This window comes from Streptomyces sp. NRRL F-5126 (genome assembly GCF_000721265.1).
GTDB lineage: Bacteria > Actinomycetota > Actinomycetes > Streptomycetales > Streptomycetaceae > Streptomyces.
The window spans coordinates 1-55,989 of the sequence record NZ_JOFZ01000013.1 but is presented as its reverse complement, the minus strand read 5'-3'; the positions used below and the strand labels follow the sequence as shown (position 1 = coordinate 55,989).

The following is a 55,989-nucleotide window of genomic DNA, read 5'->3' as shown; positions in this document are numbered from 1 at the left end:
CTTCCGCACGCAGGTCTTCGTCACCCGCTCGACGGTCGCCGTCGTCTCCGGCCTGTCCACCGGCTCACCCCGGCTCACCGGCCTGTACGACTCGCGGGGCCGCCTTCTGGAGCGGCCCGGGAGGAGCACGCCATGAGCAGGACCGTCATCGTCGTCATCGACGGCTTCGGCGTGGGCGCCATGCCGGACGCCGGCGCCCTGCGCCCCGGCGACGCCGCGGCCGACACCTGCGGCCATGTGCTGGACGGCGGCCGCGAGCTGCTGGGCCGCCCGCTGAGGCTGCCCGCCCTCGGGGCGCTGGGTCTCGGCGTCGTCCATCCGCACCGGGATCTGGCGGCGGCCACGCCGCTGCCGGTGTCGGTCGGCAGGGCCGCCCTCGGCTATCCGGGCGCGGACACCTTCGCCGGCCACCAGACCATGATGGGGGCCGACTTCAGCCGCGTCACCGTCGCCAGGCTCGCTGAGCACCTGACGGACGTGACGGCCGCCCTCAAGGCCGCGGGGCACACGGTGTCCCTGCTCGACGGCAGGCCGCTGCTCGTCGTGGACGACGCGGTGCTGGTGCACGACAACCTGGAGGCCGACCCGGGGATCAACTGGAACGCGTCGGCCCGCCTGTCGGACATGGCCTTCGACGGGACGCTCGCTGTCGCCCGCACGGTGCGCACGGTCGCCCCGGTGGCGCGCGTGATCGCCGTCGGCGGCAACGCGGACGGTCCGCTGCGGGAGTTCGTCCGCGACGGTGACGGCGGCACGGTGGGCCTTGACACCCCGGCGACGGGCTTCTACCGCAACGGCGGCCTCCAGGTGCGCCACCTGGGGGCGGAACTCGACCACACGCGGCAGCTCCCCGATCTCGCCGCCCGCTCCGGCATCCCGGTCACGCTCGTCGGCAAGGCGGCGGACATCCTCGCGTGCGACGCGGCCGAGCGCCGTCCCGCCGTGGCGACGGCGGAGGTCGTCGGGCACACGCTGGACGCCGTACGGGCGTCGGGGCGCGACGCGCTGGTCGTGGCCAACGTGCAGGAGTCGGATCTGGCGGGGCACCAGCAGGACACCGCACGCTACGGGCGGGTCCTGGAGGAGACCGACACGGGCCTGTTCGAGCTGGTCGGGTTGCTCGACCGGCCGGACGACCGGCTGATCGTGACGGGCGACCACGGCAACGACCCCAGCATCGGGCACGCGTACCACACCCGCGAGTTCGTCCCCGTACTGATCCACGCGCCCGGCACGGACGGCACGGAGACACTCCCCGACGCCCCCACGCTCGCGGACGTCGGCGCCCGCGCCGCGGCCTTCCTCGGTCTGCCGGCGGGAGCGCTGGCCAACGGCTCGGTGCGGCACTGACCTGACCCGCGCCGCACCGTGGGCCCGGCCTCCAGGCGGGGGCCGGTCCCGGCAGGGCCCCGCCGGTGTCAGCCGGAGGGCCCCGTCAGCCCATCAGCCCATGAACTTCTTGAACTCGTCGGGCAGTTCGAACGAGTTGCCCTGCTCCTGCGCAGGCGAACCGCCGAGCGCCGCCTGCTCCTTGCGGGCCAGCGCGGCCTGCTCCTCGGCCTTGCGCTTCATCGGGTTGCCGGAGCGCTGCTTGCCCTTGGCCTGCTTCTGCTTCTTCTTCTGCCGGCCGGGGCCACCGCCCATGCCGGGCATCCCAGGCATCCCCGGCATGCCGCCGCCCTGCGCCATCCGCGACATCATCTTGCGGGCCTCGAAGAACCGCTCCACGAGGTTCTTCACCGCCCCGACCTCGACGCCCGAGCCCCGTGCGATGCGGGCGCGGCGCGAGCCGTTGATGATCGTCGGCTCGGCGCGCTCCCCCGGCGTCATGGACTTGATGATGGCGGCCGTGCGGTCGACGTCCCGCTCGTCCAGGTTGTTGATCTGGTCCTTCATCTGCCCCATGCCCGGCAGCATGCCGAGCAGCTTGGACAGCGAGCCCATCTTCCTTACCTGCTCCATCTGGGACAGGAAGTCGTCGAGCGTGAACTCCTTGGGGCCCCTGGCCAGCTTCGAGGCCATCTTCTCGGCCTCGGCCTGGCTGAAGGTCTGCTCGGCCTTCTCGATCAGGCTGAGCAGGTCGCCCATGTCGAGGATGCGGGACGCCATGCGGTCCGGGTGGAACGCGTCGAACTCGTCCAGCTTCTCGCCGTTGGAGGCGAACATGATCTGCTTGCCGGTCACGTGGGCGACGGAGAGCGCGGCGCCGCCGCGCGCATCGCCGTCGAGCTTGGACAGTACGACGCCGTCGAAGCCGACGCCGTCGCGGAAGGCCTCGGCGGTGTTGACCGCGTCCTGTCCGATCATCGCGTCCACGACGAAGAGGACCTCGTCGGGCGAGACCGCGTCGCGGATGTCGGCGGCCTGCCGCATCAGCTCCTGGTCGATGCCGAGGCGGCCCGCGGTGTCGACGATCACGACGTCGTGGACCTTGTCCTTGGCGTACGTGATCGAGTCCTCGGCGACCTTGACCGGGTCGCCCACGCCGTTGCCCGGCTCCGGTGCGTACACGGCGACGCCGGCGCGCTCGGCCACGACGGAGAGCTGGGTGACGGCGTTGGGCCGCTGGAGGTCGCACGCGACGAGCAGGGGTGAGTGGCCCTGGTTCTTCAGCCAGAGGCCGAGCTTGCCCGCGAGGGTGGTCTTGCCCGCGCCCTGCAGGCCCGCCAGCATGATCACGGTAGGCGGCTGCTTCGCGAAGCGCAGGCGCCGGGTCTCGCCGCCGAGGATGCCGACGAGCTCCTCGTTGACGATCTTGACGACCTGCTGCGCGGGGTTCAGCGCACGGGAGACCTCTTCGCCTGCGGCGCGCTCCTTGATGTGCTTGATGAAGTCGCGCACGACGGGCAGCGCCACGTCGGCTTCCAGCAGGGCGATGCGGATCTCGCGTGCCGTTGCGTCGATGTCCTCCGGGCTGAGGCGCCCTTTGCCCCGAAGGCTCTTGAAGGTGGCTGCGAGGCGGTCGGAGAGAGTGTCGAACACGGTGGTCGCGGATCCTCGGCTAGGGGACGGGCGGACGGGCTGCCCTCCAGGGTATCCGGACCGGCGGGCGTCCCGGCCCCTGCCCGGGGTGATCACCGTACGCGAACCGCCCGTGATCGCCGTACGCGAACAACCGTGCCGCGCCTCGCCGCCGGCCCGCGGGTGAGGACGTCACGTGAGGACGTCACGCCGGCAGGGCCGCCGCCACCCGCTTCGCCGCCGTCTCCGCCTCCTCGGCGGTGAGCGGGGCGCCGTCGGGGCGCGTCACGTACACGGTGTCCACCGCGTCGGCGCCGAGCGTCGAGACGTGGGCACTGCGCACCCGCACGTCCGCCGCCTCCAGCGCGTGCCCGATGCGGTACAGCAGGCCGGGGGCGTCCTGGGCGCGCACCTCGATGACCGTCGCCTCGCGGGACGCCTCCCGTGAGGCGACGGTCACGCGCGGCGGCGGCGCCCCTGCGCCCCTGCGGCGCGGGTAGGCGGCGTCGCGCTCCGCGAGCCGCGCGGCGATGTCGAGCGTGCCGTCGAGGGCGCGTACGAGGTCGGCGCGCAGCCGCGCCGGCGCCGGCAGCGGCCCGAACTGGGCCGCGACCCGCCAGCTCAGCAGCAGCACCTTGGCGGTCGGGCCGGGGCCGCCGATCCCGGACGGCGGCTCCACCGCCCGCAGGTCGGCGGAGCGCACGGCGAGCCGGTGCAGGGCGAGCACCCCCGCCGCGGCCGGCAGCACGCCCGGCCGTTCCGGCACGGCGATGTGCAGCTCCACACCCACGGGCTCGGGTGCGGGCTCCCCGTCCGGGTCCGCCGCGGCCCCGGAGCCGCTCGGGCCGTCGTCCCCGGGCGCGCGGTCCGCGCTCAGGGCGAGTACCGGGCCGCCGGTGCGCAGCGCCTCGGCGGCGAGCCGCTCCTGCCGCGCGCCGGCCGCGGGCGGCCCCGGCGGGCGCACCGGTTCGCCCGCGAGTACGCCGGCGACGCGGCGCACCAGGTCGGCCACGAGTCCCGCGCGCCACGCGGACCAGGCCGCGGGACCTGTGGCGAGGGCGTCGGCCTCGGTGAGCGCGTGCAGCAGTTCGAGTGTCGTCCGGTCGCGCAGGTGCCCGGCGACGGCGGCGACGGTCGCGGGGTCGTCCAGGTCGCGCCGGGTCGCGGTGTCCACGAGCAGCAGGTGGTGGCGCACGACGGTCGCGACGACGCGCGTGTCCTCGGCGCCGAATCCGACGCGTGCCGCCGTGTCACGCGCGATGGTCTCGCCGGTCACCGAGTGGTCGCCGGGCCACCCCTTGCCGAGGTCGTGCAGCAGGGCGCTGATCAGCAGCAGGTCGGGGCGCGAGACGCGGCGGGTCAGCGAGGCGGCCCGTACCGCGGTCTGGACGAGGTGCCGGTCGACGGTCCAGGTGTGCACGGGGTTGCGCTGCGGGCGGCAGTGCACGCGCTCCCAGTCGGGCAGCAGCCGGGTGACGATGCCCTCCGCCTGCAGCGCCTCCCACACGGCGACGGCCGGTTCTCCGGCGCCGAGCAGCCGGATCAGCTCCTCGCGCGCCTCCGGGGGCCACGGCACTGGCAGGGGCGCGGCGGCCGCGAGGCGCCGCACGGCGTGCGGGGAGACGGGCAGGCCGGCCTGCGCGGCGGCCGCGGCGGCGCGCAGCGGCAGGACGGGGTCGCGCTCCGGCCGCGCGGTGCGGGCGAGCACGGCCTCGCCGTCCTGCTCGACGACGCCGTCGGCGAGCGGCACCCGCCCTGCCGCCGGCCTCCTGCCGGCGCCGAGCAGCACGCGCAGCCTGGGCCCGGCCGCACGCGCGCGCAGCACCCGGTCGACCTCGCGCCAGGTGACGTCGGAGGCGTACGAGACGGTGCGTGCGGCCTCGTAGACCTGGCGCAGCAAGGCGTCGGCGTCGGCCGTGCCGAGGCGTTCGGCGACGGCGTCCTGTTCCTGGAGGGAGAGCCTGTCGTTGGCACGCCCCGTGGTGAGGTGGAGGGCGTCGCGTACGTCGAGGAGCCGGGCGCGGGCCGCCGCGAGCCCTTCGCGGGGCGCGTCGGCGAGCCAGGACGCCGCGACGGCGCGCAGGGCGGTGGCGTCACGCAGTCCGCCGCGTGCCTCCTTGAGATCGCCTTCGAGCAGGAACCGGAGTTCCCCGTGGCGTCGCGCGCGCGTCGCACACAGCTCGGCCAGCTCCGGCAGGCGCCTGGCCGCACCCGCGCGCCAGTCGGACAGGATCGTCGTGCGCAGGCCCGTGACGAGGGCGCGGTCGCCCGCGACGGGCCGCGCGTCGAGGAGCCCGAGGTGGACCCTGAGGTCGCCGGCGGCCGCCCTGCGCGCCTCCGCGGGGGTGCGGACGGAGTGGTCGAGCGCGACGCCGAGGTCCCAGACCGGGTACCAGAGGCGTTCGGCGAGCGCGGCGACGGCGGCGGAGGGCGCTCCGTCGTGCAGCAGGAGCAGGTCGAGGTCGCTGTGCGGGGAGAGCTCGCCGCGCCCGTAGCCGCCGACGGCGACGAGGGCGGCGTTCCGCACGCCGGTGTCGCGGGCGGCCCGTGCGAACAGGGGCGCGAGCCAGTCGTCGGTGATCGCGGCGAGGGCCGCACGGCGGCGCGGCCCCGACCGCGCCCCGTCCGTAAGGAGGCGCAGCCGGGCGGACGCGTAGCCGCCGTCGCCCCGCCCGGTGCCGTCTTCCCGCCGGCCGTCCCCTCGGCCGGCCTCCCACGGGCCCCGCTCCTCAGAGGGCATCGGGCCCGCGTTCGCCGGTACGCACCCTTACGGCGCTCTCGACGTGCACGGTCCAGACCTTGCCGTCCCCGATCTTGCCGGTACGCGCCGCCTTCACGACGACGTCGACGATCTGCTCGGCGTCCTCGTCCTCGACGAGGACCTCCACGCGGACCTTGGGTACGAGGTCGACGGTGTACTCGGCGCCCCGGTAGACCTCGGTGTGGCCACGCTGGCGGCCGTACCCGCTGGACTCGGTGACGGTGAGGCCCTGCACGCCGAACGCCTGCAGTGCCTCCTTGACCTCGTCGAGCCTGTGCGGCTTCACGACGGCGGTGATGAGCTTCACACGTCCACCTTCCGGTTGGTCGCCGGCGGCGTCGGCGGGCGGGCACCCGCCCCGGCCGCGGGCACGCTGCTACGGGCGGACGCGGAGCCGACGCCGCTGAAGTCGTAGGCGGACTCCGCGTGCACGGACATGTCGAGGCCGCCGACCTCCTCGTCCTCACCGGCCCTGAATCCGATCACCTTGTCGACGAGTTTCGCCAGCAGCCAGGAGACGGCGAACGAGTACGCCATGACGGAGAAGGCTCCCACGGCCTGCTTGCCCAGCTGGGCAAGGCCGCCGACGCCGCCGGTGGCGAGCACGCCCACGAGGAGTGTGCCGATCACCCCGCCGACGAGGTGCACGCCGACGACGTCGAGCGAGTCGTCGAAGCCCAGCCTGAACTTGAGGCCTACGGCCCAGGAGCAGACGGCGCCCGCGGCGACGCCGATCAGCAGCGCGCCCCAGGCGTTCACGGCCGCGCCTGACGGCGTGATGGCGACGAGGCCCGCGACGGCGCCGGAGGCCGCACCGAGGGTGGTGAACGCCCCGTGCCTGAGGCGCTCGTAGGCGAGCCAGCCGATCATCGCCGCGGCCGCGGCGATCTGGGTGTTGAAGGCCATGTTGGCCGCGGCGCCGTCGGCGGCGAGCGCGGACCCGGCGTTGAAGCCGAACCAGCCGAACCACAGCAGCGCGGCGCCGAGCACCACGAGGGGCAGGCTGTGCGGCCGCATCGGGTCCTTCTTGAACCCGATGCGCCTGCCCACCACGAGCACCGCGGCGAGGCCGCCGATGCCCGCGTTGATGTGGACGGCCGTGCCGCCTGCGAAGTCGATCACGCCCAGCTTGTAGAGCCAGCCGCCCGACTGCCAGACCCAGTGCGCCACGGGGAAGTAGACGCACGTGACCCACAGCGCGATGTAGAGCGTCCAGGCGGTGAACTTGACGCGGTCGGCGAGCGCCCCGCTCATCAGGGCCGGGGTGATGACGGCGAACATCAGCTGGAAGAAGGCGAAGGCGAGCACGGGGATGCCGCCCTTGCCGGTCAGCGTCTCCGGCGTGATGCCGTGGAAGCCGACATGGCCGAAACCGCCGAGCAGCCCTGCGCCCAGGTCGTCGCCGAACGCCATCGTGTAGCCGTACAGCACCCACAGCACGCTCACGACGGCCAGCGAGATCATGGACATCATCAGCATGTTCAGGGCGCTCTTCACGCGCACCATGCCGCCGTAGAAGAAGGCGAGTCCCGGTGTCATCAGCATGACGAGCGCGGCACTGATCAGGACGAACGCGGTGTCTGCACCGTTCAAGGCCGGCGTCCCCTCCGTCGGTCGGATCGGCCCTTCCGGTGTCCGGTTGGGGCCGACTGTGCCCAGTAGGCTCACCCGGGCCCGTTTCCGGCGGGCGCGTGCCGTGTTTCGGCGCGGTGACGAAGGGGAGCGCCGTGTTACGGCGAGGTGAACGGGCGGGGCTCAGGCGGCAGCGCCGGGAGCGGCACTGGCTTTCGGGGAGCCGGCCGCGGCGTCACCCTGCTGTCCTGTCGGCGGGGGAGCCGTGTCGGGCGCTACGGGGAGAGCGCCGCGGCCGGGGTATCAGACCGCTTCCGCCGGTTCGGGGAAGCGGGGGCCGAGGAGCGCGCCGAGGTGCGCCACCTCGGGAACGTCCGGGAAGTCCCTGACCGCGATGTCCACGGTCTTGCGCAGCCGGGTGCTGACGCGCTCCGAGCGCACCCTGCGGGCGATCTCCAGGGCCTGCGCGGCCGGGCGCGCCATGCGTTCCGGCTCGCGTTTGAGCAGGTGGACGCTGGCCATGCCGATGAGGTTGAGCGCGTAGGACCGCTGGTGGTCCTCGTCCTCGCGGAAGAGCGCGACCGCGCGCTCCATGACGGGCTCCGCGAGCGACGCGTACGTGGGGCTGCGGCCCGCCACGAAGGCGAGATCGCGGTAGGAGTGCGCGTTCTCCGCGTGGAGTTCGGCCTCGCTGAAGAAGCGGATCCAGTCGGGTTCCGGCTCCCCGTCGAGGCCCACATCGGCGAACGAGTCCTCCGCCATCCTGACGGCGCGCTTGCACTTGCTCGGCTTGCCCATGCCCGCGTACGCGCGTGCCTCCATCGCGTACAGCATGGCCTGCGTGCGCGCCGTGGCGCAGTCGCGGCTGCCGTACTGGGCGAGGTGGATGAGTTCCAGGGCGTCGTCGGGGCGGCCGAGGTGGATCATCTGCCGGCTCATGGAGGAGAGGATGTACGAGCCGAGCGGACGGTCGCCTGCCTCCTTGGCCGCGTGCAGCGCGAGCACGAAGTACTTCTGGGCATTGGGCTGGAGGCCGACGTCGTAGCTCATCCAGCCGGCCAGCTCGGCCAGTTCGGCCGCGCAGGTGAACAGGCGGTGCGACACGGCCGCGGGCAGGGGTTCCTGGAGCAGGTCGGTGACCTCGTGGAGCTGGCCGACGACGGCCTTGCGGCGCAGCCCGCCGCCGCACTGCGCGTCCCAGAGGCGGAACATGGCCGTCGTCGACTCGAGGAGTTCGAGCTCGGGGCCCGACAGGCGCGGCGTGCGGCGCGCGGCGGACGCGGCCCGGCCGGGCACGGGGGGTTCGCCGCCGCCCGGCGTCGGCACCAGCCAGCGCTGCATGGGCTCGACGAGGGCGGGGCCCGCGGCGAGCGCCAGGGAGGAGCCGAGGAAGCCGCGGCGGGCGAGCATGAGATCGCTTCGGGAGAAGTCGCTGAGCATGGCGACGGTCCGGGGTCCTGCCCAGGGCAGGTCGACGCCGGCGTCCGAGGGCGACTGGTGCGCGGAGCGCAGGCCGAGGTCCTCGACGGCGACGACGGCGCCGAACCGCTCGGAGAACAGCTCGGACAGGATCCGCGGGATGGGCTCGCGCGGCTGCTCGCCGTCGAGCCAGCGCCGCACGCGGGAGGTGTCGGTGCTGACGTGGTGGGCGCCCATCTGGCGCGCCCTGCGGTTGACCTGGCGCGCGAGTTCGCCCTTGGACAGGCCGCTGCGCGCGAACCACGATCCGAGGGGCTCGTTCGGGCGCTTGCCCGTGCCCGACTCGTCTGCGCCGCTGCCGCTCACCTGGAACGCCCCCATCCGCTCGATACCCCGCGCGAGCCCCTGCAAGAATGCCGTGTCCTGCGGGCGCCCGTCCGCCGATTTCACCCGTCGAACAGATACCCGAAGTGCCTCCGGCATACCCGCGGGAGCACTTCACCTCACCGGCTCGTGCACCGAAAGTAATCCTACGATCACGCCCTCAGCTAGGGGATTCCACAAACGCCACCATTCGCCACCCCTTCGAATGAACTCGCCGTACACGGAACGCGATTCACTTGACAGGCGGCGGTCAGGGACGATGCGAGTGGAGTGCGCCGGGGCGTACGAATCGGGCCGCACCACCCCCATTGCCCCCTCACGCCCGCACCGACCCCCCGTCGACGACGGAGTGTCACGGGCAGACTTCGATTCGTAACCACTGGCGTGCTCGACCCGTTGGAGGGGGCATGGGCTTCACCATCGGCGGTATCCGGGACATCCGGGAGTTGCGGTCGGCATCGCGCCGCCGCGGTCGCGCCACGGAGTGCACCGCGGCCGCCGAGTACACGGGCCTGTGGGGCTGGGACGTCACGGCGGGCGTGCGCGCCTCCCCCGCGGGCGCGTGCTCCTGCGGTGACGCGGACTGCGCCGCCCCCGGCGCGCATCCGCTCGGCTTCTTCCCCGGCGTCGGCGCGGGCGCGACACTCGACGAGGTCACGCGCGCCTGGTCCGAGGTGCCCGGCGCCTCGGTGCTGCTGCCCGTCGGGCGCAGGTTCGACGTGATCGACGTGGCGCTCGGCGCGGGCGTGCACGCGCTCGCCCGGCTGGAGCGCATGGGACTGCCGCTCGGCCCTGTGCTCGCGACGCCGACGGGGCGCGCGTACTTCTTCGTGGCACCGGGGGCCGCGGTGGAACTGCCGGCCCTGCTCTACCGCATGGGCTGGGACGACGCCGACCTCGATCTGGCGGGAATGGGTCCTGGCGCGCACATCGTGGCACCGCCGTCGTCGATGGGGGCGCTCGGGCCGGTTCGCTGGCTGCGTCCGCCGTCCCCCGACACCGCGGCCGTGCCGCCCGCACGCCTGCTGCTGGGGACGCTCGCCTACATCTGTCACCGTGTGGGCCGCTGCCGGTCGCGCCGGAGCGGCTGACGGGGCCGCACGCCCCTGCCGGCCGCGCGCCGCGCCGCGGCCCGGACACGGTCAGGGCGGGCAGCCTCCCGGCCACCCGCCCTACCGGCTCACCGTACGGTGACACTCACCGCATGCGCGGCGTCAGTCGCCGATCAGGGCGTCGACGAAGGCCCCGGGCTCGAAGGGCGCCAGGTCGTCGGCGCCCTCCCCCAGGCCCACGAGCTTCACCGGCACGCCCAGCTCACGCTGGACTGCCACCACGATGCCGCCCTTCGCCGTGCCGTCGAGCTTGGTCAGCACGATGCCGGTGATGTCCACGACCTCGGCGAACACCCGGGCCTGAACGAGGCCGTTCTGCCCCGTCGTCGCGTCGAGCACGAGCAGCACCTCGTCCAGCGGCCCGTGCTTCTCGACGACCCGCTTCACCTTGCCCAGCTCGTCCATCAGGCCGGTCTTGGTGTGCAGGCGGCCGGCGGTGTCGACGAGGACGACGTCCGCGCCCTCCACGATCCCCTCCTTGACCGCGTCGAACGCGACCGACGCGGGGTCACCGCCCTCCGGCCCCCGCACGGTCCTGGCACCGACGCGCTCGCCCCACGTCTGCAGCTGGTCGGCGGCGGCGGCACGGAACGTGTCCGCGGCGCCCAGCACGACCGAGCGGCCGTCGGCGACCAGGACCCGGGCCAGCTTGCCCGTCGTGGTGGTCTTACCGGTGCCGTTGACGCCGACGACCATCACGACGGCCGGGGTGTCGAGGCCGCTCTCGGTACGCACCTCGCGTTCGAGGTCGGCGCCGACGAGCGTGATCAGCTCCTCGCGCAGCAGCGTGCGCAGCTCCTCCGGGGTGCGCGTGCCCAGGACGCGCACGCGCTCGCGCAACCGCTCCACCAGCTCCTGGGTGGGCTGCACTCCGACATCGGCGGTCAGCAGCGTGTCCTCGATCTCCTCCCAGGTGTCCTCGTCGAGGTGCTCGCGGGACAGGAGCGTGAGCAGCCCCTTGCCGAGCGAGTTCTGCGAGCGTGCGAGGCGCGCGCGCAGCCGCACGAGGCGGCCCTCGGTCGGCTCGGGCACCTCGATCTCCGGGGCGGGGGCGAGGCCGACCACCGGGTCCTCGACGGCGACCGGGGTCCCGGCGGCGTCCTCCTCGCCGGGGAGGCCGACCTCCTCGATGGTGCGGCGGTTCTCGTCCCGCGGGGTCTCGGCCTCGTCGCCGACGTGCGGCTCGGCCGGCGGGGCGGTGATGGTGGGCGCGGCGGGCGGTGGCGGCGGCAGCTTCTTCTTCCTGCGGCTCCGGCCGACCACGAGCCCGCTGAGGCCGCCGATGACGACGACGGCGATGACGACAACAAGGATGACGAGTTCCATCAGTCTCCTAGCGAGGGGGCGTACACATTTCTCTCGTCCCGCAAGGGACCGGTTCGGGCTGGACCGCAACCTCCGGGTCGGAAGCACCCTCCTTCAGGAGGGGAGCGGAGTCGCAACCATTCCAGTATCGGGCCGACGGCCGCGATTCACGTCAGTGCAGCCGCTGGCTGATGACCTTCGAGACGCCGTCGCCCTGCATCGAGACACCGTAGAGCGCGTCGGCCACCTCCATCGTCCGCTTCTGGTGCGTGATCACGATCAGCTGCGAGCTCTCCTGGAGCTCCTGCATGATCCTGATCAGCCGCTGAAGGTTGGTGTCGTCGAGGGCCGCCTCGACCTCGTCCATCACATAGAAGGGGCTGGGGCGCGCCTTGAAGATCGACACGAGCAGCGCGACGGCCGTGAGCGACCGCTCGCCGCCGGAGAGCAGGGAGAGCCGCTTGACCTTCTTGCCCGGCGGTCTCGCCTCCACGTCGACGCCGGTGGTGAGCATGTTCTCCGGGTCGGTGAGCAGGAGCCTGCCCTCGCCGCCGGGGAAGAGCCGGGAGAAGACCCCCTCGAACTCGCGGGCGGTGTCCCGGTAGGCCTCCGTGAACACCTGCTCGACGCGCTCGTCGACCTCCTTGACGACCTGGAGCAGGTCGGTCCTGGTCTTCTTCAGGTCCTCCAGCTGCTCCGAGAGGAAGTTGTGCCGCTCTTCGAGCGCCGCGAACTCCTCCAGGGCGAGCGGGTTGACCTTGCCGAGCTGCTGGTAGGCGCGCTCCGCCGCCCTGAGGCGCTTCTCCTGCTCGCCGCGCACGAACGGCCTCGGCCTGTTGCGCGGGTGCCCGGGGTCCTCGGGCAGGGTCTCGCCCTCCGCGGCGGGCGAGGGCGGCACGGGCCGCCCGGGGCCGTACTCGGCGACGAGTCCTGCGGGCTCGACGCCGAGTTCCTCGAGCGCCTTGGTCTCCAGTTGCTCGATCCGCATGCGTTTCTCCGCGCCGAGCACCTCGCCCCTGTGCACGGAGTCGGTGAGCTTGTCCAGCTCGGTTTTGATGTCGCGGCCGCTGCCGCGCTCGCGCGCCAGCCGCTCCTCCCGGTCCGCTTTCGCCGCCTCCGCCGCGACGCGTTCGCACTCCGCCCGTTCGACGGAGACCTCGACGTGCGCGAGCAGTTGCCTGGCACCGGCCGCGACGGCGCGCGCCACCTCCGCCTCGTGGCGCAGCCTGGCCCGTCGCTGTTCGGCGCGCGCCCTGGCCTCGCGCTCGGCGCGCGCGGCGCGGTCCAGTGAGTCCGCGCGCCCCGCGAGCCCCTTCACGCGCTCCTCGTGCGTGCGGGCCTGGAGCCTCGCCTCCATCTCGGTCTGGCGGGCGTTGGCCCCGTCCGCGGCGAGCCGGTCGCGTACGGCGGTGTCGGGCTCGTCGTCGCCCGCCTCGTCCGCCGCCTCCTCGACGACGAGCAGCCGCTCCGCGAGCTCCTCGGCCTCCGCGGTGGCCCGCTCCAGGGCGTCGTGCGCGGTGGCGACGGCCGCCGCGGCGCGCTCGGCCTCGCCCGCCGCGCCGCGTGCCTGCCCGGAGAGGCGGCCGAGCTGCCCGGACACGGCGGACTTCTCCCGGTCGGCGGCGCGCCGCAGCTCCCCCAGCTCCTCGACCCGTCCCGCGCATACGCGGCGCTGCTCGGCGGCGTCCCGCTGTGCCTGTGCCAGCGCCTCGCACCTGACGGCCAGCTCGGCGAGTTCGGCCGCGGCCTCGTCGACCGAGGCCTGCACTTCGAGAAGGCTCGGTGCGCCTGCGGAGCCGCCGTGCGCGACGTGGGAGCCGAGGATGTCGCCCTCGGCGGTGACGGCGACGAGCGCGGGGTGCGTGCGGACGAGTTCCTCGGCGTCCTCGAGCGTCGCGACGACGACCATGTCCCGCACCAGCCTGCGTACGGCGGCGACCAGCGGGGCGGGGCCGCTGACCAGGTCGGTGACGCGGGCCGGGCCGGCCGAGCCGGCCTGCGCGGGCAGCGAGACGCCGCCGGGCGCCGCGGCGTCGGCCCGCTCGGCGCCCTGCCGTTCGTCACCCGCGCGGAGGGCATGGCCGTCCGCGGGGGCGGGCACCGCGCCGGTACGGGCGTGAGCCGGCGGCGCGCCCTCTGCCGGAGCGCCGCCGCTGCCGGGGCGGGCGTGGACCAGTAGGCCGTCCTCGCGGCCGGCCCCGCCTGCGCGGTCCTGCGCCCGCTCTTCGGGCGCGTCGCCGAGCAGGAGGGTGGCGCGGCCGGCGTCCTGCTTGCGCAGCAGGCGGATGGCGTCCGCGGCGGTGGCCGGGTCGCGTGCCGCGACGGCGTCAGCCGCGGCTCCGAGCGCGGCCGCCACCTGGAGTTCGTGCCCCGGCTCGACGGTGAGCAGTTCGGCTGCCGGTCCGAGCACGCCGGTCAGGGTGGAGCGCGCGGCGAGCAGGGCGCCCGTGCCGTCCTTGCGGCGCAGCCCGAGCGCCAGTGCGTCGTGGCGGGCCGCCACGGCCGCCCGGCTGCGCTCGGCGGACACGGCGGCCTCGCGTGCGGCGGACAGCGCGGACTCGGCGTCGGAGAGGGCGCGTTTGGCGCTCTCGTGCTCGTCGCCCCGTTCGACGTCGTCGGCGTCGAGGCCGTCGACCTCCGCCTTGAGCTGCTCGTACTCCTCCTGCGCGGCGACGGCGCGCTGCTGGGCCTCGTCCCGGCTCGCGGCCAGCCGGTCGATCTCGGCCTGGGCGGAGGCGGCGCGCCCGCGCGCGGCGGTGACCTGGCCGTGCAGCCTCGCCAGTTGCTCGCGGCGGTCGGCGATGGCCCGCGCGGCGTCCTTGAGGCGGCGTTCCTCGACGGCCAGTTCGCGCTCCAGGTCGGCGCGGTGGGCGACGGTGTCGTCGAGCGCGCGCTCGGCCGCCTCGAGAGCCGCCTCCAGCTCGGCCTCCTGCTCGCGGACCCTGGCGGCCTCGCGTTCCATGTCCTCCGGGTCGCGGCCGCGCCGTTCCTCCGCGGGTGCCTGGGTGGCACTGGTGACGCGCGCGTCCGCGAGCGAGACCGTGCCGCGGACGCGTTCGGCCAGCCGGGAAAGCTCGTTCCAGGTCGCCTGGGCGTTATGGAGCCGGGGGGCGAGGCGGCGCACCTCGTCCTCCAGGGCCGCCTCGCGCGCGAGTGCGGCTTTCAGGCGCCCTTCGGCCTCGTCCTTGCGCCTTTTGAGCTCGGCCTCGTCGGCAACCTCGGTGCGCAGCGCCTCCTGGAGCGTGACGAGGTCGTCGGCGAGCAGCCTGAGACGGGCGTCGCGCAGGTCGGCCTGGATGACGGCGGCGCGGCGCGCGACGGCGGCCTGCCGGCCGAGGGGCTTGAGCTGGCGGCGCAGCTCGTCGGTGAGGTCCTGCACGCGCGCGAGGTTGGCCTGCATCGCGTCGAGTTTCCGCAGCGCCTTCTCCTTGCGCTTGCGGTGCTTCAGCACGCCCGCGGCCTCTTCGATGAACGCCCTGCGGCCCATCGGGTCGGCGTGCAGCACGGAGTCGAGTTGGCCCTGCCCGACGATGACGTGCATCTCCCGGCCGATGCCCGAGTCGGACAGCAGGTCCTGGATGTCGAGGAGCCGGCAGGTGTCGCCGTTGATCTGGTACTCGCTGCTGCCGCCGCGGAACATGATCCGCATGATGGTGACCTCGGCGTACGCGATCGGCAGCGCGCCGTCCGTGTTGTCGATGGTCAGCGAGACCTCGGCGCGCCCGAGCGGGGGCCTGCCGGTCGTGCCGGCGAAGATGACGTCCTCCATCTTGCCGCCGCGCAGCGACTTGGCGCCCTGCTCGCCCATGACCCACGACAGCGCGTCCACGACGTTGGACTTGCCCGAGCCGTTCGGGCCCACGACGCAGGTGATCCCGGGCTCGAAGCGCAGCGTCGTGGCGGACGCGAACGATTTGAACCCGCGGAGTGTCATGGCCTTGAGGTGCACGCCGCCGGACTCTACCCGCAGGGATCGTCCGGCGGCGGTTTCACCACCGGACGCGCAGGGCACATCAGACGTTAAGAAGGTGGGGAAGGACGAGGCGGGCGCGCGGCGGGGGCTGCGACTCAGGGAGCGGGCGGCTTCGCGGGGCCGGGGACAGAGAAGGCACAGAGAAGGCGGGGAAGAAAGAAAAGAAGGGACGCCGGAGCGTCCCTTGCATATTCTTGCCGGCGAGAATGTCCTCACCTGTCGGCGGCCCGCGCAGGGCCGTGATCAGGTGAGCGCAGGCTCCTGGGAAACATCAATGTCGATGCCGTCGAGCAGCGACTCTCCAGGGTGCTGTGCGGCGGCAGCGCTCAGCGCGTCGTTCTCGGTCTGGATCCGTACGAGTTCGGACTCCAGGTCCTGGACGCGCTGCTGAAGCCGTCGCATCTCGGCGAGGAGTCGCGGGTCGGAACCGCCGACATAACCGAGAAGCGCCTTTGCCATGATGGATGGTCCTCCACAATGAGTGACCGACCGGATGCGGTGTGGGTCGTGGGTTTCGTGAGGCTGGTCAAGCCCGCACGCCTGGCAGAGAGGTCGCTACCTCTGCTGTTCTCGCCGCCAGACAGTTGGTGTGCGCGGGGCTTCCAGAGTCTCACCAAAAAGTTTGACGGTCAACACGATCACCGTCCGTACGGGCACGGCGGCCGGCGGCGCGGCGCCCGCTGTCGCCCGGCGCGGCGTGTGCCCGGGGCCGGCCCGGTGCATGCCCTCGTCCGTGCGGAAGACTGGCACGCTCCGTGCCCCGCCCGCAACCACCAGGTCATCACGGTGGTACGGCCGCGTGCCGGCGGACCCGCCGCCGGGGCCCGCGTCCCGCACGTCCCGGGCAGGCGCCTCTTCCTCACCTGATCGCGAAGGTCTCGTAGCCGCCGCGCGCGGTGCCCCATATCTCGGTGACGCCGTCGACGCGGCCGGGCGTGTCGACGGATCTCAGCCAGTCGAGCAGCCGGTGGCAATTCTCACGCGCCCCTTCGGCCACGACCTGCACCCTGCCGTCGTCGAGATTGAGCGCGAAGCCGGTGAGGCCGCCGATCTCCAGTGCGTTCGCCCTGGTGAACCAGCGGAACCCCACTCCCTGTACCCGGCCGCGTACCCAGACGGTGAGCCGTACCTGGTCATTCATGGACGCAAGCTAACCGTGCGATTGCCCTCAGTCCCCACCCGCCCCACCGCTCATGGCGTACAGTCCCGTCGCGAAACGCGCATCACTCGTTCGGGTGAGGGCGCCGATGGGTGGGAGGCCGCCCCGCCGGGGAGAGCCTCCACGACTACCGAGAGCACGAGGAAGGACCGCGGATGGGACGCCATGGACGCTCCGCTGCCGGGCCCGCCCCCGTACCCGAGCCGGACGGGGACGCCGGACGGCGCCGCGGGCGCGGGCGGCGTCTCGGCGGCCCCGTGCGCACCGGACTGCTCGGCGCATCGGCCGCGATGGCGGTGGGCGCGGTGGCCGTGACGTCGGGGCTGATACCCGGTGGCGGCGGCTTCGACGTCGGCGCGGGCGCGATCGGCTCGGAGCACGTCAGGCCGGCGGACGTCCCGTCCGGCCTGACCGAGCAGGGTGGCCACAGCGCATCCCCGACGCCCTCGGATTCCGCCGGCGGCACGTCGGAGGGGACGGCGCCCAAGGCGTCGGGCACGGGCTCGGCCGAGCCGTCGAAGACGCACACCGCCACGCCGGGCAGGTCGAAGGGCACGCCTTCCCCGCGGAAGACGAAGACGTCCGACGGCACGAGGACATCGGCGGGCACCGGGGCGCCGCCGAAGAAGGCCCCGGCACCCGCCTCCAGCACGCCGCACGTCGTCAAGGCGCCCGCGTCCCCCACGGGGCCGTCCACGGCGGCCGCGCAGGTGCTCGCCCTGGTCAACCAGGAACGGGCCAAGGTCGGATGCAGCGCGCTGAAGGACGACGGCTCTCTCGACTCGCTCGCGCAGAACTTCAGCGACGAGATGGCGGAGCGCGGATTCTTCGACCACACGGACCCGGACGGCAAGACGCCGTGGGACCGGGCGGACGCGGCGGGCGTGCGGCAGCTCGGCGGGGAGAACATAGCCCGCGGCCAGGCCGACGCGCAGGCGGTGATGGACGCCTGGATGCACAGCGAGGGCCACCGCGCGAACATCCTGAACTGCGACTACACCCGGCTGGGCGTCGGCGTGCACTACGGCTCCGGCGGCCCCTGGTGGACGCAGGACTTCGGCTTCTGAGAATGCCGCAGGTCAGCGCCCTATGAGCCCCTCTGGGCCGTGTCCGGGCCGTCATCGGTAGCCCCTTGATTCCCGAAGACCGCATCCACGGCGCTCCGAGTACGGGTCTCGCTCGCCGGCATCAGGTGCGTGTAGGTGCGCAGGGTGAAGCCGGGATCATGGTGACCGAGGTACTCACTCAGTGCTTTGATGCTCTCCCCCGCGTCGAGGAGTACGGACGCGTAGAAGTGCCGTAGCGCATGCATGCCGTTGTCCCGCCCCGTGGCCACGCCGGCGGCGACCAGAGCAGGGCGCCATTGACGGTGGTTGAAGCGGTTCCGATTCAAGGACAAGCCCTCGGGACTCCGGAAGATCAACGTTGCTGTCATCGGTGGCCCGTCCAAGGTCTTCCACGGCAAGGTCACCTCAGCCGCAGGGAACTGCGTCAGGTGACCAGCAAGCGCGAAGGCGATGGACTCGGGCAACGGCACGTCTCGTTCCTTGCCGCCCTTGGGCGGTGCGAAGACCGGCCGGTTGTGCAGGAGCTTGACTTGCCGGGTCACGTGAACGACGCCGCCGAGGAAGTCGACATCTTCGACAGCCAGGCCGAACACCTCACCTTGACGAAGTCCGCAACCGGCGGCAGGGTCCACGAGTGCCTGGTAGCGCGCGGGCAGCTCCGTCCGAACCGACTTCACACGCTCAGCGGACCAGGGCTTCACCTTGCGCGGGTCGAGCCGAGGAGCCTTGACCGACCGAGCACTGCACGGGTTGGCACGGATGATCCGGTCTTCCACAGCAGCGGTGAACACCGTCGAGACGTGCGCGAAGATCCCCCGCCGGTAGGCAGCCGACAGGCCCGCGTCCTCCAACACCCGCATCCAGAGGCGCAGATGGGTCGGATTGAAGGAACCTATAGGCCTCTTGCCGATGTGCGGGATGGCGTGCAGCCGTAGCCGCATCTCCACGGACTCACGCGTAGCGGGATCGGTCATCTGAGTCCGCATCCACTTGGTGGCGTACTGCTCGAACGTGACCTTCCCTGCTTCCGGCGCGATGTAGTCCCCGCGCGACATGTCCGCCTCGGTGTTGGCCAGCCACGTCTCAGCCTTGCGCTTCTGCTTGTCGGGGAAGCTCTTGGACTTCTCGGTGCCGTCGGGGCCGATGTAGCGGGCGCGGTAGCGCAGGCCGGCGCCGTGGCGGTCGGTCTTGACCTTGACTGACTTGCCGTCCGCGCCTGTCTCGGTGCGGTACCAACGGTCTTGGATGTGTCCGGCCATCAGGCTGCCTCTTCCATGAGGGTTTCGACCCAGGCGCGGACGTCTTCGGGGTCGTAGCGGAGGTGCCGGCCGACGCGGAAGCCGCGCGGGCCGGTGTGCTTGCGTCGCCACTGGTAGACGGTTTCGAGCGGGACGCCGAGGAGGTCAGCGAGGTCTACCGGGGTGAGGTAGCGCGTTGGCAGGGGCCGCTTCATGCCCACACCTCCGTGTCGTCCAGGTCGGCGAGTGCTTCGCGGGCGGTGTCGCGGCCGGTGTGCAGTTCCCGGGCGATGGTGGCGGCGAGCCAGGACTCACCGGGTGTGTGTCCGTGTCCGGCGTAGGTCCAGTGCGCGAGCGTCAGCGTGGAGCCCTCCGAGTCGTCAGGGTCGGGCAGGCCGCGTGCCTGGCGTTCCTGCCGGGCGCGGTACTCGGCACGCACCTGCCGCAGGGCACCGAGAGTGGTGGAGTAGCGGCGCGACTTCGTAGAGAAGTGGCCGCGAAAGCCGAGCATGTGGGCCCACTGCCACAGCTTGCGATCCGGATACGCGGCGTCGAGGTCGTAGCAGGCTTCGATGAGGCGCCGGGCGTGGTCGGGCAGGTCGGTCAGCTTGTCGAGTTCCGTCAGCTCTCCGAGCCGTCGATCCACGGTGCCGGTGGTCTCGGCCGCCTTGGTGGCGTACTTCGCGACGTACGCGGCGACCGCCTGCTCGGTGAGTTCGTCGTTCGCGGACGCGGCGCCGATCGGCCGGACATCCACCTGAGCACCCCACCGCAGCACCCGCGCGGGCTCATCCCCGGAGGCGGGCACGGGCACGGTGACGCGGGCGGCCGCCGCCGTGATGGCGTCCGCGAGGAGATCGGTGGTGGCCCACGCCGGCGGGGGCGTATCGGGCCCGTCCGGACCGTCGAGACGGACGATCGCGTGGAAGTGGACCGCGCCGCGCTTTTGGAACTCCGCGACCTTCCCGAAGGAGACCCGGCACACCTGTGCGCAGGCGGTTTGGGTCAGGCCGGTGCGGTGGGCGATCTCGCGGCGCAGGTAGATCGTGAAGCGGCGCCACAGGTCCCCGGCATGGTTGTTCCACAGCACCGCGCCCGCGTAGTCGTAGCGGGCAGGGTCCAGGGCCGTGCCCAGCAGCGGCGAGCCGTCCGGGTGCGTGGTGCCGCAGCGGCAGCGGCCGGAGGTGGGCCGGTTGTGGACCGGGCCGAACGAGGGAGCCGTGAGCGTGGCGAACACCTTCGGATGCGCCCGCACCGTCGAGGGCACGTCCTTGCGCGGATCACCGGTCAGCCCGGCGCGGATCAGGTGGAAGGTGTCGCCCGCGTACATCCAGGCGCAGGAGGGGCAGCGCGAGGCACGCCGGTTGCCGCACGCCACCCGCAGCCGTCCGCCCGGCTCGCCCTGGCTGGAGTAGGAGTAGAGCACCTGCCCCGTGCGGGTGTCGCGGGTGACGGTCATGCCCTCCAGGTGGATCGGATCGGAGCAGCCGCCGGTACGGCGTACCTGCTCCTGCCACCGCTCGAAGCCCGGAGCGTTCGCCACGCGGAGCAGGTCGGCCAGGGTGAGGGGGTCGGTACCCAGGGCGGCAGCACTACCGGCCACCGCGTCCGGCGCGACGGGGAAGGCACTCATGCGGACACCCCCGCCGGGGTCGGCATGTGGCCCTTGGGGTTGTGCCCGGCACAGTTCTCCAACGCCACGGACGTGGGGTCCTCGGGGTCGTAGCAGACCTCGAACCAGCCGGTACCGGCACACCGGCAGGCACCCTCGACCTGGGGCCGCCCGCCCCGTTCGCGAGCGGCGGGGCTCATCTCGGTCATGCCGACGGTGAGCGAGGCCAGGGACAGAGCGCGACGAAGGCGGGCGGCGTTCGGGAAGCGGCGCTTGTGGGCCCCCTCCTGCTCACCCGTGGCCGTGCGAGCCAGCCACAGCAGCCGGTAGCCGTTCTGAAACGCGGCCGACCGGTACAGCTCAGGCAGCCCCAACCGGCATGCACCCTGGACGATCCAGGCGAAGACCTTGCCGTCATCGCCACGGTGGTAGCGGTACTCACCGGGCATGTCCGAGGCGTACAGCGCAACCGCGCGCTCGCTGTTCGACAGGTCCGAAACGGACACCAGCTCTGTCGTCGGCAGGGAGGGAGCGAGGTGCGAAGCAGTGAGCGTTGCAGGCATGATGAGGGCACCCCTTAACGGGTCAGGGGAGCGGCTGACTGCTTGGCGGTAGGGAGCCGCTCCCTGCTCTTTAGTCCCCCGGAGAGGACTAATTCTGCCTCTCATGATGGGGACGGATGCGTCCGCTTGTCAAGGACTAAATCGTCCCCGACAATGGGTCTCATGGAGCTGAGCGAAGTACTCCGCAAGCGGCGCGGCGAGTTGGGCATGTCCCAAGCTGAACTAGCGGCAGCGGCAGGAGTCGACCGACGTCAGATCAGGCGGTACGAAGCCGGCGAGCAACAGCCGGTGCTGTCCGTCGCAGTGGCCATCGCCCACGCCCTTGAGATCACGGTCAATGAACTGGCTGGTCAGCCCCGGCACCGCATCGACCTATCAGGCGTGTGGTGGATGACGTGGCAGACCGCCCGAGGGGGCGAGTCGGTGGTCGCCGCGCAAGAGGTCAACTTCGCCCAGCAAGAGGAGCTCATTCACCTGGAGACCATTGCCAGGGGACTCAGCGTCGAGGCTGGCGGTTACCACTGGCGCGGAGAGCTTCGCCTGTGGGACCAAGAAGTCCTGATGGGCTGGTACGTGGCCAACGATGGGCCCGTGCGTTCGAAGGGAACGCTGTACTTCGTGCTGCACCCTCACGGCGTCAGCATGACCGGCCGATGGGTTGGTCTCGGTTTCGACAGCAAGATCATGACGGGGTGGGGCACAGCCTCCCGGAGCAAGGACGAAGCTGTAGCGCTGAACGAGCAGCTCCAGGCGGAGCGTGGGGAGACACCATGACGGACATCTGCGCCGTACTGATCACCGCACCGGATGCTGACTGGCTCGCGTCCCTCGTACACGGAATGGTGTCCGACCGGCTGTGCGCCACGGGCCACATCTCGCCGACCAGGTCCATCTACAGATGGGCAGGCGAAGTGCACGACACCACCGAGGCTCTCGCGACTCTTCGTACGGTGACGGATCGCGTCCCCGAGATCAGCGCCCGCGTCAAGAGCGAGCACCCGTACGAAGTGCCCAGCCTCATTACCGTTCCGATCAACGACGCGACCGCCGACTATCGGGCATGGATCATCGAGCAGACGAGCCCCGCCTAAGCAGCCGTTACAGGTTTCTCTACTTCATCAAGGCACCCGGCTGCGCTCCGCTCCGCCGGGCGCGCTCCCGGCTCCGCGCCGGGCGCCGCTCCTGCCTCCGGCCCGCTCCGCCCACGCTGCGCCGACGCGCGCCCACGAGGGAAGGGCCGAGGCCATGAGGGCGAGAACCGCGAGACGCCACGGCAGGCCACCAACAAGACATGCCTCCGGCGGGGGCGCTCATGCGTCCGGGGTGGGATGGCCCGTCCCGCGGGCGCCGGCATCGTCGTGGCGAGCGTGGGTGGCTCCCATCCCGACCACCTTCGACCCAGGCAGAGCCGAGCAGACGAGGCCCAGGGCGTCAAGGTCGTTCGTACAGTAGCGCGCTCCACCTTGACGCCCTGAACCACGCCCGCTCCACGATGTGTGGGTCGAAGGCGGACGGGATGGGAGCTGAGGTCAGTGGTGGGTTCAACTCGAACTCGTCCACCTGGTCAGTGTCTCAATGCTTCTTAACCCGCTGATACCTCGAAATCTCGTACTGCTCCAGCCAGTTGCGGCTGCTCCGCCAAGAGCCATCTTCAGCCTTGACAGCCTTCAATCGGCCTCTGGTCGCAGCAACACGGAGGGCATTCTCTGACATCCCGTCTGTAGCCAGGGCTGCCAGCGGGACCAACTTCACTGGTCCGGCGACGGCAGGGAGAACGAAGCGATACAGGTTCGTGGTAACGCTCCGAGCGATCAACTCAGCGAGCGGCCCATCCTCTCCTCGATCGGCACGACGCATCGCCTTGAGGTACTTGTCGCGATCGCGCTTGTAGATGATCGCAGGTGGATAGCCCATCCGCCCCAGGAGCAGATTCAAGACAAGCCGTCCCGTTCGCCCGTTACCATCGAGAAATGGGTGAATCTGCTCAAATCGATTATGAAGGCGCGCCAGCTTCTCCGGCACCGATACATCGCCACTGGACACTCGGAGATCATTCGTCGCGAACACCCAGTCCCGGACCAAGTGATCCACGTCCGTCCAGGATGGGGGTTTCATGCCTTCGCTGAACTCGGCAATCTCGTGCCGTCGAAAGCTGCCAGGGCCCTCGTAGTCATTGGCGTCAGGGTGAGGAGCAACCGTCCAGACGGGAGTCATCAGCACGTGATGGATGTTCCGGACCTCCTGCACAGTGACGATGGAGCCATCAGTCCAGCCACCGGGCTCCAATGCCTGCCCATACACCCACTTGGCCGCATCGCCGTAGCCCCGCACCTCCATGTAGTCGCGAAGCGGCTTGGCGCCTACCGCCTTCCCCTCTTCCAGCAGCTTGGCGACCTCACGCAAGACCAACGTGTTGCCTTCCAGCGCCGTACTGTTGTGGGCCTCTTCATGCCACAGGTCCGACCAGATGTCCTCCGCTTCAGCCGGGGTAGGAAGCCCCCCAAAGCGGCCCTGAAGCTCGCGGATCGCTTCATCCATGGCCTGATAGACGCTAGCGCGCGTTGGCCTACCCATACCGCAAACCCCCGGGTTGTTCGGTCCAGACTCCAGAAACCGTACCGAACAACTTCGAAGTTTGTTCACGATGGACGCCCGAAGCCGCCCGGAACTTCCAAATCTGTTCGAGCTGTACTTAGGAAACTGTTCTGAACAACTTCAGCCGAACCTATAGCGTCACCCAGAGTAACGATGCGCGTCGCGCGTGATAGGCTCACCCATGAGCTAGCAAGCATGAGAGCCTATCACGCGCGACCAAATCATCCTCCTCGTTTGCGCAGGTCAGCATTCGTTTGGGCACCTCCCTTACGACTGCGACTCAGCCACCTGTCGTCCTATCAAGGACCGCAAATTGGCACCTCGCAGCCGGGCCGCCCCTGGGCCGTCCTAGGACACACAACGACGACCAACGCTGACAACCATTGATGGCTCAGCCGCAGGTCACAGCGTTGGGCGTCTAGAGAGCCCCAGGTCAACAGGGCGCCGCGTCACTTCTTCGGCTTCTGAGCGCTCAGGCCGCGGCGCGGGGCGGGCGCTGGCAGCGCGGGCAGAAGTAGCTGGACCGGTTCATCCAGGGCCTGCGCCGCATGGGCGTGCCGCAGCGGCGGCAGGGCTCGTCCTCGCGCCCGTACGCGTCCAGCGCTCTGGCGAAGTACCCGGACTCCCCGTTCACGTTGACGTAGAGGCTGTCGAAGCTGGTGCCGCCGACGTCGAGCGCCGCGTTCATCACGTCGCGCACGTGGCCGAGCAGGTCGGCGGCCTTCTGGCGGGTCAGTGTCCCCGTGGGCCGGTCGTAGTGGAGCCGGGCGCGCCAGAGCGCCTCGTCGGCGTAGATGTTGCCGACCCCGCTGATGAGCGACTGGTCGAGCAGGGCGCGTTTGACGGTCGTCCTGCGGGCGCGCAGCGCCGTGTGGAACGCCGCGTCGTCGAAATCCGGGTCCAGGGGGTCGCGTGCGATGTGCGCGATGACGTCGGGCAGGCCGTCGGCCGTGTTGTCCTGGAGCGACAGACCCCCGAAGGTGCGCTGGTCGACGAAGCGCAGCTCGGTGCCGAGCGCGTCGGAGAAGCGCAGCCTGACCCGCAGGTGCTTCTCGTCCGGCGCACCCTCGGGGCGCACCAGCAGCTGGCCGCTCATGCCGAGGTGCCCGAGTACGGAGAACCCCGGGTCGTCGAGCGGCAGCCACAGGTACTTGCCGCGACGGCGGGCCACCCCGAGGGTGCGGCCCCTCAGGCGGGCGGCGAAGTCCTCGCCGCCCGCGAGGTGGCGCCGTACGGCGCGCGGGTGGAGCACGTCGGCCTGGGCGACCGTCCTGCCGCTCACCCAGCGTTCAAGACCGCGCCGTACGACCTCCACCTCGGGCAGTTCGGGCACGTCACCCCCGGGGAGCGCCGGAAGCGGCGGCGGCGCGCTCGTCCGCGGCGGCCTTGATGGCGCGCCACGCGGACTCGGCGGCCTGCTGCTCGGCCTCCTTCTTGCTGCGGCCGGTGCCGGTGCCGTACGAGACACCACCGACGCGAGCGGCAGCAGTGAAGGTCTTCTCGTGGTCGGGACCCTTCTCCGTCACGAGGTACTCGGGCACGCCGAGGCTCTCGGCCGCCGTGAGCTCCTGGAGGCTGGTCTTCCAGTCGAGCCCCGCGCCGAGGTTGGAGGACTCCTCGATCAGCGGGTCGAAGAGCCGGTGGACCAGCTCGGACGCCGCATCGAGGCCCTGGTCGAGGTAGACGGCGCCGATGACGGCTTCCAGGGTGTCGGCGAGGATGGACGCCTTGTCCCGTCCGCCCGTGCCCTCTTCGCCGCGGCCGAGCCGGATGAAGGAACCGAGGTCGAGGCCGCGGCTGACGCCGGCGAGCGCACGTGCGTTCACCACGGCGGCGCGCAACTTGGCGAGCTGGCCCTCCGGCAGGTCGGGGTGGATGCGGTACAGCGTGTCCGTGACCACGAGGCCGAGCACCGAGTCGCCGAGGAACTCGAGCCGCTCGTTGGTGGGCAGCCCGCCGTTCTCGTAGGCGAAGGAGCGGTGCGTCAGCGCACGCACCAGAAGGGCGGACTCGAGGTGGTACCCGAGCCGCCCTTCCAGAAGCGTGTGGGACGAGGCTGCGTGGACGGTGTCTGTCTGCTTGGTGACGTTCTTGTCCGCGGACAGTTCAGACATTGAGCCTCTCACCAGCCGCTCAGACCTCGAGAACCTGGCGCTTGTTGTAGGTGCCGCAGCTGGGGCACGCGATGTGCTGCAGCTTCGGCTCCTGGCAGCGCTCGCACGCCACCAGGTTGGGGGCCACAGCCTTCCACTGCGACCGGCGGTGGCGCGTGTTGCTGCGCGACATCTTCCGCTTCGGAACAGCCACGGCTACTTCTCCTGCTTCTCGTCGGTGCCGAAGCCGGCACCGTCCATGTCGTCCTTCTCGCCGTCCTTGACGGTCTCGGCGAGTCCTTGCAGTGCCGCCCACCGGGGGTCGACGGCATCGTGATGGTGCCCGGGCTCGTCCGCCAGCCTGACCCCGCACTCGGGGCACAGGCCTGCGCAGTCCTCCTGGCACAGCGGCTGCATCGGCAGTGCGAGCACCACCGCGTCACGCAGTACCGGTTCGAGGTCGAACAGGCCGTCCTCGACGAAGAGCGTGTCCTCGTCCTCGGCGTCGTCGCCGGGCTCCGCCTTGGGGCGGCCCCGGTCATCAACGTCGTGGTACGAGAACAGCTCCTGGATGTCCGCCGCCACCTCGCGGGTCAGCGGCTCCAGACACCTTACGCACTCCCCCTCGGCCGTGGCGCGGGCGGTGCCGGAGACCAGCACTCCCTCCATGACCGACTCGAGCCGCAGCTCCAGCTCGACGGGGGCCGATTCGGGCACCGCGATGACCCCGGTGATGCCGAGGTCGCTCGGCGCGGGGACCGAGCGGGACAGCCGCTGGAGCGCACCGGGTCGCCGCCCCAGCTCGTGCGTGTCGAACACGAGGGGGTTGCGGTGGTCGAGGCGCGCGTTCAGAACTGTCCCTGCTTTCGTCGGATCGGGGTGGTCACCGAAGGGCCGCCACTGTCGCCCATGGGCCGGGCGGGCAGCCGTGATCGCGGCGAGCACGCGACCGAAGGGCCAGGATACCGGTACGTGGGCGCAGGACCCAATTCGCCTCCGGGCCGGTGGCCGGCGAACCCGCTCGGCGCGTCAGCGGCCCTGCTCGTAGCGGCGGAGCTGCTCCAGGTCGATCATGCTGGTGTCGAAGAAACTGGTCTCGTCGAGCGCGGGCTGCTGCCCCTGCTGGACGCCATCTCCGGCGGCGGCCGGCTGCTGCTGCCAGCCGTAGCCCTGGTCCTGCCCGTACGCCTGGGGCTGCTGTGGCTGCTGCGCCTGCGAGGGGTCGTAGCCGCCCTGCTGGTAGGCGTACGGGTCCTGCTGCTGGTAGCCGTAGGCGTCCTGCTGCGCGTAGCCGCCGTACACCTCGCCGGCGCCGTAGGCCGCTGCCTGCGGGTAGCCGGCGGCCTCCTGCCCGGCCACGTCGGCCACGGCGTAGGCGCCGGTGTCGTACACGGTCGGCCCGTACCCGGCCTCCTGGTACGGCTGCTCCTGCGCCGGCACCTGCGGCTGCGCCTCCGCTGCCGCGGCGGCCGGTTCGGCCGCGGGCGCCGCGGGCCGCCTGCTGGGCCCCCGCTCGGCCGCGAGGTCGGCGAGGAAGTCGGAGTCGTGGGCGAGGCCGTGCTCGCCTGCCGCGTCCTGGGCCGCCATGTGGGCGCCGAGCTCGTCGGTGGCAATGTGGCCGAGGAGCTTCTGGCGGCCGCGGCCGACGGCGTCGAGCGTCTTGGACAGGACGGCCTCGAAGGCGCCGAGCTTGGCGTCCACGTAGTCGTCGGCCCGGCGGACGAGGGTGTCGGGGTCGGAGCTGTACTCGGGGGCGTCCGGGTCGTCATCGTCGTACGCGGCGTCGGCTCCGTCGCCCTGGGCGCGGCCGAGCAGCTTCTCGCGTCCGCGGTCCACCGAGCCGATGGTCTTGGTGAGCACGACCTCGAAGTTGGCGAGCTTGGAGTCGACGTAGTCGTCGGCCTCCGCGCGGATCTCCTCGGCGTCCCTGCGTGCGTCGCCGAGGATGCGGTCCGCCTCGTCCTGCGACTGCCGTGCGACGACTGTCTCGGAGATCAGCGAGGACCGCTCCTCGTGGGCCTCGCGGACGATCCTCTCCGCTTCCTGGCGGGCCTGTGCGGTGAGCTGCTCGTGCCCGCCGATCACCTCCTCGGCCTGCGCGAGGGATCCCGGCAGGGCCGCGCGCACCTCCTCCAGCATGGCGAGCAGTTCGGCGCGGTTCACCACGCAGGACGCCGACATGGGCATGGACCTGGCGTTCCCCACAGCGTCGACGATCTCGTCGAGCTTCTTCTGCACGTCCACCGTGTGCTCGCCTTTTCTCTGCCGGATTGGGAGACGGACGCCACCGACTGTACGACCACTCGCGCCGTGCCCGACACCGGGTGACGGACGGTCAGCCGGCGGCGCACCCGCCCGGCGGCGCTCAGCGTTCCGAGAGCCGCTGCACGACCGCGGCGTGCACCTCGGGGGGCAGCAGGTGGGAGACGTCGCCGCCCCAGGTCGCGACCTCCTTGACGAGCGAGGAGGACAGGAAGCTGTAGGTCGGGTTGGTCGGCACGAACAGCGTCTCGACGCCGGAGAGGCCGTTGTTCATCTGCGCCATCTGGAGCTCGTAGTCGAAGTCGCTGACGGCGCGCAGCCCCTTCACGATGGCGGGGATGTCGCGCTGCTTGCAGAAGTCGACGAGCAGGCCGTGGAAGGACTCGACCTCCACGTTGCCGAACTCGGCTGTCGCCCGCTGGATCAACTCGATCCGCTCCTCGACGGTGAACAGGCCCTTCTTCGACATGTTGATCATCACGGCGACGTGGACGACGTCGTAGAGCTTGGACGCGCGGGCGATGATGTCGAGGTGCCCGTTGGTGATCGGATCGAAGGATCCGGGACAGACGGCGCGTCGCAATGGGGTCTCCTCGCTCTGTGGCCTGGTCATGGCGCGTCCCCGGCCGCCGGGGAGGCGGCCGTCTCGGCGGCCGCCCTGCCGTGCCACAGGGTGCCCTCGCCGTAGCGGCGTGAGCGCAGCGGCTCGAACCCCTCGGGCCAGCCGAACGCGCCGCCTCTGGTGCTGCGCTCAACGGTGACGACGGCGCCGCCCGCAAGCCAGCCCCCGCGGCTGAGTGTGAGGAGGATCTCGCGAAGATCGTCGTCGGTGACCGCGTACGGCGGGTCGAGGAAGACCAGGTCGTACGGGGCGTCGGGGGCGGTGTCGCGGACGACCTGCCCGGCCTTGGCCGTGCGCACGTCCGCGCCGGGCAGCCCGACCGCGCGCACGTTCTCCCGTACGGTGCGCGCGGCCCTGCCGTCGGCCTCGACGAGCAGGGCGTGCCGGGCGCCGCGGGAGAGCGCTTCGAGGCCGACCGCTCCCGAGCCCGCGTACAGGTCGGCCACGCGGATGCCGTGGAACGTGCCGAGGAGCGACTCCCAGCTGGAGAAGAGGCCCTCGCGCGCGCGGTCGGAGGTGGGCCGGGTGCCGTTGCCCGGCGGCACGGCGAGCCGGCGGCCCCCGGCAGCGCCGGCGATCACGCGGGTCATGGGTGTCGGTTCCTCGGTTCGTCGGGGCGTGCGGGTCGCTGTCCACGATATGGCGTGCGCCTCCGCCGGGCAGCGCCGGGCGGTACGGGCGCCCACCGTCCGCGATCCCGGCCGCGCGTGTGCGGCGCCGCCGCCGTGCGCCGCGTCCGCCGTACCGCGCGGGAGGCGCCCCGCAGCGCTGAGGGGCCGCGCCCAACCGCCAACCGCACGCCGTCACCACTCCCACCGAGCAGCCCCTGACGGCAGCGAACCAGGTCGCCGCAGCCCGCCCGGGGCGGACCCGGCCCGGTCGTACGGGCGCCGCGTCCGCCGTACCGCGCGCGAAGCACCCCGCAGCGCTGAGGGCCGCGCCCAACCGCACGCCGTCACCACTCCCACCGAGCAGCCCCTGACGGCAGCGAACCAGGTCGCCGCAGCCCGCCCGGGGCGGACCCGGCCCGGCCGTACGGGCGCCGCGTCCGCCGTACCGCGCGGGATGCGTCCCGCGGGGGGCCGCGCTCAACCGCGCGCCGTCGCTGCTGCCGTCGCGCGGCGCCAGGTGGCAGCGGGCCACACTTCCGGCCGCCGGCTGCCGCAGCCCCGCCCGGGGGCGGCGTCGTGGCGTTCGCGGCTCGAGCAGGCGACGCGTGCGCCCACCGTGCACGGTGGGCGACCGTGCGCGTGGGCGGCGTTACCCCGCCGGGGCCGCCGCAGGCGCGCGGGCGGGGCCCGAGGGGTTGCGCGGCCCGGCTCGCCGCCAGGCGTTCAGCCCTTGTCGAGGTAGCTCTCCCGGTCGGCGTCGAGCAGCGCGTCCAGGGCCGTGCGCAGCTCCGGGCAGCCGGTCAGCTCGGGGTCCTCGGCGACGACGGCGACCGCCTCCTCGCGGGCCTGGGCGATGACGTCCTCGTCCTCGATGACGGCCAGCATCCGCAGGCTGGAGCGGACTCCCGACTGGGCCTGGCCGAGCACGTCGCCCTCGCGGCGCTGTTCGAGGTCGATGCGGGAGAGCTCGAAGCCGTCGAGCGTGGCGGCGACGGCGGCGAGCCTGGCGCGGGCGGGGCCGGCCTCGGGCGCGTCCGTGACGAGGAGGCACAGGCCGGGCGCGGAGCCCCGGCCGACACGGCCGCGCAGCTGGTGGAGCTGCGAGACGCCGAAGCGGTCGGCGTCCATGATCACCATGGCGGTCGCGTTGGGCACGTTGACGCCGACCTCGATGACCGTGGTCGCCACGAGCACGTCCGTCTCGCCCGCGGCGAACCGGCGCATGACCGCGTCCTTGTCGTCGGGTGCCATGCGGCCGTGCAGGACCTCCACGCGCAGCCCCGACAGCGGGCCCGCCGCCAGCTTCTCGGCGACCTCCACCACGGCGAGCGCGGGGCGCTTCTCGCCGTCCTCGGCTGCGGCCTTCTTCCGGTCCTCCTTCTTCCGGTCCTCCTCGTCGCCGATGCGCGGGCAGACCACGTACGCCTGGTGCCCCGCCGAGACCTCCTCGCGCACCCGGTCCCAGGCCCGGGCGAGGAAGTGCGGCTTGTCCTGCGCGGGCACGACGTGGCTCGCGATCGGCGACCTGCCGGCGGGCAGTTCGTCGAGCACGGACGTCTCCAGATCGCCGAAGACCGTCATCGCGACCGTACGGGGGATGGGCGTGGCCGTCATGACGAGCAGGTGCGGCGGCTGCTTGCCCTTGGCGCGCAGGGCGTCGCGCTGCTCGACGCCGAAGCGGTGCTGCTCGTCCACCACGACGAGGCCCAGGTCGTGGAACTGGACCTTGTCCTCGATCAGGGCGTGCGTGCCGATGACGATGCCCGCCTCGCCCGTGGCGAGGTCGAGGAGCGCCGCGCGGCGGGCGGCGGCCCCCATCGAACCCGTGAGGAGGACGACCTTGGTGGCGTTCTCGGCGGCGCCGAGCGTTCCGCCCAGAGCCAGATCGCCCATCATCTCCGTGATGGAGCGGTGGTGCTGCTGGGCGAGGACCTCGGTGGGCGCCAGCATCGCCGCCTGGCCGCCCGCGTCGACGACGGCGAGCATGGCCCGCAGGGCCACCAGCGTCTTGCCGGAGCCGACCTCGCCCTGGAGCAGCCGGTGCATGGGGTGCTCGGTGCCGAGGTCCGTGAACACCTCGTCGGTGACCCGGCGCTGCCCCTCGGTGAGCGTGAACGGCAGACGCGCGTCGAACGCGTCGAGCAGGGCGCCGTCGACAGGGCGCCTGGCGACTGCGGGCAGCCGGCCCTCCGCGCTGCGGCGCCTGGCGAGCGCGACCTGGAGCACGAACGCCTCGTCCCACTTGAGCCGCGCGCGTGCGTCCTCCACGTCGGCCTTCGACTCGGGCCTGTGCACCTTGCGCAGCGCCTCGGGCAGGGTGGCGAACCCGCGGCCCTCGCGGAGCGCGGCGGGCAGCGGATCGACGGCCTCGGCAGCGCGCGGCAGCACGAGGTCGACGGCCTTGGCGATCTTCCAGGACTCCAGGCCCTTGCAGGCGGGGTAGATCGGGATGAGACGGCCCGCGAACGCGTCGACGGCGGCGTTCTCGCCGCCCGGGCCGCCCTCCGCGCGGTCGTCGCCGTCGTCGCCGGCCGCACCGGACCGGCCGAGCGTGACGTACGTGGGGTGGGCGAGCTGGAGCTTGCGGTTGAAGACGGAGACCTTGCCGGCGAACATGGCGCGGCTGCCCGGGGGCAGCTCCTTGTGCGGTTTGTGGATGCCCCGGCCGAAGAAGACCAGCCGGAGCTTGCCGCTGCCGTCGGTGAGGGTGATCTCCAGGCGCTGGCCGCGGCCGCCGTTGAAGCGCAGCACGCGGGCGTCGGCGACCTGCGCGACGACCGTCACGTCCTCGTCGAGCGGGAGGTCGGCGAGGCGCGTCAGCCGGCCGCGCTCCTCGTAGCGCCGCGGGTAGTGGTGCAGCAGGTCGCCCACGGTGTGCAGGCCGAGATTGTCGGCCATCACCTTCGCGGTGGGCCGGCCGAGTGTCTTCGTGAGGGGTTCGTCGAGCGCGGACACGTCGTCCATTGCACACCACACCTCTGACATCGCTCGCTATTCGACGCCGATGAGCAGCGGCGCCGTCCTTCCGCCGCCCCGGTGGACGACGGTGTCGACGGCGAGGTGGCCGTCGCGCACATGGTCTTCGAGGCTCTCGGCGAGGGCGTCGGGCACGTCGTCGCCGAGCACCAGCGTGACGAGTTCGCCGCCCGCCGCCAGCATGCGGTCGAGGACGGCGCGCGCGGTGGCCTCGAGTTCGGTTCCGATGACGGCGACGTCGCCGTCGATGAGGCCGAGTACGTCCCCGGAGCGGCAGACGCCGGCCGTCGTCCACGCCATGCGCTCGGCCACGGCGAGCTCGCCGTAGCGGGTGGCCCCCGCGGCTGAGGTCATCGCCACGACGTCCTCGTCGAACCGGCGCTCGGGCTGGTGCACGGCGAGCGCGGCGATGCCCTGGACGGCCGCCCTGGTGGGGATCAGGGCGACGCGCACGCCCTCGGCGCGCGCCTGCGCGGCCGCGGCCGCGGCGGTGTGGCGCAGCTCTTCGTCGTTGGGCAGCAGCACGATCTCGCGTGCGTGCGCGCGGTGGATCGCGGCGGCCAGTTCGCCGCTGGCGGGCGGCGCCCCCTCGCGCGCCAGCAGCACGGTGGCCCCGGCCTGCTCGCAGAGGCCGGCGAGGCCCTCACCGTGTACGACGGCGACGACCGCGCGCTGCGCCTTCTCCACGGGCCGCTCCGCCGCGTGGAGCGCCAGATGCGTGATGCGCAGGCGGTACGGGCGTCCCGCCTCCATCCCGGCCTCGACGGCGGCTCCCGCGTCGTCGGTGTGGACGTGCACCTTCCACAGGCCCGCGCCGCCGCCGACGACGAGGCAGTCGCCGAGGGCGTCGAGGCGCTGCCTGAGTCGCCCCACGGCAGCGTCCTCGGCGGCTTCGAGCAGGTAGATCACCTCGTAGGCGGGGCCCTCGGACTCCGGCTCGACCGGCGGGCAGGCCGCGGGCGCCTCGGGCGCGCGTGCGGGGTTGATCCGGCCGCCCGGCGGTGGCTCGGGCCTGCGGCCCGCGACGGTCTCCATCAGCGCGCCGAGCAGGGCGAGCAGGCCGAGGCCGCCCGCGTCGACGACGCCCGCGGTGTCCAGGGCCGGGAGCTGGCCGGGGGTCGCGTCGAGCGCCGCGCGCGCCCCGGCGTACGCGGCGCACGCCACCGCCCCGGCGTGCGGGGCCTCGGCACGGCGCGCGGCGCCGGCCGCGGCGTCGGCCACGGTGAGGATGGTGCCCTCGACGGGGTGGGCCACGGCCTCGCGCGCGAGCGCGGCGGCGCGGGCGAGGGCACGCGCGAGGCGGTCGCCGGCGGCGCGCGCGCCGTTCCCGGCACCGTCCGTGCCCGCGCCGTTCTCAGCGGCCTCAGCGGCCTCGGCGGCCGCGGCGGTTTCGGCGGTTTCGGCGGCGAGCACGTCGGCGATGCCGCGCAGCAACTGCGCGAGGATGGTGCCCGAGTTGCCGCGCGCGCCGAGCAGCGCGCCGTGCGCCATGGCACGTACCGCGTCCTCGGGCGCGGGTTCCCCGCCGCCGGCGCCGTGCGCGGCGAAGACCGCCTCGACGGCGTGTGCGGCCGATTCGAGGGTCAGGTAGAGGTTCGTGCCCGTGTCGCCGTCCGCCACCGGGTAGACGTTGATCGCGTCGATCTCCTCGCGCTGACCGCCGAGAGCGTCGAGCGCCCGTGCGCACCAGGTCCGCACCGCGGCGGCGTCGAGGGTGTGGGGCACCTGCTGGTCCTCTTCTCCTGCGCGAACCGCCCGCGTGGCGCGGCCTGACGGGCATGTTCTACGCACAGTAGTCCGCGGCCGCCGGCCGGGCGTCCGCCGGTCCCGGCGCGGGACCGGCGGGGCTTCGGCGGCGGGGGACGGCGAGCCGCCGCGTCACCGTGCGCGCCAGCCGTGGTCGACGGGGCCGATGCCACCACCGAGCGCGAACCCGTGGCGCACCGCAGCGGTCACGTACTCCTTGGCCGCCCGCACGGCCGTCACGACGTCCTGCCCGCCGCCGAGGCCCGCGGCGATCGCGGAGGCCAGCGTGCAACCCGTGCCGTGCGTGTGGCGGTTGTCCAGGCGCGGCGCGCGCAGCCAGTGCTCCTCGGTGCCGTCGGTGAGCAGGTCGACGGCGTCGCCGGGCAGGTGGCCGCCCTTGATCAGCGCCCAGCGCGGGCCGAGGGCGAGCACCGGGGCGGCCGCGCGCCGCATGTCGTCCTCCGTCTCGACGGCCACGCCCGTGAGCCTCGCGACCTCGTCGAGGTTGGGCGTGGCCACGGTGGCGACCGGCAGCAGCCGGGTGCGTACGGCGTCGAGCGCCGAGTCGGCGAGGAGCGTGTCCCCGTGCTTGGAGATCCCGACGGGGTCCACGACGACCGGCGCCGCCGTGGTGGCGAGGAGTTCCGCGACGGCGCCGACGATCGGCGCGGAGGAGAGCATGCCGGTCTTCACGGCCTGGACGCCGATGTCGTCGACGACGCTGCGGTACTGCGCGCGTACGGCCTCCACCGGCAGCTCCCATGCGCCCTGCACGCCCAGCGAGTTCTGCGCGGTGACCGCCGTGACGACGCTCATGCCGTGCACACCGAGGGCGAGCATGGTCTTGAGGTCGGCCTGGATGCCCGCGCCGCCGCCCGAGTCGGAGCCGGCGACGGTCAGGACACGGGGTGGCGGCGGTGCGGACGCGGTCATGGAAGACGACCCTACGTTCACGCGTCGCCGAAGTGGTCCCAGCCCCCGTCCCCGGTCCACGGTGCGCCGTCGACGGTGACCTGCGGCTGGGCGGACGGGCCGCGCACCTCGCCGATGACCTTCCACCGCGCGGGCAGCTTCACGTCGGGCGGGAAGGTCGCGACGATCGCGTGGTCCTCGCCGCCGGTGAACACCCACTGGAGCGGGTCGATGCCGACGGCCTGCCCGATGTCGCTCATCTGCGAGGGGACGTCGACGAGGTCGGAGCGCAGGTCGATGCGGACCGTGCTGGCCTGCGCGATGTGCCCGAGGTCCGCGACGAGCCCGTCGCTGACGTCGGTCATGGCGGTGGCGCCGAGCCCGGCGGCCGCGGGGCCCGCGTGGTACGGCGGTTCCGGCCTGCGGTGGGCCTCGACGAAGGCGCGCGGCGAGCGGAAGCCGCGCGAGAGCACCGCGTGCCCGGCGGCCGACCAGCCGAGCCAGCCCGTGTAGGCGACGATGTCGCCGGGGTGTGCGCCGGAGCGCGTGACCGGCTCGTGGCCGCGCAGATCGCCGAGCGCGGTGATGGCGACGGTGATCGAGTCGCCGCGCACGACGTCTCCGCCGACGACGGCCGCGCCCGCGACCTGGGACTCGTCGCGGATGCCGTCCATCAGCTCGGCGGCCCAGGTCACCGGCAGCTGCGCGGGCACGACGAGCCCGAGCAGCAGGGCCGTCGGCACGGCGCCCATGGCGGCGATGTCGGCGAGGTTCTGCGCGGCGGACTTGCGGCCCACGTCGTACGCGGTCGACCAGTCCCTGCGGAAGTGCCGCCCTTCGAGCAGGAGATCCGTGCTGGCGACGACCCTGCGGTCGGGTGCAGCCACGACCGCGGCGTCGTCGCCGGGCCCGAGCCGGACCGCCGGGGTGGTGGTGAGGCGGGAGGTGAGCCTGTCGATCAGCCCGAATTCCCCCAGCTCCCCCACGGTTCCCTTCACCGGGTCTCCCTTCTCTGTGTGCGGCGAGAGGCCGTTGTCCGGCCGCTTCGTGCGTGTGCTCGCAAAACGCGGGCGGGCGCGCGGAGAATCCGCGGGAAACGGCCTGGACGCACCGGGTCTCCCGCCGGCACCGGCCGACGCGATACCGTGGCGTCCCTTCTCCCCTGGGACATGATCCTCATGGCCGCCCTGGAGGCTCCGTGGTACAGGCGTACATCCTCATCCAGACCGACGTGGGCAGAGCGACGGCGGTGGCCGAGACCATCGCGGCGTTCCCCGGCGTGCTGCGCGCCGAGGACGTCACGGGTCCCTACGACGTCATCGTGCGCGCCCAGGCGGACACGGTCGACGAGTTGGGCCGCATGGTCGTCGCCAAGATCCAGCGGGTGGACGGCATCACCCGTACCCTGACCTGTCCGGTCGTGCATATCTAGCCCCGTCTACGCTTGTCCGGTGACACCTCTTCGCCGAAGGGCCTCCGGGCGCAGGCTACCGGGCCGCCTCATCGCGACGTTGCCCGCCGTGGCCGTGCTGTGCGCGGCGGGCTGCTCGGGCGGCGGCTCGGCGGCGCACGTCGCGGTGCCCAGGCCGCCCGCCGACCAGGTCAAGGTGTGCGACGCGCTGCACAAGCGGCTGCCCGGCAAGGTCGGCGGGCAGAGCAGGCGCGATCCCCGGCCGAGTTCCGGCCTGACGGCGGGCTGGGGCTCGGGGTCCGCGTCGATCGTGCTGCGGTGCGGGGTGCCGCGTCCGAAGGCCATGAGCGACCCGCAGTCGGCGGCGGTCGACGCGAACGGCGTGAGCTGGATGGTGCAGCCGTACGCGAAGGGGCAGCGGTTCACCACCACGTACCGCGCCGCCTACGTCGAGGTCACGATGGGCTCGAAGTTCGCGCACGACGGTACCCCGATCGCGCAGCTCGCGAAGGCCGTGGGCACGACGGATCCGTCGACCGTCTGACGGGCCGGCGTGTCCGGCCCGTCTCGCGCGTGTGCTCAGCGCAGCCCGGTGGACCGGCGCAGCGCGGCCTTGATGAGCAGGTCCACGAGTTCGGCGTAGCCGACGCCGCTCTCCTGCCACATGCGGGGGAACATCGAGATGGGCGTGAACCCCGGCATGGTGTTGATCTCGTTGATGACGAAGGCGCCGTCCTCGGTGAGGAAGAAGTCCGCGCGCACCAGGCCCTCGCAGGACACCGCCTCGAACGCCGCCACCGCGAGCCGCCTGACCTCCGCGGTCTGCTCATCGGTGAGCGGCGCGGGCACGAGGCCCGACGCGGAGTCGATGTACTTGGCCTCGAAGTCGTAGAAGTCGTGCGCGGTGACGGGCGGGATCTCGGCCGGCAGGCTCGCCCGCGGCCCGTCCTCGAACTCCAGCACCCCGCACTCGATCTCGCGGCCGCGCAGCAGCGACTCCACCAGGACCTTGGGGTCGTGGCGCCTGGCCTCGTCGAGCGCCTCGTCGAGGCCCTCGAACCCGTCGACCTTGCTGATGCCGACGGACGAGCCGCCGCGCGCGGGCTTCACGAACAGCGGCCAGCCGTGCTCGGACGCGAAGTCGACGATGCGCCTGCGCGCGCCTGATTCGTCCTGTTCCCACTCGCGTGGCCTGATCACCAGGTACGGGCCGACGGGCAGCCCGAACGAGGTGAACACCCGCTTCATGTACTCCTTGTCCTGGCCGACGGCCGACGCGAGCACGCCGGCGCCGACGTAGGGCAGGCCGGAGAGCTCAAGCAGGCCCTGGAGCGTGCCGTCCTCGCCGTACGGGCCGTGCAGGACGGGGAAGACGACGTCGACGTCGCCCAGCGCCTTGGGCACGGAGCCGGGCTCGCTGTAGACCACTTCGCGGTTGCCCGGTGCGACGGACAGCACCACGTCGCCCTCGGTGGACTCGGCGATCTGATCGACGCTGGGGACCGCGCGGTCGGTGATGGCCATCCGCGCCGGGTCGTCGGCGGTCAGCGCCCAGCGGCCGTCCGCGGTGATGCCGATGGGCAGGACGTCGTAGGCGTCACGGTCGATCGCCGCGAGCACCGCTCCCGCGGTGACGACGGAGATGCCGTGCTCGGAGCTGCGGCCCCCGAAGACGACGGCTACGCGCGGCTTGCGGGGCTGGCCCTGAGGGCTCTGGGAGGCGTTCAGGCTGCTCATATCGCGATGAGGTTACCCGCAGATCCCGCACGGGTCAGCGGCCGAGGGGCCGTTCGGCGCGCCGCCGGCCCGTACGGGCCCGCGGTGCTACTCAGAGCCGTTCGGCCTTGGCGCTGCGTGACATGAGCTCCTTCAGCGCGGTGAGCGGAGCCTTGCCGTTGTGGACGATGTCCACGATCGTCTCGGTGATGGGCATCTCGACGCCGTGGCGGCGCGCCAGGTCGAGCACGGACTCGCAGGACTTGACGCCTTCGGCGGTCTGGCGGGTGGCGGCGATGGTCTCGTCGAGCGTCATGCCGCGGCCGAGGTTGATGCCGAAGGTGTGGTTGCGGGAGAGCGGCGACGAGCAGGTGGCGATCAGGTCGCCCATGCCGGCGAGGCCGGAGAACGTGTGCGGGTCGGCCCCCATCGCGAGGCCCAGCCTGCTGGTCTCGGCGAGGCCCCTGGTCATCAGCGATGCCTTGGTGTTGTCGCCGAACTCCATGCCGTCCGCGATGCCGACGGCGAGTCCGATGACGTTCTTGACCGCCCCGCCGAGTTCGCAGCCGACGACGTCGGTGTTGGTGTACGGGCGGTAGTAGGCGGTGTGGCACGCGGTCTGCAGGCGCCGCGCGACGGACTCGTCGGCGCAGGCGACGACCGCGGCGGCCGGCGTGCGTGCGGCGATCTCCAGGGCGAGGTTGGGGCCCGTGACGACGGCGACGCGTTCCGCCGGCGCCCCCGCGACCTCCTCGACGACCTCGCTCATCCGCTTGGCGGTGCCGAGTTCCACGCCCTTCATCAGGGACACGAGGACGGTGTCGGACGGCAGGACGGGCGCCCAGCGCGCCAGGTTGCCGCGCAGGGTCTGCGACGGCACGCACAGGACGGTGAACTCGGCGTCCCGCGCGGCCTCGGCCGGGTCGCAGGTGGCGCGGACACGGTCGGGCAGGCGGACCCCCGGCAGGTACTCGGGGTTCGTGCGGGTGGTGTTGATGGTCTGGGCGACGTCCGTGCGGCGCGCGCAGAGCGTCACCTCGCACCCGGCGTCGGCGAGGATCATGGCGAACGCGGTGCCCCACGATCCGGTTCCGAAGACGGCGACCCTGGTCACGTTGTTCCCTCGTCCTGTTCCGTTTCCGCTCGCGCGGTCTTTCGGCGCTCCCGCACCCGTGCACTGCGCGGATCGTACGGCACCTCGGGGGCGGGCTCGCCGCGCAGCTTGACCAGCAGTTCGGTGATCGCCGCCATGATGACCTCGGAGACCTCGCGCAGCAGGTCCTGCGTCATCGCCCGGCCGTAGTACGGCGACAGGTCGACGGGTCTCCCCACGAGGACGTGGTGCGTCTTGCGCGGGAGTACGGACGCCTTCTTCGCGTACGGCGGGAGCACTTCGTTGGCGCCCCACTGGGCGATCGGGATCACCGGGCACTTCGTCTGCAGCGCCACGCGTGCCGCCCCGGTGCGGGCGACCATGGGCCACTGGCCCGGGTCGCGGGTGAGGGTCCCCTCGGGGTAGAACGCGACGCACTCGCCGCGCTCCACGGCGTCGATGGCGGCGCGGAAGGCGCCGCGCGCGTCGCTGGAGTCCCGGTACACCGGGATCTGCCCGCTGCCGCGCATCACGGCCCCGATGAAACCGTCCGTGAACAGGGAACTCTTCGCGAGGAATCTCGGCACGCGGCCGGTGTTGTACTGGAAATGGCCGTAGGCAAAGGGGTCGAGATGGGAATTGTGGTTCACCACGGTGATGAATCCGCCGTCGGCCGGAATGTTCTCCGTCCCCCGCCAGTCCCGCTTGAAGAGAAGGAGGAGCGGCGGTTTCGCGAGCACCGCCGCAAGGTGATACCAGAAGCCGACTTTTCGGCGGGACACGCGGACACCTTCCTCATTACCTGCCCGGCTCCATGCCCGGCTGCTGGGGGACAAGTGTCGCCCCGAGCCCCTGGTCTGTCGAGGACACCGTACGCCCGGCCCCTCGGGGCGGGGCGGGCGCCGCGGGGGCACCGCGCCACAATGAAACGCATCCGCACGAGGACGGGGAGCCCGCCGTGAACACCGACCCGACGGCCGCATGGTCCCTGGTCGTGCCGCTGAAGCCGCTGACTCTGGCCAAGAGCAGGCTGGCGCCCGCGGCCGACGCGGCACAGCGCCACCGGCTCGCGCTCGCCTTCGCTCAGGACACCGTGGCGGCCGCGATCGCCGCCGACGCGGTGGCCGGTGTGGTGGTCGTCACGGACGACGGGGACGCGGCGGACGCGCTGGCCGCGTTGGGCGCGCGCGTCGTGCCCGACTCCCCCGCGGCGGGTCTCAACGCGGCGCTCGCGCACGGTGCGCACACGGTCAGGGCCGGGCGGCCGGGCGCCCGGGTGGCGGCGCTCAACGCGGACCTGCCCGCGCTGAGGCCGGCGGAGCTGACCCGTGTGCTGCACTCGGCCGCCGCATTCCCGCGCGCTTTTCTCGCCGATGCGGCGGGAATCGGCACGACGCTGCTCGCGGCTTGTGCGGAATGCGCTTTGCGGCCGGCGTTCGGCGGACCCTCGCGCCTGCGTCACGCCGCGGGCGGCGCGGCGGAGATCCTGCTGCGCGACGTGGATTCCGTACGGCGCGACGTGGACACCGCGGCCGACCTGCGGGCGGCCGCGGCCCTCGGGCTCGGCCCCCACACGGCCCGCGTGTGCGGGGCCCCTTCGCCGCTGACCGCACCCCAGGACGTGTCGTGAGGGCCCGCTCTGGGGGGTGACCCGTGGGCGGCGGGTCACGCGCGAGCGGCGGGACGGGGCGGACGCGGTTAGTCTGCGGGCATGCAGGCGACCGCGTACACCTACGACCCCGAGACGCGGCGCGGCAGCGTGCTGCTCGACGACGGCACCCCGGTGGAGTTCGGTTCCGAGGCGTTCGACGCGGGCGGGTTGCGGCTGCTGCGGCCCGGCCAGCGCGTCAGGATCGAGACGGCGGGCGAAGGCGCGCGCCGGCGGGTCACGCTGGTGACACTCGTGACGCTCTGACGCCGTCGGCCGGCGGGCGGGCCGCGCAACGCCGCGGGCCGGTCTCCCCGAGGGGAGCCCGGCCCGGCGTGTGCGCGGCCATGTGCCGCTTACTTGGACCTGGCGGCGGTCTTCTTCGCAGTCGAGCGCGAGGTGGTCTTGCGCGCCGGGGCCTTCTTGGCGGGAGCCGTCTTCTTGGCGGCCGTCGACTTCTTGGCGACCGTCTTCTTCGCCGGCGTGGCCTTCTTCGCCGTGGTCTTCTTGGCGGTGGTCTTCTTCGCGGGCGTGGCCTTCTTGGCGGCGGCCTTCTTCGCCGTCGACTTCTTGGCGGCGGCCTTCTTGGCGGCGGCCTTGGCCGTCGTGCGGGTGGAAGATCCGCCCGAGAGGCTGCCCTTGGGCGCCTTCTTCACGGAGACCTCGCCTCCCTTGGGAAGCTTCTTCGAGCCGCTCACCAGGTCCTTGAAGCCCTGGCCCGCGCGGAAGCGCGGCACCGAGGTCTTCTTGACCCGCACCCGCTCACCCGTCTGCGGGTTGCGGGCGTAGCGGGCGGGGCGGTCGACCTTCTCGAACGAACCGAAGCCGGTCACCGACACGCGGTCGCCGCTGACGGTGGCGCGGACGATCGCGTCGAGCACCGCGTCCACGGCGTCCGCGGCCTGCTGGCGGCCGCCGAGCTTGTCCGCAATCGCTTCTACGAGCTGAGCCTTGTTCACGTCTTCCCCTTCGGAGACATTGCCAGAACGAATGTGTTCAAGCCTTTTCGCACGTTAGGCAGATATATACCGCAAATCAAACACGAAACGGGCTGATCACCCTAGTGCCGCAACGAAGTCGGTCCGGCGCACTTCCACCGGTCAGTCCTCTTCCGGAAAACGACCCTCGTCGAGATCCGTCAGCAGACGGTCAAGGCGCCTTGCCGCATCCGGGAGATCATGCTTCGCCGCAGCCGTGATGACCAGCAGCTTTCGTGTGAGCGCCATGCGTACGCCCTCCGCGACTTGCAGTTCGCGCACTCTCGTGTGCGCTTCCTTCAGTTGTCCGGCGACCGACTCGTAGAGTGCGAGTTGGCTGTCGCGTTCCATGCACCGATTGTGCCATCTGAGGCGAGTTGTCGCCTCACGGGGGCTCAACAAGCAACTGCACCCCCCGCCGGACGGCAGGGGGTGCAGTTGGGGAAAACCGCTGATCAGGAAGGGATCAGGCGGCAATTGTGCGGGGCTTGAAGGACGGCCGCGCGGCCTCGTAAGCCGCGATGTCGGACTCGTTCTGCAGAGTGAGGCTGATGTCGTCGAGCCCGTTCAGCAGACGCCAGCGGGCGTTCTCGTCAAGGTCGAAATCGGCCGTCAGTTGCTCGGCGCCCGCCACGGCGGCACGCACCTGGCGACGCTCCAGGTCGACGGTGACCTCCGCCGCGGGGTCGGCCTCGGCCAGCGCCTGGAGGCGCTCCACGACGTCCTGGTCGAGGACGACGGTCAGCAGGCCGTTCTTCAGCGAGTTGCCGCGGAAGATGTCGGCGAAACGGGAGGAGATGACGGCCTTGAAGCCGTAGTTCTGCAGGGCCCAGGCGGCATGCTCGCGGGAGGACCCGGTGCCGAAGTCCGGACCGGCGACCAGGACGGTCGCGCCCCGGTACTCCTCCTGGTTGAGCACGAAGGACGGGTCCTTGCGCCATGCCTCGAACAGGCCGTCCTCGTAGCCGTCGCGGGTGACCTTCTTGAGCCAGTGGGCGGGGATGATCTGGTCCGTGTCGACGTTGCTGCGGCGCAGCGGGACGGCGCGGCCGGTGTGGACGGTGAAGGCTTCCATGGTTATCGCGCTCCAGCGGGCGTGCGGTCGGCGTCGGACAGGTCGGCGGGTGAGGCCAGATGGCCCAGTACGGCGGTCGCGGCGGCCACCTGCGGGGAGACCAGGTGGGTGCGGCCGCCCTTGCCCTGCCTGCCCTCGAAGTTGCGGTTGGACGTGGACGCGGAGCGCTCGCCCGGCGCCAGTTGATCGGGGTTCATGCCGAGGCACATCGAGCAGCCGGCGTGCCGCCATTCGGCGCCCGAGCCGGTGAACACCTTGTCGAGCCCCTCCTCGACGGCCTGCAGCGCCACCCGTACGGACCCGGGGACGACCAGCATCCGTACGCCGTCGGCGACTTTGCGCCCTTCGAGTACGGCGGCCGCCGAGCGCAGGTCCTCGATACGGCCGTTCGTGCACGAACCTACGAAGACGGTGTCCACCCTGATGTCGCGCAGGGCCTGCCCTGCGGTCAACCCCATGTATTCCAGGGCCTTTTCGGCGGCGTGGCGCTTCGATGCGTCGTCGTACGAAGCAGGGTCGGGGACGCGCTCGGACAGCGGCGCTCCCTGGCCCGGGTTGGTGCCCCAGGTGACGAAAGGCGCGAGGTCGGCCGCGTCGATGAACACCTCGGCGTCGAAGACGGCGTCGCCGTCGGTGCGCAGCGTCCGCCAGTACTCGACGGCGCGGTCCCACTCCTCGCCCTCGGGAGCGTGGGCGCGGCCCTTGAGGTACGCGAACGTGGTCTCGTCGGGGGCGATCATGCCGGCGCGCGCGCCGGCCTCGATGGACATGTTGCAGATGGTCATCCGGGCCTCCATCGAGAGCTTCTCGACGGCGGAGCCGCGGTACTCGATGATGTAGCCCTGTCCGCCGCCCGTGCCGATCTTCGCGATCACGGCGAGGATGAGGTCCTTGGCGGTGACGTCGTCGGGCAGTTCGCCCTCGACGGTGACGGCCATCGTCCTGGGCCGCGCCATGGGCAGCGTCTGGGTGGCCAGCACGTGCTCGACCTGGCTCGTGCCGATGCCGAACGCGAGCGCGCCGAAGGCGCCGTGGGTGGAGGTGTGCGAGTCGCCGCAGACGACCGTGGTGCCCGGCTGGGTGAGCCCCAGCTGCGGTCCCACCACGTGCACCACGCCCTGCTCGACGTCGCCGAGCGGGTGCAGCCGCACGCCGAACTCGGCGCAGTTCTTCCGCAGCGTCTCCAGCTGGGCGCGGGAGACCGGGTCGGCGATCGGCTTGTCGATGTCGAGGGTCGGGGTGTTGTGGTCCTCGGTGGCGATGGTCAGGTCGAGCCGCCGCACCTTCCGGTCGCCGAGCCGGAGGCCGTCGAACGCCTGGGGGCTCGTCACCTCGTGCAGCAGGTGCAGATCGATGAAGAGGAGGTCGGGCTCGCCATCGGCGCGCCGGACGACATGGTCGTCCCAGACCTTCTCCGCGAGTGTCCTACCCATCGCTTTCCCTCCGGCCGGCGCCATCGCCGGCGCTTCATAGAGACATCTGGTCCCGCGTCCGCCCCACCCGCCGGACGCCGGCCGCGGCCCGTGTTCGCGAGTCCGCTCACTACAGATTGGCAAGTTCGCCGGGAAATTGAACTTGCGTTTCACAGAGTGAGACGCGAGTATCGTTTCATGGACAACTCAAGTGGCGTCGGAGTTCTCGACAAGGCCGCTCTCGTGCTGAGCGCCCTGGAGTCAGGTCCGGCCACCCTCGCCGGGCTGGTCGCGGCGACAGGTCTCGCCAGGCCAACGGCCCACCGGCTCGCCGTGGCCCTGGAGCACCACCGGATGGTCGCGAGGGACATGCAGGGCCGGTTCATCCTCGGCCCGCGCCTCGCGGAGCTGGCCGCGGCCGCGGGCGAGGACCGGCTGCTCGCCACGGCGGGCCCGGTGCTCACGCACCTGCGGGACGTGACGGGCGAGAGCGCGCAGCTCTACCGCAGGCAGGGCGACATGCGCATCTGCGTGGCCGCGGCGGAGCGCCTGTCCGGGCTGCGCGACACGGTGCCCGTGGGCTCCACGCTGACGATGAAGGCCGGCTCCTCGGCGCAGATCCTCATGGCGTGGGAGGAGCCGGAGCGCCTGCACAGGGGGCTGCAGGGGGCGCGGTTCACGGCGACGGCGCTGTCCGGCGTGCGGCGCAGGGGCTGGTCGCAGTCGATCGGGGAACGCGAGCCGGGCGTCGCGTCGGTGTCCGCGCCGGTGCGCGGCCCGTCGAACCGCGTGGTGGCGGCGGTCTCCGTGTCGGGCCCGATCGAGCGGCTGAGCCGGCACCCGGGCCGGATGCACGCGCAGGCCGTGATCGACGCGGCGCAGCGCCTGTCCGAGGCGCTGCGCAGGAGCGCGTGACGTCCGCGGGCCGTCGTGTGCGGGCCGACCGCGTGGCCCGCACACGGCGAAGGCCCCCTCCTCGTGAGGAGAGGGCCTTGAGCCTTCCGCGTACCCCCGACCGGATTCGAACCGGCGCTACCGCCTTGAGAGGGCGGCGTGCTAGGCCGCTACACAACGGGGGCGAGATCGTGCGAAGCTGGGCTACCAGGACTCGAACCTAGACTAAATGAACCAGAATCACTCGTGCTGCCAATTACACCATAGCCCATGGTATAGACCAGTAGCCCCGACCGGATTCGAACCGGCGCTACCGCCTTGAGAGGGCGGCGTGCTAGGCCGCTACACAACGGGGCCCCAGCGACCTTCCCGTGAGGAAGATCCGTACCCCCGACCGGATTCGAACCGGCGCTACCGCCTTGAGAGGGCGGCGTGCTAGGCCGCTACACAACGGGGGCGTGCAGAGATGCTCTGCGCTGGGCTACCAGGACTCGAACCTAGACTAACTGAACCAGAATCAGTCGTGCTGCCAATTACACCATAGCCCACCAAAACACAACCCCCTGGTGGGGGTTTTGTTCGGGTTGCGCCCGCCTGACGGGCTTGTCTCCCTCCGGCGGCGCAGGAGGAACATTACCCGATGCCGGGACGCGCTCCAAAACGAGTTGTCCCGCGCAGCAGGGCAGGAAGAGGCCCGAGACCGGTGATGCTCACCAGCTCGGGACGGCCGCCGAGACCGCCCCTGTCGAGCCACACGGCCGCAAGCCCGGCGGCCGTCGCCGCCGCGGCGTCCACGTCGGGTTCGTCCCCGATGTAGACCACATCGCCGGGCGGCAGCCGCAGCGCCTCGCACGCGGCGGCGAAGGCCGCGGGCGCGGGCTTGCCCACGCCGATCTCGGCCGCGCACACGACGGCCTCGAACCGGTCGCGCACGCCGAGCACCGTCAGCTTGCGGTCCTGGTGGCGCAGGGACGAGTTCGACAGGACGGCGTGCCGGAAGTCGCCGGCCAGGTCGTCGAGCGCGGCGAGGACGTCGGGGAACAGCCGCCATGACGCCCGGTAGTGGGCGTGGTACCCGAGGAACCACGCGTCCGCCTCCGCGTCGCTCAGCGGCCGGCCGAGGAAGGTGCGCACGCGCTCCCGTCGCTGCTCCTCGAAGCCGATCTCCCCCGCCACGAAGCGCGCCCAGTGCAGCCGCATGCTCGCGCGCCACCGGTCGAAGGCGTCGGCGCCGGAGGCCTCGCCCAGGTGGCGCTCCAGCGCGAGACGGTCGGCCCCCGAGTAGTCGAAGAGCGTGTCGTCGACATCCCAGAGCACGGCGCGCAGCGGCATGGCACCACCCTAGGGCCTCGGCACCGGCACGGCACGAGGTACCCGCGAGGCGCGCGGAGGGTGGCGTTCCGGATTCAACGGCCTTTGACCAGCGCGTTGTTGGCTGTGAGACTGGCCGCGGCCACCACCCCCCGCCCCGCCCCCTCACCCAGACCGGAGCCCACCCATGGCGTCAGGTGTCCCGAAGCCGCAGGTCGACACGAGCAGGCCGCACTCGGCACGCGTCTACGACTATCTGCTCGGGGGCAAGGACAACTACCTCGTCGACCAGCAGCTCGCCGACCTGCTCCCCGACCTCGTCGCCCACACCGCCCGGCAGAACCGCGCGTTCATGCACCGCGCGGTCGCCTGGAGCGCGCGCAGCGGCATCGACCAGTTCCTCGACGTCGGCACCGGCATCCCCACCCAGCCGAACCTGCACCAGGTGGCGCAGGGCGTCGATCCAGCCGCCCGCGTCGTGTACGTCGACAACGACCCCATCGTGCTGCGCCATGCCGAGGCGCTCCTCGTCTCCGCGCCCGAGGGCCGCACCGACTACCTGCACGCGGACGTGCGCGACCCGGCGGCCATCCTCGAAAGGGCGGGCGGGCTCCTCGACCTGGACCGGCCCGTCGCCCTGTCGCTCGTGGCGCTCCTGCACTTCGTGCTGGACGAGGAGGACCCGTACGGCATCGTCCGCACGTTCCTCGACGCCCTGGCGCCCGGCAGCCACCTGGTGCTCTCCCACGCGACCATGGACACCTTCCCCGGTCCCGTCGACCACGAGCAGGAGCGGATGTACCGGAGCAACATCCCCAACCAGATGCGCACGCGGGCCGAGGTCGAGCGGTTCTTCGACGGCCTCGACCTGGTGGAGCCGGGCGTGGTGACCCCCGCCGCGTGGTTCAAGGACACGCCCGCCCCCGACGCGGGCGACCTGCCCGTGCTCCTCTACGCGGGCGTCGCCCGGCTCCCGTAGGACAAGCGGCGGGAGGGGCGGCCGTTCCCGGCCGCCCCTCCCGCGCTGCCATGTCCCTACGCGGACGCCAGCCTGGCGAGGGCCGCGTCGACGCGCGCCAGGGTGCGGTCGCGGCCCAGCACCTCCAGCGACTCGAACAGCGGCAGGCCCACCGTGCGGCCCGTGACCGCCACCCGCAGCGGGGCCTGCGCCTTGCCGAGCTTGAGGCCGTGCTGCTCGCCCGCGGCGAGTACGGCCTCCTTCAGCGGCTCCGCCTCCCATGTGGTCTCCGCGAGCTTCTCGCGCACCGTGGTCAGCAGCCCGGCGGGGTCGCCCTTCATCGCCTTCGCCCAGGACGCGTCGTCGCGCACCGGCTCCTCGAGGAAGAGGAAGTCGACGTTGGCCGTGATGTCCGAGAGGACCGTGACCCGGGTCTGCGCCAGCGGCGCGAGCGCGTCGAAGGCGCCCTGGTCGAACCGCTCGGGGGCCCAGGGCGCGTGCGGTGCGGCCAGCCAGGGCGCGCACGCCTCGGTGAACGCCTTCACGTCCAGCTGCCTGATGTGGTCAGCATTGATCGCCTCGGCCTTCTTGAGGTCGAAGCGTGCGGGGTTGGCGTTGACCGCGCTGATCTCGAACGCCCCGACCATCTCGTCCATCGTGAAGATGTCCTGGTCCGCCGAGAACGACCAGCCCAGCAGGGACAGGTAGTTGAGCAGGCCGTCCGGGAGGAAGCCCCGCTCGCGGTAGAGGTTGAGTGAGGACTGCGGGTCTCGCTTGGACAGCTTCTTGTTGCCCTCGCCCATCACGTACGGCAGGTGCCCGAAGGCCGGGACGCCCTTGGCGACGCCCAGCTCGCGCAGCGCCCCGTAGAGGGCGATCTGGCGCGGGGTGGAGGAGAGCAGGTCCTCGCCGCGCAGCACGTGCGTGATCTCCATCAGCGCGTCGTCGACGGGGTTGACGAGCGTGTACAGCGGTGCGCCGTTGGCGCGCACGATGCCGTAGTCGGGCACGTTGTCCGGGGTGAAGGTGAGCTCGCCGCGCACCAGGTCGGTGAAGGTGATCGGCTCGTCGGGCATCCGGAAGCGGACGATGTGCCGGCGCCCCTCGGCCTCGTACGCCGCCTTCCGCTCGTCGCTCAGGTCGCGGCAGTGGCCGTCGTACCCGGAGGGCCGGCCGGCCGCGCGCGCGGCGTCGCGGCGCTGCTCCAGCTCCTCGGACGTGCAGTAGCAGGGGTACGCGTAGCCGCCGGCCAGGAGCTTGTCCGCGACGTCGCGGTAGATGTCCATGCGCTGCGACTGGCGGTACGGCTCGTGGGGGCCGCCGACCTCGGGGCCCTCGTCCCAGTCGAGGCCGAGCCAGCGCATCGAGTCGAGCAGCTGCGCGTAGGACTCCTCGGAGTCGCGCGCGGCGTCGGTGTCCTCGATGCGGAAGACCAGGGACCCGCCGTGGTGCCGGGCGAAGGCCCAGTTGAACAGGGCCGTGCGGACCAGGCCCACGTGCGGGTTGCCGGTCGGGGAGGGACAGAAACGTACACGGACGGAGCCGTTAGCCACGCTTGATCACCTTGTTGGTGAGAGTGCCGATGCCTTCGATGGTGACGGCGACCTCGTCGCCGACGGAGAGCGGGCCCACGCCCGCGGGTGTGCCGGTGAGGATGACGTCGCCGGGCACCAGGGTCATGGCCTCGCTGACGTGGACGACGAGGTCCTCGACGGTGCGGATCATCTCGCTGGTGCGCCCGAGCTGGCGCTGGAGGCCGTTGACGGTGCACTGGACCGTCAGGTCGGACGGGTCGAGTTCCGTCTCCACCCAGGGCCCGAGCGGGCACGAGGTGTCGAACCCCTTGGCGCGCGCCCACTGCTTCTCGGACTTCTGCAGGTCGCGTGCGGTGACGTCGTTGGCGCAGGTGTACCCGTAGATGACGTCCCTGACGCGCTCGCGCGGCACCTCGCGGCAGAGGGTGCCGATGACGACGGCGAGCTCGGCCTCGTAGTGGACGTCGTCCGAGAAGTGCGGGTAGACGATGGGGTCGCCCGAGCCGATCACGGACGTGCTGGGCTTGAAGAACGTCATCGCCGCTTCGGGTACCTCGTTGCCCAGCTCCGCCGCGTGCTCCGCGTAGTTGCGGCCGACGGCCACGACCTTGCTGGGGAGCACGGGCGGCAGGAGGCGTACCTCGCTCAGGCGCACCTTCGTGCCGCTGAGCTGGGCGCCGCTGTACGGGACGCCCTTGATGATGTCGAGGAGCAGGCCGGCCGGATCGCCGCCTCCCGCGTCCTCGACAGCGCCGAAGGCGACATTGCCGTCGATGGAGAACCTGGCGATGCGCACGGTTTGCTACTCGCCCCTCACTTCACTCGCGGTCCTGGTCAGCAACTGTTCGGCCGACTCTGGCATCAGGCTAGCGCGGCGACGGGGCGCGGGTGCGTACCGGCGGGGTGGTACCGGCGGGTGCGGTCCCTACAGCTGTGTGCGCCTCGGGTTGGCGGTGCGGAGCGGGAGGGCCCCGCGGTATTCGCGGACCTGCGCCGTGACGAGCCCGGTGGCGTCCGCGAGATGGGCGAGCGTGGTGCGCCTCGGGTTGGCGGTCTTGCGGAAGTCCGTGGCCGTCTTCGCGGCAGGTGTCATGGGGCGATCCCGTTCTCGTGTCTCGCGGGTGGGGCGCGGCGGGCGGCGCGGGCCGCGCATATGCCAACCCTGGAAGGGGTCAGGTTAAACATCTGATTCTCGCCGAAAGGCGCGCCTGACACCCCTCCGCGTGTGAGTTTCCTCACCAGTTGACGGACATTCTTCCTAAATCTTCACGTCTCAGGGCGCCATGAAAACGGTCATCTCACACCAGAAAGCTCCATTCCGCTGCCGATCATGAGGACTGGGACACCCTGAGCCGCCCAGCGGATGTTCCGCAATGACCCGATTTCTCCGTGATCACTTTCGACGATTCGTGACACGGCCGTTACGCGGTGTCATACAGGTCACGGCAGTGCCGCCAGACCTTGTTGGAGATCCGGCACTGTGCTGGAATCACCCCCACCGCCGCGAGTTCCCACCCGGCGCACACGGGCGCGACGGAGCGTCGCGTGTGAACGGGGAGGAACGGCGGACTCACGACCACCATGGGGGGCGTCTCGCACCCCACGACGCCGACACCGTCCTGCCGCACGCGGTGGGACGCCTGGTCCAGAGGTTGCGACGCTAGTGCAGGGACGTTCGAAGAGGGATAGCAGTGCCGCGGCGGAGCAGGAGCCCCGCGGCGCGTCGGAACGCGGCGCCTCGGCCCAGCACACCCGGAACAGGACGGCGGCCGGCCCGTCGCCGGAGGGGAACGAGCGCGCCACCCGGCCCGAGACAGCGAACGAGACCCAGGCGGCCGCGCCCAGGGCCGCCGCGTCACCGGGGGACGCAGGCTCTCGAATAGCCCTGCGCAACTGGCGCATCAGCACGCGCCTCGTCTCCCTGCTGGCGCTGCCCGTGATCGCGGCCACCACGCTGGGTGCGTTGCGGATCGACGACTCGATCAACAACATCAACCAGCTCGACCACATGCAGTTGCTCACGGAGCTGACCAAGGAGGCGACCGCACTCGCCGCCCAGCTCCAGACCGAGCGCGACCAGGAGGCGGGCCCGCTCAGCCACGGCGTGCAGCCGAGCGACCTGAGCATCAAGCAGCTGCAGACCCAGACCGACCGGGCCAGCAAGTCGTTCCTCAATGCGACCAACGCCATCGGCAACACGAACAGCGACGACACGCTCAACAGCATCCGGGCCAACGTCAACCAGATCGCCGGTCAGGTCCAGCAGATCAGCGACCTGCGCAGCGGCGCCTACTCCACGCCCGGCTCGTCCTCGCTGACCGTCGACTCCTACGACCAGCTGATCACCTCGCTGCTGAGTCTGTCCCAGGACATGGCGCAGGCCACCAACAGCCCGGACATGATCAAGCGGACCCGCGCCCTGGCCGCGTTCTCGTCCGCCAAGGAGTACGCCTCCATCCAGCGCGCGATCATCGCCGCGGCCCTGCCGGCCGATCCGAAGAAGCACACGGGCAAACTGACCGAGTCCGACCGTCTCTACGGCGCCGCCGCCGCCAAGAAGGAGACGAACGAGCTCAACACGTTCCGCACGCTGTACCAGTCGATGGGCGGTAACGCCGACGATCTGATGGCCCCCCTGCAGGGCCAGGGCAGTCCCGAGATCAAGGCGGCCGACGACTACGAGAGCCGGGTCTTCGGCGGCCCCGACGGCCTCGCCAACCAGCCCAACCGCAGCTACGCGGACTGGATCGACCAGGCGTCGGTCCGCATCAACACGATGAAGACCATCGAGTCCACGCTGCTCGGCCAGGTGGAGGCCAAGGCGACCGAGCTGCGCCAGCAGTCGCAGCGCGACGCCATCATCAACGGCGCGGTGATCCTGCTGGTCCTCGGCGTCTCCCTGGCGGGCGCGTTCATCGTGGCCCGGTCCATGGTGCGCTCGCTGCGGCGGCTCCAGGACACGGCGACCAAGGTCGCCCAGGACCGGCTGCCCGAGCTCGTCAGGGAGCTCTCCGAGTCGGACCCGCAGGACGTCGACACCTCCGTGGAGTCCGTGGGCGTCCACTCGCGCGACGAGATCGGCAAGGTGGCCGCGGCCTTCGACCACGTGCACCGCGAGGCCGTCCGGCTCGCCGCGGAACAGGCGCTGCTGCGGGGCAACGTCAACGCGATGTTCACCAACCTCTCGCGCCGCAGCCAGGGCCTCATCCAGCGCCAGCTCTCGCTGATCTCCGAGCTGGAGTCCCGCGAGGCCGACCCCGACCAGCTGTCCTCGCTCTTCAAGCTCGACCACCTCGCCACCCGCATGCGCCGCAACGGCGAGAACCTGCTGGTCCTCGCGGGCGAGGAGCCGGGCCGCCGGTGGACACGCCCCGTCCCGCTCGTGGACGTGCTGCGTGCCGCGGCGTCCGAGGTGGAGCAGTACGAGCGCATCGAACTCGCCGCCGTTCCCGCGACCGAGGTCGCCGGGCGCGTCGTCAACGACCTCGTCCACCTGCTCGCCGAGCTGCTGGAGAACGCGACGTCGTTCTCGTCCCCGCAGACCAAGGTCCGCGTCACCGGCCACGCGCTGCCCGACGGCCGTGTGCTGGTGGAGATCCACGACACCGGTATCGGCCTGTCCCCCGAAGACCTGGCCGCGATCAACGAGCGGCTGGCGTCGCCGCCGACCGTGGACGTCTCCGTCTCGCGCCGCATGGGCCTGTTCGTGGTCGGCCGGCTGTCCCTGCGCCACGGCATCCGCATCCAGCTGCGCCCCTCGGACTCCGGCGGCACGACGGCACTCGTCATGCTGCCCGTCGACCTCGCGCAGGGCGGCAAGAAGGCGCCGGCCCAGCCCGGTGCGGCCGGCGGACGCGGCGGCCAGGCGCCGAACGCTCCGCAGGGCCGGCTCGCGGCAGGACCGGGCGCGGACGGCCCCGCCGGCGGCGGGAAGCCCGGGCTCGGCTCGGGCCCGGGAGGCGGTCTCGCCGGCCTCGGCACGGGCAACAACAAGCTCGGCGCGGGAGCGGGCGCCTCACGCGGCCAGGTCGGTGCCGGAGCGGCACCGCGCGCCGCGCTGCCCTCGCGCGACGCGGCGTCCTCGGCGCCGCGGGGCGGCGCCCCGAACGCGGGCGGCGGGCAGGACCGTGGCGCGACGAGCATCTTCGCGCAGAACGCCTTCGGCGCGGGACAGCAGCCGCAGGGCTCCGGCGAGCAGGAGCACCGGGACCGGCAGGCGCCGCGAGGTCCGGGCGCCGACCAGGGTCCGGCCACCGCGCAGATGCCCGCTGTCGGCGGCGGCCACGCGCCCGAGCCCGCGGCCGGGTTCGACCAGGGCGGCGGGCGCTTCGGCCAGGGACGGCAGGACCGCGAGCTGCCCGTGCGCGACGACGTGTTCGGAGGGCCGCGCGACGGCCGGACCGCCGGTGACGCGGAGCAGTCGCCACGCGGTGGCTTCAGCGGGCGCGCGCAGAACGCCTTCCCGCAGGCGGGCGGCCGCGCCGGCGGTGAGGGTCCGGGTGCCAGGCAGCTGCCGCCGCCCGGCATGCCGCGCGCCGAACTGCCCGGCGGCCCCGGGGCCGCCTCGTCCGGTCACCCGCAGGAGCGGATGCAGCTGCGTCCCTCGCTCGACGCCCCGCGCGGCCACGACGACGCGGCCGACCAGTTCGGCCGGCCGCGCCCCGATCGCCAGGACCGGCGCCCCGACCAGCACAGCCCGCGCCCCGACGACCGGCAGGGCCCCGGCTCCACGGCCGAGTTCGCCCGTCCGGACTTCTCGGCGCAGGCCGGTGCCCAGGACCCGCAGGCCACCGGTCAGTTCGCCCGCCCCGGCTTCGACGCCGCACAGCAGGGCTACGACGCGCAGGGCGGCTACACCGACCGCCGGCAGGAGTACGGGCAGGGCGGCGCCCCCGGCTACGGCGCGGGGCCCGGCCCCGCCCGCGACACCGGGCAGAACCCCGCGTACGGCACGGACCGCCCGCAGGCCTGGGACGACCGCCAGGGCCGGCGCTACGACACCGGCCCCAACCCGGTGTACGACACGGGCCGCGGTCAGGACCAGGGCTTCGCTCCCTCGTACGGCGACAGCGACCCGTCGTACGGCCGCCAGACTCCCGCGCCGCAGGGCTACGACGCCGGACAGCAGGGGTACGGGCAGCAGCAGGACTTCTCGCAGCAGCGCGGCCGCCAGGGCGGTGTGCCGCCGCAGCCGCAGCAGCAGGACCGAAGGCCCCAGCAGCCCGACGCGCTGCCGCCCGCCCCTGGTCCCGGCGACGGCCGCACGCCGCTGTACGACACGCTGGAGACCAACTGGTTCCACGGCGGCGGGCAGCAGCAGGGCACCGCACCCGGCGTGTCCGCACAGGGCGGCCAGGACCAGACGGGCCCAGCCCAGACCGGCCCAGCCCAGAGCGCCCAGGACCGCAGCCGCCAGGACCAGGGCGGGAACGTCCAGGGACCGGCCGCGCAGGGTGGCGAGCAAGGCTACGGCCGGGGCGACGTACCCCGGCAGGAGGACCGCCCGCGTCCCGCGATGCCCCGCCGGGACCCCGGCAGCGGCCTGCGACGCGACGCGGAGGCGTCCGGGTCCCTGTTCGGCGGCGACCCGGCACAGGAGGCCTCCGAGGGTGGTCACAACGCGGCGCCCGTGGGCCCCTCGCCCACCTCAGCCTGGCGCGCCTCGCCCAACGACGAACTGGTGCGGCAGGCCGAGCGGGTCAGGAAGCCCGCGGCCGGCGGCATCACCACCTCGGGCCTGCCCCGCCGTGTCCCGCGCGCCAACCTGGTGCCGGGCACAGCACAGGAGCAGAGCACGCAGACAGGGCCGCAGGTGTCTCGCGCACCCGCGGACGTACGGGGCCGGCTGACCAACCTCCGCCGGGGTATCCAGCAGGGCCGCAGCGCGGGCTCCGGCGGTACCAACGGCGGCGGGTTCGATTTCGGCCCCTCTCACCAGCAGGAGCGTCAGTGAGTCCGATGAGTCAGGCTGCGCAGAACCTGAACTGGTTGATCACGAACTTCGTGGACAACACCCCAGGGGTGTCGCACACGGTCGTGGTCTCCGCCGACGGGCTGCTGCTGGCCATGTCGGAAGGCTTCCCACGGGACCGGGCCGACCAGCTCGCCGCAGTGGCATCGGGTCTCACCTCGCTGACCGCGGGTGCCTCCCGGATCTTCGAAGGCGGCCTGGTCAACCAGACCGTGGTGGAGATGGAGCGCGGTTTCCTCTTCCTGATGTCCGTCTCCGACGGCTCCTCCCTCGCCGTGCTCGCCCACCCCGAGTGCGACATCGGCCTGGTGGGGTACGAGATGGCACTCCTCGTCGACCGAGCGGGCACGGTCCTCACACCGGACCTCCGCGCCGAACTCCAGGGGAGCCTGCTCCACTGAGACTCTCCAAGGCACCGTCCCAGCTCACCCACCGTCAGGCCGCCGAGCCGTCCCCCCACCGGCCACGAAGACGGCACGCAGACATCCTGCTGTCACGCCCGGAGGATTCATGACCCCGCCCACCGCCTCTCACGATCCGTACGGCGCGTCCGTCGACGCCAGTTACGGCCCGGAGGGCGACCAGCCGCTGGTACGCCCTTATGCGATGACCGGCGGCAGAACCAGGCCCCGGTACCAACTCGCCATCGAGGCGCTGGTCTCCACGACGGCGGACCCCGCCCACCTCGCCACGCTGCTGCCCGAGCACCAGCGGATATGCCACCTGTGCCGTGAGGTCAAGTCGGTGGCCGAGGTCTCCGCGCTGCTCACCATGCCGCTCGGCGTGGCCAGGATCCTCGTCGCGGACCTGGCGGAGGCCGGCATGGTCGCCATCCACCAGCCGGGCAACGGCGAAGCGGGGGGCGCGCCCGACGTGACACTGCTGGAAAGGGTGCTCAGTGGACTTCGAAAGCTCTAGCGGCTCGGCCGGAGGCAGATCGACCACCAGCGCGAAGATCGTGGTGGCGGGCGGATTCGGCGTGGGCAAGACCACGTTCGTCGGCGCCGTCTCGGAGATCAACCCGCTGCGTACCGAAGCCGTCATG

Annotated in this window: 51 protein-coding genes, 5 tRNA genes and 1 pseudogene (1 of these 57 only partly in view); 16 read left to right on the top strand and 41 right to left on the bottom strand. The window is 72.2% G+C overall.

Translation table 11 applies throughout. The features are described from left to right. Window positions 1-136, top strand: the 3' portion of a protein-coding gene (locus tag IH48_RS0128345) for an alanine racemase (RefSeq protein ID WP_030910732.1). 1,052 nt of this gene lie to the left of the window's left edge; 136 of the gene's 1,188 nt are visible here — the last part of the coding sequence; its start codon lies off the left edge, out of view; the stop codon is at window positions 134-136. Beyond that, window positions 133-1,350, top strand: coding sequence for a phosphopentomutase (locus IH48_RS0128340; RefSeq protein ID WP_030910729.1), 1,218 nt, complete (start codon window positions 133-135; stop codon window positions 1,348-1,350). Before IH48_RS0128345 ends, IH48_RS0128340 begins: the two co-directional genes overlap by 4 nt. 93 nt (window positions 1,351-1,443) lie before the next feature. On the opposite strand, the gene ffh is transcribed toward IH48_RS0128340, so the two are convergent. The 5 genes from ffh to IH48_RS0128315 all read right to left on the bottom strand — a co-directional run bounded on the left by ffh (window position 1,444) and on the right by IH48_RS0128315 (window position 9,079). Beyond that, window positions 1,444-2,982, bottom strand: a complete 1,539-nt coding sequence (ffh, locus tag IH48_RS0128335) for a signal recognition particle protein (protein ID WP_030910726.1) — start codon at window positions 2,980-2,982, stop codon at window positions 1,444-1,446. A 184-nt stretch (window positions 2,983-3,166) separates the two neighbouring features. Further along, complete coding sequence (locus IH48_RS0128330) at window positions 3,167-5,701, bottom strand: [protein-PII] uridylyltransferase (protein ID WP_078850112.1); 2,535 nt, start codon at window positions 5,699-5,701, stop codon at window positions 3,167-3,169. Further along, window positions 5,691-6,029: a P-II family nitrogen regulator gene (locus IH48_RS0128325; RefSeq protein WP_030910721.1), complete on the bottom strand. Its 339-nt coding sequence runs from the start codon at window positions 6,027-6,029 to the stop codon at window positions 5,691-5,693. The genes IH48_RS0128330 and IH48_RS0128325 overlap by 11 nt, the downstream gene beginning before the upstream one ends. Further along, window positions 6,026-7,315 carry an ammonium transporter gene (locus IH48_RS0128320; protein WP_030910719.1) on the bottom strand — a complete coding sequence of 430 codons (1,290 nt, stop codon included), beginning with the start codon at window positions 7,313-7,315 and terminating at the stop codon, window positions 6,026-6,028. The genes IH48_RS0128325 and IH48_RS0128320 overlap by 4 nt, the downstream gene beginning before the upstream one ends. A gap of 282 nt (window positions 7,316-7,597) precedes the next feature. Beyond that, window positions 7,598-9,079, bottom strand: coding sequence for a negative regulator NsdA (locus IH48_RS0128315; RefSeq protein ID WP_030910716.1), 1,482 nt, complete (start codon window positions 9,077-9,079; stop codon window positions 7,598-7,600). A 425-nt stretch (window positions 9,080-9,504) separates the two neighbouring features. Between IH48_RS0128315 and IH48_RS0128310 the strand changes: the two genes are divergently transcribed. Next, the gene (locus IH48_RS0128310) at window positions 9,505-10,188 is read left to right on the top strand and encodes a bifunctional DNA primase/polymerase (protein WP_030910710.1); all 684 of its coding nucleotides are present in this window, start codon (window positions 9,505-9,507) and stop codon (window positions 10,186-10,188) included. A 123-nt stretch (window positions 10,189-10,311) separates the two neighbouring features. Here IH48_RS0128310 and ftsY read toward each other — a convergent pair whose 3' ends face one another. The 4 genes from ftsY to IH48_RS0128290 form a co-directional block, all read right to left on the bottom strand. Beyond that, entirely contained in the window at window positions 10,312-11,535 is a 1,224-nt protein-coding gene (gene ftsY, locus IH48_RS0128305; RefSeq protein WP_030910707.1) for a signal recognition particle-docking protein FtsY, read from the bottom strand. A gap of 151 nt (window positions 11,536-11,686) precedes the next feature. Then, the gene (locus IH48_RS0128300) at window positions 11,687-15,463 is read right to left on the bottom strand and encodes an AAA family ATPase (protein ID WP_030910704.1); all 3,777 of its coding nucleotides are present in this window, start codon (window positions 15,461-15,463) and stop codon (window positions 11,687-11,689) included. Window positions 15,464-15,730: 267 nt separating this feature from the next. Then, complete coding sequence (locus tag IH48_RS0128295) at window positions 15,731-15,946, bottom strand: hypothetical protein (RefSeq protein ID WP_030910702.1); 216 nt, start codon at window positions 15,944-15,946, stop codon at window positions 15,731-15,733. A 400-nt stretch (window positions 15,947-16,346) separates the two neighbouring features. Beyond that, window positions 16,347-16,628, bottom strand: a complete 282-nt coding sequence (locus tag IH48_RS0128290; protein ID WP_030910700.1) for an acylphosphatase — start codon at window positions 16,626-16,628, stop codon at window positions 16,347-16,349. A gap of 173 nt (window positions 16,629-16,801) precedes the next feature. Here IH48_RS0128290 and IH48_RS0128285 point away from each other — a divergent pair, with 173 nt between their 5' ends. Next, window positions 16,802-17,713: a CAP domain-containing protein gene (locus tag IH48_RS0128285; RefSeq protein WP_030910698.1), complete on the top strand. Its 912-nt coding sequence runs from the start codon at window positions 16,802-16,804 to the stop codon at window positions 17,711-17,713. Between the two features lie 20 nt (window positions 17,714-17,733). Here the strand turns inward: IH48_RS0128285 and IH48_RS0128280 are convergent, their stop codons facing one another. Genes IH48_RS0128280 through IH48_RS34575 form a run of 4 tightly spaced genes read right to left on the bottom strand, consistent with a single transcriptional unit; the run spans window position 17,734 to window position 21,126 of the window. Continuing rightward, a complete protein-coding gene (locus IH48_RS0128280; RefSeq protein ID WP_030910695.1) occupies window positions 17,734-18,972 on the bottom strand; it encodes a tyrosine-type recombinase/integrase in 1,239 nt (412 codons plus the stop codon). After that, entirely contained in the window at window positions 18,972-19,166 is a 195-nt protein-coding gene (locus IH48_RS0128275) for a helix-turn-helix transcriptional regulator (RefSeq protein ID WP_030910693.1), read from the bottom strand. The genes IH48_RS0128280 and IH48_RS0128275 overlap by 1 nt, the downstream gene beginning before the upstream one ends. Further along, the gene (gene repSA / locus IH48_RS0128270; protein WP_030910690.1) at window positions 19,163-20,584 is read right to left on the bottom strand and encodes a replication initiator protein RepSA; all 1,422 of its coding nucleotides are present in this window, start codon (window positions 20,582-20,584) and stop codon (window positions 19,163-19,165) included. Before repSA ends, IH48_RS0128275 begins: the two co-directional genes overlap by 4 nt. Next, window positions 20,581-21,126, bottom strand: a complete 546-nt coding sequence (locus IH48_RS34575; RefSeq protein WP_158710363.1) for a hypothetical protein — start codon at window positions 21,124-21,126, stop codon at window positions 20,581-20,583. The genes repSA and IH48_RS34575 overlap by 4 nt, the downstream gene beginning before the upstream one ends. 162 nt (window positions 21,127-21,288) lie before the next feature. On the opposite strand from IH48_RS34575, the gene IH48_RS0128260 reads away from it, so the two are divergent. Next, the gene (locus IH48_RS0128260; RefSeq protein WP_037843615.1) at window positions 21,289-21,900 is read left to right on the top strand and encodes a helix-turn-helix transcriptional regulator; all 612 of its coding nucleotides are present in this window, start codon (window positions 21,289-21,291) and stop codon (window positions 21,898-21,900) included. Further along, on the top strand, window positions 21,897-22,217 hold the full coding sequence (gene cutA / locus IH48_RS0128255; protein ID WP_030910681.1) for a divalent-cation tolerance protein CutA: 321 nt from the start codon (window positions 21,897-21,899) through the stop codon (window positions 22,215-22,217). Before IH48_RS0128260 ends, cutA begins: the two co-directional genes overlap by 4 nt. 481 nt (window positions 22,218-22,698) lie before the next feature. Here the strand turns inward: cutA and IH48_RS37695 are convergent, their stop codons facing one another. The 12 genes from IH48_RS37695 to IH48_RS0128195 all read right to left on the bottom strand — a co-directional run bounded on the left by IH48_RS37695 (window position 22,699) and on the right by IH48_RS0128195 (window position 35,941). Then, window positions 22,699-23,664: a Fic family protein gene (locus IH48_RS37695; protein WP_199810026.1), complete on the bottom strand. Its 966-nt coding sequence runs from the start codon at window positions 23,662-23,664 to the stop codon at window positions 22,699-22,701. A gap of 529 nt (window positions 23,665-24,193) precedes the next feature. Next, a complete protein-coding gene (gene mutM / locus IH48_RS0128245) occupies window positions 24,194-25,054 on the bottom strand; it encodes a bifunctional DNA-formamidopyrimidine glycosylase/DNA-(apurinic or apyrimidinic site) lyase (RefSeq protein WP_030910677.1) in 861 nt (286 codons plus the stop codon). 1 nt (window position 25,055) lies between these two features. Continuing rightward, window positions 25,056-25,835: a ribonuclease III gene (gene rnc / locus IH48_RS0128240; protein ID WP_051840776.1), complete on the bottom strand. Its 780-nt coding sequence runs from the start codon at window positions 25,833-25,835 to the stop codon at window positions 25,056-25,058. A gap of 19 nt (window positions 25,836-25,854) precedes the next feature. After that, complete coding sequence (gene rpmF, locus IH48_RS0128235; RefSeq protein ID WP_030910672.1) at window positions 25,855-26,028, bottom strand: 50S ribosomal protein L32; 174 nt, start codon at window positions 26,026-26,028, stop codon at window positions 25,855-25,857. Window positions 26,029-26,030: 2 nt separating this feature from the next. Next, window positions 26,031-26,666 carry a YceD family protein gene (locus IH48_RS0128230; RefSeq protein ID WP_030910671.1) on the bottom strand — a complete coding sequence of 212 codons (636 nt, stop codon included), beginning with the start codon at window positions 26,664-26,666 and terminating at the stop codon, window positions 26,031-26,033. A gap of 177 nt (window positions 26,667-26,843) precedes the next feature. Then, entirely contained in the window at window positions 26,844-28,058 is a 1,215-nt protein-coding gene (locus IH48_RS0128225; RefSeq protein ID WP_030910668.1) for a DivIVA domain-containing protein, read from the bottom strand. Window positions 28,059-28,179: 121 nt separating this feature from the next. Further along, a complete protein-coding gene (gene coaD / locus IH48_RS0128220; protein WP_199810027.1) occupies window positions 28,180-28,659 on the bottom strand; it encodes a pantetheine-phosphate adenylyltransferase in 480 nt (159 codons plus the stop codon). 26 nt (window positions 28,660-28,685) lie between these two features. Continuing rightward, complete coding sequence (gene rsmD, locus IH48_RS0128215) at window positions 28,686-29,288, bottom strand: 16S rRNA (guanine(966)-N(2))-methyltransferase RsmD (protein WP_030910661.1); 603 nt, start codon at window positions 29,286-29,288, stop codon at window positions 28,686-28,688. Window positions 29,289-30,032: 744 nt separating this feature from the next. After that, the gene (recG, locus tag IH48_RS0128210; RefSeq protein WP_030910659.1) at window positions 30,033-32,273 is read right to left on the bottom strand and encodes an ATP-dependent DNA helicase RecG; all 2,241 of its coding nucleotides are present in this window, start codon (window positions 32,271-32,273) and stop codon (window positions 30,033-30,035) included. 27 nt (window positions 32,274-32,300) lie between these two features. Then, complete coding sequence (locus IH48_RS0128205; RefSeq protein ID WP_030910658.1) at window positions 32,301-34,010, bottom strand: DAK2 domain-containing protein; 1,710 nt, start codon at window positions 34,008-34,010, stop codon at window positions 32,301-32,303. Between the two features lie 153 nt (window positions 34,011-34,163). Beyond that, window positions 34,164-34,964: a bifunctional hydroxymethylpyrimidine kinase/phosphomethylpyrimidine kinase gene (gene thiD, locus IH48_RS0128200; protein WP_030910656.1), complete on the bottom strand. Its 801-nt coding sequence runs from the start codon at window positions 34,962-34,964 to the stop codon at window positions 34,164-34,166. 17 nt (window positions 34,965-34,981) lie between these two features. After that, window positions 34,982-35,941, bottom strand: a complete 960-nt coding sequence (locus IH48_RS0128195) for a thiamine-phosphate kinase (RefSeq protein WP_030910654.1) — start codon at window positions 35,939-35,941, stop codon at window positions 34,982-34,984. A gap of 200 nt (window positions 35,942-36,141) precedes the next feature. On the opposite strand from IH48_RS0128195, the gene IH48_RS0128190 reads away from it, so the two are divergent. Together IH48_RS0128190 and IH48_RS0128185 are read left to right on the top strand one after the other, a co-directional pair. Then, window positions 36,142-36,375 (top strand): Lrp/AsnC family transcriptional regulator, encoded by a 234-nt coding sequence (locus IH48_RS0128190; RefSeq protein ID WP_030910652.1) that lies wholly within the window; start codon window positions 36,142-36,144, stop codon window positions 36,373-36,375. A 19-nt stretch (window positions 36,376-36,394) separates the two neighbouring features. Continuing rightward, window positions 36,395-36,898: a DUF3515 domain-containing protein gene (locus tag IH48_RS0128185; RefSeq protein ID WP_030910650.1), complete on the top strand. Its 504-nt coding sequence runs from the start codon at window positions 36,395-36,397 to the stop codon at window positions 36,896-36,898. Between the two features lie 35 nt (window positions 36,899-36,933). Here the strand turns inward: IH48_RS0128185 and IH48_RS0128180 are convergent, their stop codons facing one another. The 3 genes from IH48_RS0128180 to IH48_RS0128170 all read right to left on the bottom strand — a co-directional run bounded on the left by IH48_RS0128180 (window position 36,934) and on the right by IH48_RS0128170 (window position 39,945). Then, window positions 36,934-38,091: a D-alanine--D-alanine ligase family protein gene (locus IH48_RS0128180; protein ID WP_030910648.1), complete on the bottom strand. Its 1,158-nt coding sequence runs from the start codon at window positions 38,089-38,091 to the stop codon at window positions 36,934-36,936. A 91-nt stretch (window positions 38,092-38,182) separates the two neighbouring features. Continuing rightward, window positions 38,183-39,184, bottom strand: coding sequence for an NAD(P)H-dependent glycerol-3-phosphate dehydrogenase (locus IH48_RS0128175; protein ID WP_030910646.1), 1,002 nt, complete (start codon window positions 39,182-39,184; stop codon window positions 38,183-38,185). Further along, window positions 39,181-39,945, bottom strand: a complete 765-nt coding sequence (locus tag IH48_RS0128170) for a lysophospholipid acyltransferase family protein (RefSeq protein ID WP_030910643.1) — start codon at window positions 39,943-39,945, stop codon at window positions 39,181-39,183. The genes IH48_RS0128175 and IH48_RS0128170 overlap by 4 nt, the downstream gene beginning before the upstream one ends. Before the next feature lie 176 nt (window positions 39,946-40,121). On the opposite strand from IH48_RS0128170, the gene cofC reads away from it, so the two are divergent. Continuing rightward, window positions 40,122-40,793 carry a 2-phospho-L-lactate guanylyltransferase gene (gene cofC, locus IH48_RS0128165; protein ID WP_030910641.1) on the top strand — a complete coding sequence of 224 codons (672 nt, stop codon included), beginning with the start codon at window positions 40,122-40,124 and terminating at the stop codon, window positions 40,791-40,793. Window positions 40,794-40,874: 81 nt separating this feature from the next. Beyond that, on the top strand, window positions 40,875-41,078 hold the full coding sequence (locus tag IH48_RS0128160) for a hypothetical protein (RefSeq protein ID WP_030910639.1): 204 nt from the start codon (window positions 40,875-40,877) through the stop codon (window positions 41,076-41,078). Between the two features lie 89 nt (window positions 41,079-41,167). Here the strand turns inward: IH48_RS0128160 and IH48_RS0128155 are convergent, their stop codons facing one another. The 4 genes from IH48_RS0128155 to leuC all read right to left on the bottom strand — a co-directional run bounded on the left by IH48_RS0128155 (window position 41,168) and on the right by leuC (window position 44,296). Next, a complete protein-coding gene (locus tag IH48_RS0128155; RefSeq protein ID WP_030910637.1) occupies window positions 41,168-41,770 on the bottom strand; it encodes an HU family DNA-binding protein in 603 nt (200 codons plus the stop codon). Window positions 41,771-41,911: 141 nt separating this feature from the next. Next, the gene (locus IH48_RS0128150) at window positions 41,912-42,139 is read right to left on the bottom strand and encodes a hypothetical protein (RefSeq protein ID WP_030910634.1); all 228 of its coding nucleotides are present in this window, start codon (window positions 42,137-42,139) and stop codon (window positions 41,912-41,914) included. Window positions 42,140-42,254: 115 nt separating this feature from the next. After that, window positions 42,255-42,863 carry a 3-isopropylmalate dehydratase small subunit gene (leuD, locus tag IH48_RS0128145; RefSeq protein WP_030910631.1) on the bottom strand — a complete coding sequence of 203 codons (609 nt, stop codon included), beginning with the start codon at window positions 42,861-42,863 and terminating at the stop codon, window positions 42,255-42,257. A gap of 2 nt (window positions 42,864-42,865) precedes the next feature. Then, window positions 42,866-44,296, bottom strand: coding sequence for a 3-isopropylmalate dehydratase large subunit (leuC, locus tag IH48_RS0128140; protein WP_030910628.1), 1,431 nt, complete (start codon window positions 44,294-44,296; stop codon window positions 42,866-42,868). A 177-nt stretch (window positions 44,297-44,473) separates the two neighbouring features. On the opposite strand from leuC, the gene ndgR reads away from it, so the two are divergent. Beyond that, window positions 44,474-45,190: an IclR family transcriptional regulator NdgR gene (gene ndgR, locus IH48_RS0128135; RefSeq protein WP_030910625.1), complete on the top strand. Its 717-nt coding sequence runs from the start codon at window positions 44,474-44,476 to the stop codon at window positions 45,188-45,190. Between the two features lie 91 nt (window positions 45,191-45,281). On the opposite strand, the gene IH48_RS0128130 is transcribed toward ndgR, so the two are convergent. The 6 genes from IH48_RS0128130 to IH48_RS0128105 form a co-directional block, all read right to left on the bottom strand. Beyond that, a tRNA-Glu gene (locus tag IH48_RS0128130) sits at window positions 45,282-45,354 on the bottom strand. Window positions 45,355-45,368: 14 nt separating this feature from the next. Further along, window positions 45,369-45,440: transfer RNA gene (locus tag IH48_RS0128125), tRNA-Gln, on the bottom strand. A gap of 13 nt (window positions 45,441-45,453) precedes the next feature. Beyond that, window positions 45,454-45,526 (bottom strand) — tRNA-Glu (locus IH48_RS0128120). 28 nt (window positions 45,527-45,554) lie between these two features. Beyond that, window positions 45,555-45,627: transfer RNA gene (locus tag IH48_RS0128115), tRNA-Glu, on the bottom strand. 18 nt (window positions 45,628-45,645) lie between these two features. Next, a tRNA-Gln gene (locus IH48_RS0128110) sits at window positions 45,646-45,717 on the bottom strand. An 85-nt stretch (window positions 45,718-45,802) separates the two neighbouring features. Beyond that, window positions 45,803-46,501 carry an HAD family hydrolase gene (locus tag IH48_RS0128105; RefSeq protein ID WP_030910622.1) on the bottom strand — a complete coding sequence of 233 codons (699 nt, stop codon included), beginning with the start codon at window positions 46,499-46,501 and terminating at the stop codon, window positions 45,803-45,805. 166 nt (window positions 46,502-46,667) lie between these two features. Here IH48_RS0128105 and IH48_RS0128100 point away from each other — a divergent pair, with 166 nt between their 5' ends. After that, a complete protein-coding gene (locus tag IH48_RS0128100; protein WP_030910618.1) occupies window positions 46,668-47,459 on the top strand; it encodes an SAM-dependent methyltransferase in 792 nt (263 codons plus the stop codon). A gap of 56 nt (window positions 47,460-47,515) precedes the next feature. Here IH48_RS0128100 and gltX read toward each other — a convergent pair whose 3' ends face one another. The 3 genes from gltX to IH48_RS36695 form a co-directional block, all read right to left on the bottom strand. After that, window positions 47,516-48,991 carry a glutamate--tRNA ligase gene (gene gltX / locus IH48_RS0128095; protein ID WP_078850110.1) on the bottom strand — a complete coding sequence of 492 codons (1,476 nt, stop codon included), beginning with the start codon at window positions 48,989-48,991 and terminating at the stop codon, window positions 47,516-47,518. Beyond that, window positions 48,984-49,769 carry a fumarylacetoacetate hydrolase family protein gene (locus tag IH48_RS0128090; protein ID WP_030910613.1) on the bottom strand — a complete coding sequence of 262 codons (786 nt, stop codon included), beginning with the start codon at window positions 49,767-49,769 and terminating at the stop codon, window positions 48,984-48,986. The genes gltX and IH48_RS0128090 overlap by 8 nt, the downstream gene beginning before the upstream one ends. Before the next feature lie 129 nt (window positions 49,770-49,898). Further along, entirely contained in the window at window positions 49,899-50,066 is a 168-nt protein-coding gene (locus IH48_RS36695) for a hypothetical protein (protein WP_199810025.1), read from the bottom strand. A 570-nt stretch (window positions 50,067-50,636) separates the two neighbouring features. On the opposite strand from IH48_RS36695, the gene IH48_RS0128080 reads away from it, so the two are divergent. The 4 genes and pseudogenes from IH48_RS0128080 to IH48_RS35340 form a co-directional block, all read left to right on the top strand. Continuing rightward, window positions 50,637-54,926: a nitrate- and nitrite sensing domain-containing protein gene (locus IH48_RS0128080; RefSeq protein WP_030910611.1), complete on the top strand. Its 4,290-nt coding sequence runs from the start codon at window positions 50,637-50,639 to the stop codon at window positions 54,924-54,926. A 5-nt stretch (window positions 54,927-54,931) separates the two neighbouring features. Further along, entirely contained in the window at window positions 54,932-55,345 is a 414-nt protein-coding gene (locus IH48_RS0128075) for a roadblock/LC7 domain-containing protein (RefSeq protein WP_030910608.1), read from the top strand. A 109-nt stretch (window positions 55,346-55,454) separates the two neighbouring features. Further along, window positions 55,455-55,862 carry a DUF742 domain-containing protein gene (locus IH48_RS0128070; protein WP_030910606.1) on the top strand — a complete coding sequence of 136 codons (408 nt, stop codon included), beginning with the start codon at window positions 55,455-55,457 and terminating at the stop codon, window positions 55,860-55,862. Then, window positions 55,843-55,989, top strand: a pseudogene (locus tag IH48_RS35340) (ATP/GTP-binding protein); the annotation flags it as partial. The gene IH48_RS0128070 and the pseudogene IH48_RS35340, both read left to right, overlap by 20 nt.

What these genes read in the sequence shown, in the direction of transcription:
- IH48_RS0128160 (WP_030910639.1), top strand. Translation starts at nt 40,875, where the DNA reads ATGCAGGCGACCGCGTACACCTACGACCCCGAGACGCGGCGCGGCAGC.
- IH48_RS0128105 (WP_030910622.1), bottom strand. Translation starts at nt 46,501, where the DNA reads ATGCCGCTGCGCGCCGTGCTCTGGGATGTCGACGACACGCTCTTCGAC.
- leuD (WP_030910631.1), bottom strand. Translation starts at nt 42,863, where the DNA reads ATGGAAGCCTTCACCGTCCACACCGGCCGCGCCGTCCCGCTGCGCCGC.
- IH48_RS0128310 (WP_030910710.1), top strand. Translation starts at nt 9,505, where the DNA reads ATGGGCTTCACCATCGGCGGTATCCGGGACATCCGGGAGTTGCGGTCG.
- IH48_RS0128290 (WP_030910700.1), bottom strand. Translation starts at nt 16,628, where the DNA reads ATGAATGACCAGGTACGGCTCACCGTCTGGGTACGCGGCCGGGTACAG.
- IH48_RS0128340 (WP_030910729.1), top strand. Translation starts at nt 133, where the DNA reads ATGAGCAGGACCGTCATCGTCGTCATCGACGGCTTCGGCGTGGGCGCC.
- thiD (WP_030910656.1), bottom strand. Translation starts at nt 34,964, where the DNA reads ATGACCGCGTCCGCACCGCCGCCACCCCGTGTCCTGACCGTCGCCGGC.
- IH48_RS0128150 (WP_030910634.1), bottom strand. Translation starts at nt 42,139, where the DNA reads ATGGAACGCGACAGCCAACTCGCACTCTACGAGTCGGTCGCCGGACAA.
- IH48_RS0128075 (WP_030910608.1), top strand. Translation starts at nt 54,932, where the DNA reads ATGAGTCAGGCTGCGCAGAACCTGAACTGGTTGATCACGAACTTCGTG.
- ndgR (WP_030910625.1), top strand. Translation starts at nt 44,474, where the DNA reads ATGGACAACTCAAGTGGCGTCGGAGTTCTCGACAAGGCCGCTCTCGTG.
- leuC (WP_030910628.1), bottom strand. Translation starts at nt 44,296, where the DNA reads ATGGGTAGGACACTCGCGGAGAAGGTCTGGGACGACCATGTCGTCCGG.
- IH48_RS0128180 (WP_030910648.1), bottom strand. Translation starts at nt 38,091, where the DNA reads ATGAGCAGCCTGAACGCCTCCCAGAGCCCTCAGGGCCAGCCCCGCAAG.
- cutA (WP_030910681.1), top strand. Translation starts at nt 21,897, where the DNA reads ATGACGGACATCTGCGCCGTACTGATCACCGCACCGGATGCTGACTGG.
- rnc (WP_051840776.1), bottom strand. Translation starts at nt 25,835, where the DNA reads ATGTCTGAACTGTCCGCGGACAAGAACGTCACCAAGCAGACAGACACC.
- IH48_RS0128280 (WP_030910695.1), bottom strand. Translation starts at nt 18,972, where the DNA reads ATGGCCGGACACATCCAAGACCGTTGGTACCGCACCGAGACAGGCGCG.
- recG (WP_030910659.1), bottom strand. Translation starts at nt 32,273, where the DNA reads ATGGACGACGTGTCCGCGCTCGACGAACCCCTCACGAAGACACTCGGC.
- IH48_RS0128285 (WP_030910698.1), top strand. Translation starts at nt 16,802, where the DNA reads ATGGGACGCCATGGACGCTCCGCTGCCGGGCCCGCCCCCGTACCCGAG.
- IH48_RS0128330 (WP_078850112.1), bottom strand. Translation starts at nt 5,701, where the DNA reads ATGCCCTCTGAGGAGCGGGGCCCGTGGGAGGCCGGCCGAGGGGACGGC.
- IH48_RS0128260 (WP_037843615.1), top strand. Translation starts at nt 21,289, where the DNA reads ATGGAGCTGAGCGAAGTACTCCGCAAGCGGCGCGGCGAGTTGGGCATG.
- IH48_RS0128295 (WP_030910702.1), bottom strand. Translation starts at nt 15,946, where the DNA reads ATGGCAAAGGCGCTTCTCGGTTATGTCGGCGGTTCCGACCCGCGACTC.
- repSA (WP_030910690.1), bottom strand. Translation starts at nt 20,584, where the DNA reads ATGAGTGCCTTCCCCGTCGCGCCGGACGCGGTGGCCGGTAGTGCTGCC.
- IH48_RS36695 (WP_199810025.1), bottom strand. Translation starts at nt 50,066, where the DNA reads ATGACACCTGCCGCGAAGACGGCCACGGACTTCCGCAAGACCGCCAAC.
- rsmD (WP_030910661.1), bottom strand. Translation starts at nt 29,288, where the DNA reads ATGACCCGCGTGATCGCCGGCGCTGCCGGGGGCCGCCGGCTCGCCGTG.
- IH48_RS34575 (WP_158710363.1), bottom strand. Translation starts at nt 21,126, where the DNA reads ATGCCTGCAACGCTCACTGCTTCGCACCTCGCTCCCTCCCTGCCGACG.
- IH48_RS0128275 (WP_030910693.1), bottom strand. Translation starts at nt 19,166, where the DNA reads ATGAAGCGGCCCCTGCCAACGCGCTACCTCACCCCGGTAGACCTCGCT.
- ftsY (WP_030910707.1), bottom strand. Translation starts at nt 11,535, where the DNA reads ATGGAACTCGTCATCCTTGTTGTCGTCATCGCCGTCGTCGTCATCGGC.
- IH48_RS37695 (WP_199810026.1), bottom strand. Translation starts at nt 23,664, where the DNA reads ATGGATGAAGCGATCCGCGAGCTTCAGGGCCGCTTTGGGGGGCTTCCT.
- IH48_RS0128070 (WP_030910606.1), top strand. Translation starts at nt 55,455, where the DNA reads ATGACCCCGCCCACCGCCTCTCACGATCCGTACGGCGCGTCCGTCGAC.
- IH48_RS0128100 (WP_030910618.1), top strand. Translation starts at nt 46,668, where the DNA reads ATGGCGTCAGGTGTCCCGAAGCCGCAGGTCGACACGAGCAGGCCGCAC.